We start from the raw sequence: 55,873 nt of genomic DNA, 5'->3' as shown, positions 1-55,873 counted from the left end.
TCGGCTCGCCGCTGTCGCTCGTCCCCGGCACGTGGACGACCGCTGCCTACCAGGAGCTGTTCCTGCGGTCGGACTTCCCGGTCTGGTTCCGCAACTCGGTCGTCATCACGATCCTGGTCACGGTGGGGCGCGTCTTCATCAACTCCCTCGCCGGGTACGCGCTGGCACGGCTGAGCTTCCGCGGCCGCGGCGTCGTGTTCGCGCTGCTGGTCGCGGTGATGGCCGTGCCCGGCGTCGTGCTGCTCATCCCGAAGTTCCTCGTGCTCAACCAGCTCGGCATCTACAACACGTTCCTCGCGCTGATCGTGCCGCTCATGGCCGACGCGGCCGGCATCTTCATCATGAAGAACTTCTTCGAGTCGATCCCGCGGAGCGTCGAGGAGGCGGCGCGCATCGACGGGGCCGGGCCGTTCCGCACCTACTGGTGGATCGTGCTGCCGATGGCCACGCCCGCGCTCGTCACCCTGGTGATCCTGTCCTTCCAGGGCTCGTGGAACGAGCTGTCGCACTTCATCGTGGCCGCGCAGGACCCGGCCCTGAGCCCGCTCACGAAGGGCGTCGCGCAGCTCGCGTCCGGCGGGCTCGGCCAGGGCAGCCAGTTCCCGCTCAAGCTCGGGGCGGCCGCCCTGATGACCATCCCGGTCGCGGTGCTGTTCTTCGTGTTCCAGCGCCGGATCATGAACGTCACCACCGGGGCCGTGAAGGAGTAGCGCCTGGCCCGCCGCCCGCCCGGCCCGTGCACGACCGGGCGGGCGGTGCCCGGGCGCGGAGCGCACGCGACCTACGCTGGTCGCATGCGCTTCCTGCCCGGCCACCAGCCCGCGTCCGACCTCACCTACGGCGACGTCTTCCTCGTCCCGTCGCGCTCGGAGGTCGCGAGCCGGTTCGACGTCGACCTCACGACGACCGACGGCACGGGCACGACCATCCCGGTCGTCGTCGCGAACATGACCGCCGTCTCCGGGCGCCGGATGGCCGAGACGGTCGCGCGGCGCGGCGGGATCGCGATCCTGCCGCAGGACATCCCCTCGGGCGTCGTCGCCGACGTCGTCGCCTCGGTCAAGAGCCGTCACACCGTGGTCGAGACCGCGGTCGTCGTCGCGCCGACGGACACCGTGCACACCGCGCTGACGCTCATCGGCAAGCGCTCGCACGGCGCGGCGGTCGTCGTCGACGACGGCCGTCCCGTCGGCGTCGTGGCCGAGGCCGACTGCCAGGGCGTCGACCGCTTCACGCAGGTGTCGGAGGTCATGACCCCGGACCCGACGGTCGTCGAGGCCGACGTCCTGAGCGGGGACGGCGGCCTGGAGGCGGCCTTCGACCGGCTCCACCAGTCGCGTCGTCGTTTCACGCCCGTCGTCGACGCCGGCCGGCTCGTGGGCGTGCTGACCCGAACAGGCGCGCTGAGGTCGTCGGTCTACGCCCCTGCGGTCGACGACCAGGGGCGCCTGCGCGTCGGTGCCGCGGTGGGCATCAACGGCGACGTCCGCGCCAAGGCTGCGGCGTTGCTCGACGCGGGCGTGGACGTGCTCGTCGTCGACACCGCGCACGGCCACCAGCGCCGCATGCTCGACGCGCTCGCCGCGGTGCGCAGCCTCTCGCCCGACGTGCCGGTGGTCGCGGGCAACGTCGTGACCGCCGAGGGCACGCGCGACCTCGTCGAGGCAGGCGCCGACGTCGTCAAGGTGGGCGTCGGCCCGGGTGCGATGTGCACGACGCGCATGATGACCGCCGTCGGACGGCCGCAGTTCTCGGCGGTCCTCGACTGCGCGGCCGAGGCGCGGCGCCTCGGGGCGCACGTGTGGGCCGACGGCGGCGTCCGGCACCCCCGCGACGTCGCGCTGGCGATCGCCGCAGGGGCGAGCCAGGTCATGGTCGGGTCCTGGTTCGCCGGCACGCACGAGTCGCCCGGCGATCTGCACGGCGACGGCGACGGACGCCTGTACAAGGAGAGCTTCGGCATGGCGTCCGCCCGCGCCGTCGCGGCCCGCACCCGTGGTGGCTCCCCCTTCGAGCGCGCCCGCAAGGCGCTGTACGAGGAGGGCATCTCCTCGTCGCGGATGTACCTGGACCCGCAGCGTCCCGGCGTCGAGGACCTGCTCGACCAGATCACCTCGGGGCTGCGCAGCGCGTGCACCTACGCGGGTGCGCGCACGCTCGCCGAGCTGGCCGAGCGCGCCGTCGTCGGCGTCCAGTCCGCCGCCGGCTACGAGGAGGGCCGGCCCCTCCCCGCGGGCTGGTGACGGTGGCCGGCGCCACCGCGGCACGTGCCGCCCTCGAGCGGCTCGTGGCGACGGGCGCCCGCGTGCGGCCGGTCCGCCCGGCCACCCGGGACGACGCACGCCCCGCGGCCGTGCTCGTCCTGTTCGGCGTCCTCGACGCGGTCCCGGCGCACCACCACGACTCGGCCGTCGCCGACGACCTCGACGTGCTGCTCGTCGGGCGCGCCGCGACCCTCTCGCACCACGCGGGCCAGGTCGCCTTCCCGGGCGGGCGGCTCGACCCCGACGACGACGGCCCGGTCGGCGCGGCGCTGCGCGAGGCCGCCGAGGAGACGGGTCTGGACCCGACGGGCGTCGACGTGCTCGGCACGCTGGCCGCCGTCCCCGTCCCCGTGAGCAACCACGTCGTGACGCCCGTGCTGGCGTGGTGGCGCTCGCCGTCGACCGTCGCGGTCGTGGACCACGGCGAGTCGGCGACGGTCTTCCGCGCACCGGTCGCCGACCTGCTCGACCCCGCGAACCGCCGCACCGCGACCCTGACCCGCGCCGGGTCCACCTACCGCGGCCCGGCCTTCCTGGTCGCGGACCACGTCGTCTGGGGCTTCACGGCGCACGTGCTCGACGGTCTCTTCGACGCGCTCGGCTGGACCGAGCCGTGGGACCGCACCAGGACGGTCCTCGCACCCGTGTGACCGGGGCCCGTCCGCCCGGCCGCCACCGGGCGGCACGTCAGCCCCAGACGTGGTCCACGGCCTGCCGGTACCCGCGACGCACCATGCCCTCGAGCACCTCGAGGTCCACGTCGTCGAGCCGCTTGAGGTACAGGCACGAGACGCTGGTCGTGTGGGGGCCGAGGCGCGCCAGGTCGTCCTGCAGGTCGTCGAAGCCCATCGGGAAGTAGACCGTCAGGTTCGCCTTGCGCGGCGAGAACCCCACCGCCGCGGCGTCTCCCTCACGACCCGTCGCGTACGTGTAGTGGTACCGGCCGAAGCCCACGATCGACGTCCCCCACAGGCGCGGCGGCTGTCCCGTCGCGCGCTCCATGAGCGGCAGGAGCGCGAGCGCGTCGGCACGCCGCCGCTCGTCGGGGACCGAGGAGAGGAACGCGGCGACGTCGCCGTCGTTCTCGCGCGTCACGGGCTCGTCGCGTGCCATGCACCGACCGTGCCACACCGGGCCCTCGCACGGGAACGCCCCGCGCCGCACGAGCGGCACGGGGCGTCCCCGGTGGGTCGTCAGGAGGCGACGAGCGACCGCAGCACGTACTGCAGGATGCCGCCGTTGCGGTAGTAGTCCGCCTCGCCGGGGGTGTCGATCCGCAGGACGGCGTCGAACTCGACGACGGACCCGTCGGCCCTGGTCGCGCGCACCGCGACGGTCGACGGCGTGGTGCCCTCGTTGAGCGCCGTGACGCCGCTGACGTCGAACGTCTCGGTGCCGACGAGGCCGAGCGAGTCGGCCGACTCCCCGGCCGGGAACTGCAGCGGCAGGACGCCCATCCCGATCAGGTTCGAGCGGTGGATCCGCTCGAAGCTCTCGGCGATGACCGCGCGGACGCCGAGGAGGCGCGTGCCCTTGGCCGCCCAGTCGCGCGACGAGCCCGAGCCGTACTCCTTGCCGCCCAGCACGACGAGCGGCACGCCCGCCTCGGCGTACGCGACCGACGCGTCGTAGATCGTCGTCTGCTCACCCGTCAGGTGGTTCACCGTGACGCCGCCCTCGACACCCGGCACGAGCTGGTTGCGCAGCCGGATGTTCGCGAAGGTGCCGCGGATCATGACCTCGTGGTTGCCGCGACGCGACCCGTACGAGTTGAAGTCGCGACGCTCGACGCCGTGCTCGGCGAGGTAGCGGCCCGCGGGGCTGTCGGCCTTGATCGAACCGGCCGGGCTGATGTGGTCGGTCGTGACCGAGTCGCCGAGCTTCGCGAGGACGCGGGCACCCGCGATGTCCTCGACGGGCTCGGGCGTGGTGCCCATGCCCTCGAAGTACGGGGGCTTGCGGACGTAGGTCGACGACGCGTCCCAGGCGAACGTGTCGCCCTCGGGCGTCGGCAGCGTCTGCCACCGCTCGTCGCCCGCGAACACGTCCGCGTAGTCCTTCGTGAACATCGCCGAGTCGATCGACCGGTCGATGGTCGCCTGGACCTCCTGCGGCGCGGGCCAGATGTCGCGCAGGAAGACCGGCTCACCCGCCTCGGTGGTGCCGAGCGGCTCGGACTCGAAGTCGAAGTCCATCGTCCCGGCGAGCGCGTACGCGATGACCAGGGGCGGTGACGCGAGGTAGTTCATCTTCACGTCGGGGTTGATCCGGCCCTCGAAGTTCCGGTTGCCCGAGAGCACCGAGACCACCGACAGGTCGTGCTCGTTCACGACCGCCGAGACCTCCTCGGGCAGCGGGCCCGAGTTGCCGATGCACGTCGCGCAGCCGTAGCCCACGAGGTGGAACCCGAGCTTCTCGAGGTAGGGCCACAGGCCGGCCTTCTCGTAGTAGTCGCTCACGACCTTCGAGCCGGGCGCCATCGACGTCTTGACCCACGGCTTGACCGTGAGGCCCTTGGCGACGGCGTTCTTCGCGAGCAGGGCCGCCGCGAGCATCACGGACGGGTTGGACGTGTTGGTGCACGACGTGATCGACGCGATGACGACGTGACCGTGGTCGAGCTCGGTCTCGGTGCCGTCCTCGGTCGTGAACGGCACGCGCTTGTGCGGGCGGCGAGCGACGTCGCCGCCGGCGACGTGCGCGGGCGCGTCCGAGGAGTCGGCGTGCTCGCCCGCCGCGATCGGGTCCGACGCGGGGAAGGTCTCCGCGACGGACTCGTCGAGCCCGCTGAACGCCGCGGCCTCGTCGTCGCCCACGTAGTCGAGGATCGACGTCGCGAACGACTCCTTGGCCGCCGTCAGCTCGATCCGGTCCTGGGGACGCTTCGGGCCCGCGATCGACGGGACGACCGTCGACAGGTCGAGCTCGAGGTACTCGGAGAACACGGGCTCGACGTAGTCGGCCGACGTCGGGTCGTGCCAGAGGCCCTGCTCCTTGGCGTACGCCTCGACGAGCGCGACCTGGGCGTCGGGACGCCCCGTGAGCCGCAGGTAGTCGAGCGTGACGTCGTCGACCGGGAAGATCGCGCACGTCGAGCCGAACTCGGGGCTCATGTTGCCGATCGTCGCGCGGTTCGCGAGCGGCACCTCGGCGACGCCCGCGCCGTAGAACTCGACGAACTTGCCGACGACGCCGTGCTCGCGGAGCTGCTGCGTGATCGTCAGCACGACGTCCGTCGCGGTCACACCCGCGGGGATGCTGCCGCTGAGCTTGAAGCCCACGACGCGCGGGATCAGCATCGACACGGGCTGGCCGAGCATCGCCGCCTCCGCCTCGATGCCACCGACGCCCCAGCCGAGCACGCCGAGCCCGTTGACCATCGTGGTGTGCGAGTCGGTGCCGACGCACGTGTCGGGGTACGCCCGGAGCACGCCGTCGACCTCGCGCGTCATGACGCCGCGGGCCAGGTACTCGAGGTTGACCTGGTGGACGATGCCCGTGCCGGGCGGGACGACCTTGAAGTCGTCGAACGCGGTCTGGCCCCAGCGAAGGAACTGGTAGCGCTCGCGGTTGCGCTGGTACTCGAGCTCGACGTTGCGCTCGAACGCGTCCTGCCGGCCGAAGACGTCGATCTGGACCGAGTGGTCGATCACGAGCTCGGCGGGCGCGAGCGGGTTGATCCGCGCGGGGTCCCCGCCGAGCTCGGCGACGGCCTCGCGCATGGTCGCGAGGTCCACGACGCACGGGACGCCCGTGAAGTCCTGCATGACGACGCGCCCGGGCGTGAACTGGATCTCCGTGCTCGGCTCGGCGGCCGGGTCCCACGACGCGATCGCGCGCACGTGGTCGGCGGTGACGTTGGCCCCGTCCTCGGTCCGCAGGAGGTTCTCGGCCAGGACCTTGAGGCTGAAGGGGAGGCGCTCCAGGCCCGGCACGGCCGAGAGGCGGTACACCTCGTAGGAGGCGTCACCGACCTCCAGCGTGCCCTTGGACCGGAACGTGTCGACGCTGCTCACGGTGGCTCCTCACGAGTGGTGGTGCGGTAGGGCGTCGGCGCCCGCGCGGGACGCGTCCTCTGGCGACCAGGCTACCGACGGCGGTGTGCCGGGCCAGATATCTCGACGTCAAGATACATCGTAGACCACGGCCACGGCCGGTGCGGGACGGGCCCACGCCGTGGTCGCGGGCGCGCCCCTCGCGCGCCCGATCGCGCGCGGGCGGTGGGTCGGGGACGTCAGGCGCGGTCGAGCACGCCGACGCACTCCACGTGGTGCGTCATCGGGAACAGGTCGAACGCGCGCACCGACGTGAGCGACCAGCCGCGCTCGCCCAGGTACGCGACGTCGCGTGCGAACGCCGCCGGGTCGCACGCGACGTAGACGACCCGGTCGGGGTCGAGCGCCGCGACGCGGTCGACGACGACGCGGCCCGCCCCGACCCGTGGCGGGTCGAGGACCACGACGTCCGCGCGCGCGACCGCTCCCCCGGCGAGCACGTCGGCGACCGGCCCCAGGTGGAGCTCGACGCCGTCGAGCGCGTGCACGTTGCGCCGCGCGTCCCGTACCGCACGCGCGTCGCCCTCGACGGCCACGACGCGACCCTGCGGGCCGACGGCGTGCGCGAGCGGCACCGTGAACAGCCCCGCACCGGCGTACAGGTCGACGACCGTGGCGCCCTCACGGTCCGCCACGGCGTCGACGACCGCACCGGCGAGCGTCGTCGGCGCCGCCCGGTGGACCTGCCAGAACCCGTCCCCCGCGACGCGCCACGTGTGCTCGCGCCCGGCGACCGTCGCGACCTCGCGCACCGACGTCCGGGCCGTCGGGCGCGTGTCCTCGCCGTGCCGGCCCCACGGCCTGCCGTCGACGAGGACGAGCGGCCGGTCGCCGCCCACCGGCGCCACGGCGGTCACGCGCACGCCCTCGGGCCACCGCCGCGCGAGCAGCCCGAGGTCGGTGAGGGCGTCCGTGGCGAGCGGCATGGACGCCAGGGGGACGACGTCGTGCGAGCGGTGCCGGTGCATCCCGGCCCGCCCCTCGGCGTCGGTGACGAGCTCGATGCGCGTGCGCCACGCGAGCCCACCCGTCTCCTCGTCACCGGGTGCCGCCTCGACGTCGACCTCGAGGTCGAGCCGGGCGAGCCGCTTGAGCTGCTCGCCCACCACCGAGGCCTTCCACCGGCGCTGACCGGCGAGCGAGACGTGCGCGAGCTCCCCGCCGCCGACCCCACCGGGGCCCGCCTCGGGCCATGCCGACGGCACGCGGTCCGGCGACGCCTCGACGACCTCCACCGCGTCGGCGCGCCAGAACCGCGCCTGCTCCCCCGCATCGGTGAGCCGGGCACGGACGACCTCGCCCGGGAGGGCGTGCCGCACGAACACGACGCGCCCCTCGTGCCGCGCGACGCAGTGACCGCCGTGGGCGGGCGGACCCACCTCGAGCGTGACGAGGGGCTGCTCGGTGCGGTCGGGTGCTGAGGTCACCTGGGGCCCTCCGGGGTCCGGTCGTGCGGCGCGGCGGGCGCCGCACGCTCCTGCGGGGGCGGCACGGCGGTCGCACCGTCGACGACCGGCTTGCCCGTCACGACCTCCGACGACCGCAGCTGCCACGGCACCGACGCGATGATGACACCCGGCGTGAACAGCAGACGGTTCTTGATCCGCAGCGCGCTCTGGTTGTGCAGCAGCTGCTCCCACCAGCGGCCGACGACGTACTCGGGCACGTAGACGACCACGAGGTCGCGCGGGCTCTGCCGCCGGACCGACTTGACGTAGCCGACGACGGGGCGCGTCAGGTCGCGGTACGGCGAGTCGAGCACCTTGAGCGGGACCGGGATGTCGAGCTCCTCCCACTGCTCGCGCAGCTGGACGGAGTCCACGGCGTCCACGGACACGGTGAGCGCCTCGAGCGTCGAGGGCCGCGTCGCCCGCGCGTAGGCGAGGGCCCGCATCGTCGGCTTGTGCAGCCGCGACACGAGGACGATCGCGTGCACCCGGCTGGGCAGCGCGCGGGCCGCGCCGACGTCCTCGCCGAGCGCGAGCTCCTTGCTGACCGCCTCGTAGTGGCGGCGGATGCCCTGCATGACGACGAACACGAACGCCATCGCGAGGATCGCGATCCACGCGCCGCGCGTGAACTTCGTCACGAGGACCACGACGAGCACGGTTCCCGTGAGCGCGAGCCCGACGGCGTTGATCGCGCGCGACCGCATCATCCGGGAGCGACGCTGCGGGTCGGGCTCGGTCCGCAGCGCACGGTTCCAGTGCTTGACCATGCCCAGCTGCGACAGGGTGAACGAGACGAACACGCCCACGATGTACAGCTGGATGAGCCGCGTGACCTGGGCGTCGAACGCGTAGATGAGGACGATGGCCCCGACCGCCAGGAAGATGATCCCGTTGGAGAACGCGAGCCGGTCGCCGCGCGTGTGCAGCTGCCGCGGCAGGTACCCGTCGCGCGCGAGGATCGACCCGAGCACCGGGAACCCGTTGAACGCCGTGTTCGCCGCCAGCACGAGGATCAGGCCGGTGACGGCCGACACGACGAAGAACGCGGGCGGGAAGCCGCTGAACACCGCCTGCGCGAGCTGGCCGAGGACCGGGTCCTGGACGTACTCCTCGCCGACCGGGACGCCGTCGCGCAGGAGCTGCTCGGCCGGGAACTCGACGTAGTGGACGCCCGTCGCCTGCGCGAGCAGCAGGATCGACATGATGAAGGTGATCGAGAGGCCACCGAGCAGCGCGAGGGTCGTCGCGGCGTTGCGGCTCTTGGGCTTGCGGAACGCCGGCACGCCGTTGCTGATCGCCTCGACGCCGGTCAGGGCCGCGCACCCGGAGGCGAACGCCCGCAGCACGAGGAACCCGCCGGCGATCCCCACGAGCCCCTGGTCGAAGCCCGACTCCGGCAGCACCTGGAGCGCCGCGCTCTCGGCGGGGGGCAGCGTCCCCGTGAGGTGACGCAGCGCCCCCACGGCCGCGGTCAGACCGACGGCGCCCATGAACAGGTAGGTCGGGATCGCGAAGAGCCGCCCGGACTCGCGCACCCCGCGCAGGTTGAGCACCGTGAGCAGGGTCACGAGCGACACGGCGACCGCGACCTCGTGGCCGCGCAGCGCCGGGATGGCCGACGCCGCGTACTGCGCACCCGAGGAGATCGAGACGGCCACCGTGAGCACGTAGTCGACCAGGAGCGCGCTCGCGACGCCGACGCCGGCCCGGGGACCGAGGTTGACGGTCGCGACCTCGTAGTCACCGCCGCCGGACGGGTACGCGTGCACGTTCTGGCGGTACGACAGCACCACCACGACGAGCACGACCACGACGGCGAGCCCGACCAGCGGCGAGAACGTGGTGGCTGCGAGCCCCGCGATCGCCAGGGTCAGGAGGATCTCGTCCGGCGCGTACGCGACCGACGAGAGGGCGTCCGACGCGAACACCGGGAGGGCGATCCGCTTCGGGAGCAGGGTGTGCTGCAGCTGCTCGGTCTGGACAGGCCGACCGAGCAGCAGACGCTTGGCGGCGTCGGCGACGTCTGACACGGAGGTCCATGCTAGGCCCGCCCGCCGGGACGCACGCACCAGCAGGTCCGCAGGGGTAGCGTGTCCCCTCGTGCACTTCGTCATCATGGGGTGCGGCCGGGTCGGCGCGACCCTCGCCCAGTCCCTGGAGCACCGCGGCCACTCGGTCGCGGTCATCGACCAGAACCCGGACGCCTTCCGTCGGCTCGAGAGCGAGTTCAGCGGCCGCCGCGTGACCGGCCTCGGGTTCGACCGCGAGACGCTCCTGCAGGCGGGGGTCGAGGACGCCTACGCGTTCGCCGCAGTCTCCGACGGCGACAACTCCAACATCCTCGCGGCGCGGGTCGCGCGCGAGACGTTCGGTGTCGACAACGTCGTCGCGCGGATCTACGACCCGCACCGTGCCGAGATCTACCAGCGGCTCGGGATCCCCACGGTCGCGACGGTGCGCTGGACCGCCGACCAGGTGCTGCGGCGCATGCTGCCCATGGGGGCGACGGACGAGTTCCGCGACGCGTCCGGGCGCGTCGTCATGGCCCAGATGGACGTCCACCCCGGGTGGATCGGCCTGCCGGTCGCGGCGCTCGAGGCCGCGACGGGTGCGCGGGTCGCGTACCTGACACGCTTCGGCGACGGCATGCTCCCCGGTGCGGACACCGTGCTGCAGGAGCACGACCTCGTCCACGTGATGGTCGAGGCGACCGACGTCCCGCGTGTCGAGCGGGTGCTCACCCACGTCCCGCCGAAGGAGGACTGATGCGCGTCGTCATCGCGGGGGCCGGCTCGGTCGGCCGGTCGATCGCCCGCGAGCTGCTGGCGTCGGACCACGAGGTGATGCTCGTCGACAAGCAGCCGAGCGCCATGCGCGTGGCGTCGGTGGCCGACGCCGAGTGGCTGCTCGCCGACGCGTGCGAGCTCTCCACGCTGTCGCAGGCCCGCGTGGACGAGTGCGACGTCATCGTCGCCGCGACCGGCGACGACAAGGTCAACCTGGTCGTCTCGCTCCTCGCCAAGACCGAGTACGGCGTCCCCCGGACGGTGGCCCGCGTCAACAACCCGAAGAACGAGTGGATGTTCGACGAGGGGTGGGGCGTCGACGTCGCCGTCTCGACGCCGCGCATCATGACCGCGATGGTCGAGGAGGCCGTCGCCGTCGGCGACCTCGTCAAGATCTTCTCGTTCCACCAGTCCGGTGCGGACATCCTCGAGCTGACGCTGCCCGAGGGGTCCGAGCTCGAGGGCACGCGGGTCGGCGACGTCACGTGGCCGCCCGACACCGTCCTGGCCGCGATCGTGCGCAGCGGCCGCCCCCTCGCGCCCAGCCCCGACGACACGCTCGAGGTGGGCGACGAGCTGCTCATCGTGGCGGGGTCGGACGCCGATCTGGATGCTCTGCACGGGTTGCTCGTGGCCCGACCAGCAGCCAGGTGAGCCAGAGGACGACGGCGAAGAGCGGGAGGCCCATCGCCAGCTTCGCGGTCCCGAGCGACGCGACGTCACCCGCGAGGTAGAACGGCACCTGGACCACGAGGCGGAGGGCGAACATCGCGGCCCACAGCCACGTCGCCCACGCGTAGCGGCGCCGGAGCCCGGTGAGCGCGGGGTCGGTGCGCCACCGCATCGTCTCGCCGCGCAGGAGCGTCACGAGGACGCCCACGACGGGCCACCCGACCAGGGCGGACACGCCCGTGCCGACCAGGTACGCCACGTTGACCAGGAGCCCGCCGGCGAAGAAGTCCTCGGCACGACCGGTCGTCAGCGCCCACACGACGCCGACGACGATCCCGAGCACCCCGGAGAGCGCCTGGGTGACCGGGGTGCGCTGCGCGAGGCGCAGCACGACCGCACCGAGGGCCGCCACGGACGCGGCGACGAGCGACGGCACGAGGTCCCGCGTCGCGACGAACACGACGACGAAGACGAGGCCCGGGAGGACCGACTCGACCAGACCTCGCACGCCACCGACCGCGTCGGCGAGCGAGAACTCCTCGCCGAGGAGGCTCCGCACGCCGCCGGTCGCCGCGGCGTCGGGGCGCACGTCCTCGGCCGGGACCCCGGCAGGCGCCGCGGCCGAGGCCGCGTCGGCCTCGTCCGACCGCGCGTCGCGCGCGTCAGCCGGCATGTCGCCCCTCGAGCTCGTAGCGCGGGTTGTACATCGTCGGGCGGCCGTCGCTCAGGCAGACGAGACCCTCCATGCGCGCCCGACGGCCGGGCTCGATCCCCGCGATCCGACGCTGCCCGAGCCACACGACGCGCAGGCTGCCCGTGCCGTCGAACAGCTCGGCCTCGAGCGCCGGCACGTTCTCACGGGCCCGCAGCGTGACGCTGCGCAGGACGCCGGCGACCGACGCGCGACGACGGTCCTGCACCGCGGCGACGGTCGTGCAGCCGACGCGCACGGCCTTGCGGCGCTCCTGCGACGCCTCGAACTCGGCTCGGTTGGCCGTGGCGGACCGCAGCACCTCACGCAGGCGCTCCCCGCGCGACCCGGCCATCAGCGGATCTCCGTGATCTCGGGCCCGCGGGTGAGCGGGTCGGGCACGGCGGGTGTGGGTGCGGCGACGCGGCGCGCGCCGGGCACGGTGAGCGCGAGCAGCTCGCGCGGGGCACGGGCCTCGTCGCCCCGGACCACGACCACGTCCGCGTAGACGTCCTCGAGCTCCTGCGCGGCGCCCGGCTCGACGACGGCCCGTCCGGTGAGGACGCCACGGAGGAACCACCGCGGGCCGTCGTGGCCGATGAAGCGGGCCGGACGGTGACCCGTGCGTCCCTCGGCCGTCCGCACCGGGACGCGCGCGAGCAGCTCGCGGCCGAACGGGCCGGGGACGTCGTCCGCCGAGCCGCCCTGCTTCGCGACGGAGTCGGCGATCTCGGCGCGGATCTCGTCCCAGATCCCCTCGGTCCGCGGGGCGGCGAACACCTGGAGCTGCAGCGCCGAGCCGTTGAGCGAGACCGCCGCCGCCGTCACGATCTGCGACGTCTTCTCGAGCTCCATGCGCAGCTCCATGCCGTCGCGGCCCGGGAGCCACAACGGGCCCAGGTCCACCCGGCGGCCGCGGTCGGGCACCTCGCTGACGTCCCACGGCCCGCGGTCGCGCACCGGCGCGGTGCCCCCGGGGGCGTCGTCGGCGACGTCCTCGGCTCTCGCCTCGACGTCGACGTCCGACCGCCTGCCTCGCCCGAACAAGCCCACGCGTCCTGCCTCCTGATCGGTTGTCCTCCTGGGACGACAGTAGACGCCGTCCCCGGCAAGGTCCTACTCGCCCGAGGCGGTCCAGCCGCCGCTCGAGCCGTGCCCACCCGTGCCCCGGTGCGACCCCGGAAGACGCTCGGCGCGGACGAAGCGCACGTGCTCGACGCGCTGCACCACCAGCTGGGCGATGCGGTCGCCGCGGCGCAGCACGACGGGCCGATCACGGTCGGTGTTGAGGAGCGTGACCGCGATCTCGCCGCGGTAGCCCGCGTCCACCGTGCCGGGCGCGTTGACCACCGTGAGCCCGTGGCGCGCGGCCAGGCCCGAGCGCGGCAGCACGAACGCGGCGTACCCCGCCGGCAGCGCGATCGACACGCCCGTGGGCACGGTCGCGCGCTCACCGGGTGCGAGCTCGACGTCGACCCGCGTGACGAGGTCGGCCCCGGCGTCACCCGGGTGGGCGTACGTCGGGACGGGCAGGTCGTCCTCGAGCAGCACGAGGAGGACGTCGACGTCGTCGGGCGAGGGCTGCGGGGGCGGCGAGGGGACGGGCTGGGGCACGGGCTGGGGCACAGGCTGGGGCACCCGCAGACCCTACCGGCGGGCCGCTCGCGCCCGGTGGGATGATCGGTGCATGACGTCCGCAGACCCGCACCACCCGGAGGAGCCCCGAGCAGGGACCACCACGGTGGGCCCCGCCCCGTACGACGAGCGGCTCTGGCCGGGCCCGGGCGGGTGGGCGGCGGTGCTCGGCTTCGCGGCCGTCGTGCTCGTCGCGCTGCTGCCCGTCGAGCCGCGGCTCGCGGTGGCGGTGGCCGGGGCGACGGCCGTCGTCGGCGTCGTCCTGGTCGCGGTGACCGCACCGCGGGTCCGCGTCGCGGAGGGCGTCCTGCGCGCGGGACGTGCGCACATCCCGGTCGGGCTGCTGGGTGTCCCCGCGGTCCTCGACCGTGACGGTGTCCGGGAAGCACTCGGCCCGGGCTCGGACGCCCGGGCCTACGCGTGCTTCAGGTCGTGGGTGGCCGGCGCGGTCGAGGTGCCCGTCACGGACCCGGCCGACCCGACGCCGACGTGGCTCGTGTCCTCACGCCGGCCCGAGGACCTGCGCGAGGCGCTGCTCGCCGAGCAGCGTCGTCAGGCGGCGCACTCCGAGCAGATCGGCTGACCGTTTTTCTCGCTCGCCAGCTGGCTGCGGTGGTGGACGAGGAAGCAGCTCGAGCACGTGAACTCGTCCGCCTGGCGAGGCAGGACGCGGACCGAGAGCTCCTCGCCGGACAGGTCGGCGCCGGGCAGCTCGAAGCCCTCCGCGGCCTCCGTCTCGTCCTCGTCGACCACGCCCGAGTTCTTGTCGGAACGTCGCGCCTGCAGCTCCTGGAGCGAGTCCTCGCTGAGGTCCTCGTCGGTCTTGCGCGGGGCGTCGTAGTCGGTTGCCATCGAGGTGTTCACACTCCGTGCGTCGGATGCGTCGACCCTGGGTGTCGACGTCGGTACGTACTCAATGCTCGGCGCACGCTCGTTGTTCCCGCGTCCGACGGCGAGGGGATTGTGCACCATCCCCCCGGCGGACGCGAACCCGTCCGGGAACGTCGACGGGCACGCGGACCGGTCCCCGCCGCGCGGCAGGGTGCGGGTCAGGCGGGCTCGTCGGAGTCGGCGCCCGCAGCCTCGAGGACCTCCACGAGCGCTGGCACCGTGTCCGGGTGACCCGCGACGGTCATCGCGGCCCCCGCACGCGTACCGCGGAGCCCGACCACCGCCGCCCCCGCCTCCTCGGCGACCAGCGAGGCCGCCGCGAGGTCCCACGGGTTGAGGCCGCGCTCGTAGTAGACGTCGAGCTGGCCCGACGCGACCGAGCACAGGTCCATCGCCGCGGAACCGATGCGGCGGATGTCGCGCACGAGCGGCAGCACGTGGCCGAGCACGCGGGCCTGGGCGCGTCGTCGCTCGGCGCGGTACCCGAAGCCGGTCCCGCACAGGCTCTGGGCGAGGGGCCGCGGCTCGCCGATCGTGAGCGCCCGGCCGTCGAGCCGCGCGCCGTGCCCGCGAGCGGCCGTCCAGGTCCGGCCGTCCGGGACCGCGTGGACTGCCCCCGCCACGACGGTCCACGTCGCGGGGTCCGGGTCGCCGACGACGGCGGCGACGCTCACGGCGTACGCCGGGACCCCGTACAGGTAGTTCACCGTCCCGTCGATCGGGTCGACGACCCACGTCACGCCGCTGGTCCCGGCGCGCAGGCCGTCCTCCTCCCCCAGCACGCCGTCGTCGGGACGCTCGCCGAGCAGCACCTGGACGAGGAGCCGCTCGGACGCGAGGTCCATCTCCGTGACGACGTCGACCGGGCTGCTCTTGGTCGCCGAGACGTCGACGCGGTCAGGCCGCCCGCCCCGCACGAGGGCACCCGCCTCGCGCGCGGCACGCTCGGCGAGCACGGCGAGCGCCGCGACCTCGTCCGGGGTCAGGTGTCCGAGGTCCTGCGGTCGCGTCTGCACGGGACCCATCCTGCCCGACGGGCGCGAGGCAGGAGGCGGCACACCGGGGCTCATCCCCGCACCCGACCCGTGCAGGTGGCACCCTGGACGCCGGAGGAGGTGCCATGGGAGAGCTCACTCTCGTCGGCCTGCACGAGGACGGCGAGCACGTCGTCCTCGAGGGATCGGACGGACAGCGGTTCCGGCTCAGGATCGACGAGGCGCTGCGGGCCGCGGTGCGGCGCGACCGCGCCCAGCTCGAGCAGCTCCGCGCCGACCGCGCGGGGGCTCTGCCGCCGCGCGAGATCCAGGCGCGCATCCGCGCGGGCGCGCCGGCCGAGGACGTCGCCGCCGACGCCGGCATGCCGGTCGAGCTCGTGCGGCGCTACGAGGGGCCCGTCCTCGCCGAGCGCGAGTTCGTCGCGGGCCAGGCACGCGCGACCCGCATCGGCCACGACCCGGGCGCCCCTGTGCTCGGCGACCTCGTGACGGACCGCCTCGCGACCCGGGGCGTCGGCGGCGAGAGCATCGCCTGGGACGCCTTCCGTCCGGGTACCGGCAGCTGGACGGTCGAGGTCCGCTTCGAGGTCTCGGGCACCGCGCGGTCGGCCCGGTGGACCTACGACGCGGCGACGCGCTCGGTGCGCGCGCAGGACGACGAGGCGCGGTGGCTCTCGGAGACCGAGCTGCACGACGGACCCATCCCGCGCCGGCACCTGGCCGCGGTGCCGGGCGCCGAGGTGGACGTCGACGCGGCTCTGCGACCGCTGCTCGCATCGGTGGACCTGTCCCCCGCACCGGAGCCCGAGCCCGAGCCCGACCCCGCGGCGGAGACCGCGGCGCTGCTCGACGACCTCACGGGGCGGCGCGGCGTGCGGCAGCCCCTCGACGTCGAGGACGACGACGAGGACGAGGGCTTCGAGGGCTTCGGCCCGCAGCACGCGTTCGACTTCGACAACCCCGACCTGACGATCCCGGCAGCGCACCCGCCGCACTCGCGCCCGGACCTGGCGACCGACGCCCAGGTGCTCGAGATGCCCGCGCAGCCGCGGCGGTCGACGAGCGAGGACGACGCGTCCGCGCAGAGCCCCTCGCCCGAGGCCGGTGACGAGCCGGCCACGCCCGCGGAGCCGGAGAAGCCGGCCGAGGAGCGGGTCGCCGGCGGCGGCCGGAGCCGCGCACGTCGCGGCCGTGCGAGCGTGCCCAGCTGGGACGAGATCGTCTTCGGCGCGCGGCCGGAGTGAGCCGACGGCTCAGGTCGGGTCGTCGGTCATCGTGAACGGGAGCGTGTCCGGCGCCTGCGTCGTCGCGCGCGCGGCGGCGACCGTCATCCGACGCATGTGGTGACGTCGGCACAGCACCTCGTACCCCACGTCCGTCGCGGCCCCCGTGTCTCCGACGACGACCTGCTCGCCCTCGACCACCATGACGCCTCGCACCGTGCGCGCGTTGTGCGTCGCGCGGGCCCCGCACCAGCACAGCGACATGACCTGGAGCACCTCGACGCGGTCCGCGAGCTCGATGAGCCGTGCCGAGCCGGGGAAGAGCCGGGTCCTGAAGTCGGCCGTGATGCCGAACGCGAAGACGTCGACGCCGAGCTCGTCCACGAGCGCGGCGAGCTGCTCGACCTGGTGCTGCGTGTAGAACTGCGCCTCGTCGCAGACGAGGTAGTCGACGCGGTCCCCCCGACTGCGGCGGCGCACGACCTCCTCCCAGAAGTCGGTCGCGTCCGTCACCTCCACCGCGGGGTGCCGCAGGCCGAGCCGTGACGACAGGACGTCCGTCCCCGCCCGGTCGTTCCGCGTGAAGATGACGCCGCCGCGCCCGCGCGCGGCGTGGTTGTGGTCGAGCTGGAGCGCGAGCGTGGACTTGCCGCAGTCCATGGTCCCGCTGAAGAAGACGAGCTCTGCCAACCGATCCTCCTAGGCGACCACGACGAGCGGGACGAGCATCTCCTCGGGCGTGAGCGACCCGTGCACGCCCTTGAGCAGGAGCGACTGCGGCGTCTGCGTCCGCGAGTCCGCGACGCCGCCGCGACCCGTGGACGCCACCACGACGTCGCCGATCAGGGGCAGGACGTGCGGCGCCACCTCGCCGAACCAGCCCGCGGCCACGGCCTCGTCCCGGCTCGCGACGACGGCGCGGTCCGCCAGGTGGTCGCGCCAGCGGGCCAGCACCGCGTCCACGCGTCCCGCGGCCGCGTGGACGTGTGCGGCGCGCGGCTCACCCGCGACCAGCTCGACGTCCTCGCGCAGGACCGGGGTGTGCGCGACGTCCACGAGCGAGTCGTGGTCGAGGTCGACGCCGCCGTGGTCCGCCGTCACGAGGACGAGCGTCCCGCGTGGGACCGAACGCACGAGCCGCGCGAGCTCGGCATCGAGCTCGCTGAGCGCGTCGCCCCACTCGGCGGAGCGCCACCCGTGGTGGTGGCCGACCTTGTCGACCTCGCCCCAGTACAGGTAGACGAGGCCGGGTCGGCCGAGCGCACGGACGGTGGTGTCGACGCGGTCGGCGAGGCTCTCGGCCGCGACGTACTGCGCCCCGCCGAGCGCCGCCTCCGTGAGCCCCGACCCTGCGAAGCGCGCGGGACCGACGGACCGCACGGCCGTGCCCGACGCCGCCGCGAGGCCCAGCAGGGACGGCTCGCGCTGCCACGTACGGGGGTCACCCGCTCCCTCCCACGAGACCAGGTTGGCCAGCCCACCGGTCGAGGGGTTGCGCACGGTGTACCCCGCGAGGCCCGTGCGCCCCGGTCCGCGTCCGGTTCCGAACAGACCCATCGACGCGGCGGTGGTCGACGGGAAGCCCGCCGTGAGCACCTGGGTCTCGCCGAGCCGTCGGCGCAGGAACGGTGCGTGGCCAGCGCGCTCGACGAGGGCGCGGTGGCCCAGGCCGTCGACGAGCACCACGCACACGCGCTCGGCCGTGGGGACACCGAGCCGCTCACGCGCGCCGGTGGGCAGCGCGTCCGACGTCGCCCCGACCGCCTCGACCGCGGCCGGCAGGACCGCGTCGAGGCAGAGGCCGCCGTAGTCGGGCAGCACGAGGCCCGCCGTGGGCAGGGCCGTGGACGACCCCGTCACCGGCGGGAGCGGACGGCACCCGCGGTCGCCGCGGACAGCTCGCGCGCGAAGCCGACAGCCGACCGGACCGCGTCCGCCCCTTCGGCGCGCGTCGACACGCGCACCACGACGTCGTCGGGCGAGCTGGTGCCGGTAAGCCCGTGGTCCGCGTCGCAGTCCGGGTCGCCGCACGCCGCTGGCTCGAGGTCGATCCGCTGGACGGACCCCCAGCCGACCGCGAGCGTGAGCTCGGTCGGCAGCGCGCCGGCCCGGTGCTTCTCGGGGACCGGGACCACGTGCGTGAGCGCGACCGTGCGGAGCTGGTCGAGCGGGACCGACTCGGTCGTGGCCGACGCGCTCGCGGACGGGTTCTCGCTGTCCGCGGGGTGGTCGTCGACGTGGGCGAGGACCAGGCGGGTGGGCGTCAGGACGAGCACCGTGACGTGACGACGCACCTCGACGGAGTCGAACGTCGTCTCGGGGTGGACGAGGTGGGCGACCACGTCCTCGCCGCCGAGGGCGACCTCGAGCACGTCGGCGACGAGCTCGGGGTAGTAGCCGGCCATCTCGAGGTTCTTGCGGAGATCCGTCGTCATGGGCACCCGGCCATCCTCCCACCACCGCGCGACCCGGCGCCTGCGGCCCGTCGGGTCCGTGGACGGGCGGGCGGGGCACCTGCCGGTGCGGTCACCCGGGAAGGGTCCGACGTCCGCTGTCCGCACGGCCCGTCGCGCCGAGCCGCACGCGCGCGCCCAGCACCGCGGCACCCTCCTCGGCCACGACGACCGGGTGCAGCTCGAGCGCGTGCAGCTCGGGGACGTCGTCGGCGAGCACGGAGACGCGTGCCAGCACGTCCTCGAGCGCGGCGACGTCCAGCGCGGGCAGCCCCCGGTAGCCGAAGAGCCGCGGCGCGGCGCGCACGGACCGCACCATGTCGCGCACGTCGACGTCGGTCAGCGGCGGGATGCCGTGGCTCGTGTCGCCGAGCAGGTCGACGGCGTCGCCCGCCATGCCGAACGACACCACGGGCCCGAAGCGGGGGTCCTCGGCCGACCGGACGACGCAGGCGGCCCCCCCGGGCGCCATCCGCTGGACCTCGAACGGCACGTCCGCCGCACCGAGCGGCTCGAGGTGCGCCCGCATGTGCTCCATCGCCTCGACGACGGCGGCCGGCCCGGCCAGGTCCAGGCGCACGCCACCCAGGTCGATGCGGTGGCGCAGGTGACCCGCGGCGCTCTTGAGCGCGACCGGCCAGCCCAGCGCGTCGCCCGCGGCGACCGCCTCCTCGGGCGTGCGGGCCACGACGGTGGGCCACAGCCGCAGCCCGTAGCAGGAGAGCAGGTCGGCCGCCGCGTCCTGCGTCAGGTCGACCAGCTCGTCACCCCGGCCGGCCAGAGCCGCTTCGACGAGGCGCCGTGCACGCGGCCGGTCCGCGTCGGGGACCTCGACGGGGCGACCGTGGTCGGCGTTCCGCCACGCGCCGTACCGCGCGGCCGCCGCGAGGGCCACCACGGCGTCCTCGGGGGTCGCGTAGGCGGGCACCGTGCGGGAGCCCGTCGTGCGGCCCTCCCCGCCGGGGACGGGAGCCGGGGCGGTGAGCTCCTCGGTCACGCCGGTCAGACCGAGGATGCACGCGACGGTCGGTCGTCCCGTGCCCGCCGCCGCGGCGGCGACCGCGCGCGCGACCGCCGGGTCGGGCGAGCCGACGGTCGGCACGTGCGCGACGACGACGGCGTCCACGTCGGGCGCCGCGTACGCCGCGGCGACCTCGTCCTCGACCTGGTCCGGCCCGACCGTGGCGCCCGCTCCCCCGCTCAGCGTCCAGCGGCTCACGACGACCAGCCCCGCCGACGACGCGGCCTCCGCCGCGAGCGCCGCGAGCGGCTCGGAGCCGGCGAGCACCGCGACCCGTCTGCCCGCGGGCAGCGGCTGATGGGCGAGGAGCATGGCGACGTCGAGGAGCTGGTGCTGGCTGTCGACCCGCACGACGCCGGCTTGGCGGAGCACCTGGTCGAGGGCCTGCCGCGGGACGCGCGTGCTGCGTACCGCATGACCCGCCGGGTCGACGTGGCCCGACCGACCGGCCGTCAGGACCACGACCGGCTTGACCGCGGCGAGCCGCCGCGCGACGCGCGAGAACTTCCGGGGGTTGCCGATCGACTCGAGGTACATCGCGACGACGTCCGTCTGCTGGTCCTCGGTCCAGAACTGCATCGCGTCGTTGCCGGAGACGTCCGCGCGGTTGCCCGACGAGACGAACGTCGAGAGCCCGAGGCGTCGTCGGCGCGCGGACGCCAGGAGCCCGACGGCGAGCGGCGCCGACTGGCAGAAGAGCCCGAGCCGCCCCGGGCTCGGGAGCTCGGCTGCGAGCGACGCGTTGACGGTGGGGGTGTCCGGCCCGCCCTGCCGGAAGAACCCGTAGGACGCGGGCCCGAGCACGCGCATCCCGCCCGAGTGCGCCCCGCGCAGGAGGTCCCGCTGGCGCGCGAGGCCCTCGGGGCCGACCTCGGCGAAGCCCTCGGAGAGCACGAGCACCGCGCGCGGGCGCAGACGGGCGCACCGCCGGACGACCGCACCCGACGTCCCGGCGGGCACCGCGAGGACGACGAGGTCCACCGGTCCGGGGACGTCCGCGAGGTCGGCGTGGCGCGCGACACCGGGCACGTCGTCCGCGGGCCCGACGACGTGCAGCTCGGGTTCCGTTCCCGGACGGTCGGCGACCAGGTGTCGCAGGACCGCCGAGGCGAGGAGCCGCTCCCCCGCGGCGTCCTCCTCGGCCGCGACGACGACGAGCACCGACCGCGGGGTGAGCAGCCCGCTCACGCTCCGTGCCTCGGCGGCGTGCTCGCGGTCCGCCATCACGGCGAGCGAGCGGACGGTCGGGTCGAGGTCGAGCCGCACCGTGAGGATGCCGTCGTCCATGCGCTGGCTCACGGCGTACCCCGCCTCGCGGAACACGGCGATCATCGCGGCGTTGTGGGGCAGGACGTCGGCCGTGAAGCGGGTCACGCCGCGTTCGCGTGCCGCGGCCGCGAGGTGCTCGAGGAGGACCGAACCCAGGCCGCGCCCGTGGTGGTCGTCCGCGACGTTGAACGCGACCTCGGCGGTCCCCTCCTCGACGCGGTCGTAGCGCCCGACGGCGATGATCCGCTCGCCCTCGGCCTCGTCGGCGACCGCGACGAGCGCGACCCGGTCCCGGTGGTCCACGTGCGTGAACCGCCGCAGGTCCGACTCGGGGAGCCGCTCGAGCGGCGCGAAGAACCGGAAGTAGGTCGACCGCTCGGACTGCGCGACGTGGAACGCCTGCAGGGCGGACGCGTCGTCGGGCCGGATCGGGCGCACGTGCGCCGTCCCGCCGTCGCGCAGGACGACGTCGGCCTCCCAGTGCAGCGGGTACGCGGGGCCAGCGCCGTCGGCTGCGTCGTCGTCGGTCACCGTTCCAGGCTAGTCACGACGTGGTCGGGGCGGCGCTCCCGGGCGCGCCTGGCGCCGCCGACGCGCCGGAGCGGCGACAATGGGCGCGCTCGACCCCCGACCCCAGGAGCACCAGCACCGATGGCCCGTCGCACCTCCCGACCGACCGACGCCGAACCCGTCGAGGAGCGCATCGTCGACATCGACGTCTCGGCCGAGATGGAGGGGTCGTTCCTCGAGTACGCCTACTCGGTCATCTACTCGCGCGCCCTGCCCGACGCGCGGGACGGTCTGAAGCCGGTGCAGCGCCGCATCCTCTTCCAGATGTCCGACATGGGCCTGCGGCCCGACCGAGCGCACGTGAAGTCGGCCCGCGTGGTCGGCGAGGTCATGGGCAAGCTGCACCCCCACGGCGACTCGGCGATCTACGACGCGCTCGTCCGCATGGCGCAGCCGTTCTCGCTGCGCCTGCCGCTCGTCGACGGGCACGGGAACTTCGGGTCGCTCGACGACGGCCCGGCCGCGGCGCGGTACACCGAGGCGCGCCTCGCCCCGGCCGCCATGGCCATGGTCACGGACCTGGACGAGGACGTCGTCGACTTCGTCCCCAACTACGACAACAAGCTCCAGCAGCCGGGTGTCCTGCCCTCGGCGATCCCGAACCTGCTCGTCAACGGCGCGTCGGGGATCGCCGTCGGCATGGCGACGAACATGGCGCCGCACAACCTCGTCGAGGTCGTCGCGGCGGCGCGGCACCTCGTCGCGCACCCCGACGCGACGGTCGAGGACCTCATGCGGTTCGTGCCCGGTCCCGACCTGCCGACGGGCGGCAAGATCGTCGGCCTCGACGGCGTGCGGGACGCGTACCGCACGGGCCGCGGGAGCTTCCGCACGCGCGCGACGGCCCGGGTCGAGAACGTGACCCCGCGGCGCAAGGGCATCGTCGTGACCGAGCTGCCCTACACGGTCGGGCCCGAGAAGGTCATCGAGAAGATCAAGGAGGGCGTGCAGTCCAAGAAGCTCTCGGGCATCTCGGACGTGGTCGACCTCACGGACCGCGAGAACGGCCTGCGCCTCGTCATCGAGGTCAAGACGGGGTTCAACCCCGACGCGGTGCTCGACCAGCTGTACCGCTACACGCCCATGGAGGACTCGTTCGGCGTGAACAACGTCGCGCTGGTCGACGGCCGCCCGCAGACCCTGGGCCTGCGCGAGCTGCTCGTCGTGTGGGTCGACCACCGGCTCACGGTCGTCCGCCGCCGGTCGCAGTTCCGTCTCGCCAAGCGCCAGGAGCGGCTGCACCTCGTCGAGGGCCTGCTCGTCGCGATCCTCGACATCGACGAGGTCATCCAGGTGATCCGCACCTCCGACACCGCCGAGGCCGCGCGTGACCGGCTCATGGGCGTCTTCGACCTCTCGCAGCCGCAGGCCGAGTACATCCTCGAGCTGCGCCTGCGCCGCCTGACCCGGTTCTCGCGGATCGAGCTGGAGAAGGAGGCCGACCAGCTGCGCGCCGAGATCGCGGAGCTCGAGGCGATCCTCGGCGACGAGGCCCGCCTGCGCACCGTCGTGAGCGACGAGATGGCCGAGGTCGCGCGGACCTTCGGGACCCCGCGCCGCACGATCCTCCTCGAGTCCGCGGGTGGGACGGCGACCGCTGCGACCGCGACCCCGCTCGAGGTGGTCGACGCGCCGTGCCAGGTCCTGCTGTCCGGCACGGGCCTGCTCGCACGGACCGCCGACGACGCCGTCCCGGTGCGCTCCGGGCGCCGCTCGTCGCACGACGCGATCGCGTCGGTGGTCGCGACGACGACGCGCGCCCAGATCGGCGCCGCGACGTCGCGCGGGCGCGTGCTGCGGCTGGGTGTCGTCGACCTGCCGGGGCTCCCGCCGACCGACGGACCGCCGTCGCTGTCGGGCGGCGTGCCCGTGACCGAGGTGCTCGACCTCGCGCCGGGCGAGCGGGTGCTCGCGCTCGTCACGCTCGACGCCGCGGCACCGACGCTGGCGCTCGCGACGGCGGGCGGCGTCGTCAAGCGCGTGGCGCCCGAGTCCGCTCCCAACCGCGACGCGTGGGACGTCATCGGGCTGCGCGCGGGCGACGAGGTGGTCGGTGCGACGGTCGTCACCGACGACCACGAGCTCGTCCTGGTCACCGCGCAGGCCCAGCTGCTGCACTTCCCGGCGTCGGCCGTGCGCCCGCAGGGCCGTCCTGCGGGCGGCATGGCGGGGATCCGCCTCGCCGACGGCGACCGCGTCGCCTTCTTCGGCGCGGTCGCGCCCGGGGACGACAGGGGCGAGGTCGTCGTGACGGTCGCCGGGTCCTCCGACGCACTGCCGGGCACGCAGGCCGGCACCGCGAAGGTCACGCCGTTCGAGCTCTACCCGGCCAAGGGACGTGCGACGGGTGGCGTCCGGGCGCACCGCTTCCTGCGGGGCGAGGACGCGCTCATCGCCGCGTGGGTCGGCCCGTGGCCCGCGCGCGCCGTGGGCTCCGCCGGGCAGGCGGTCGACCTCCCGACCCCGGTGGACCGCCGGGACGGGTCGGGGACGCCGCTGCCCGCCCCCGTCCACGCGATCGGCTGACGCCCGCCGCGCTGCGGCCGCCGCGGCCCGTGCGGAAGCCGCTCAGATCTCGACGCTGTAGAGCACCTCGCCGTGCGTCGCCTCGTACCCGAGGCGTTCGTAGAGCCCGTGGGCACCCGACGGGTTCGCGGTGTCGACCAGGAGCGTCGCGTACTGCATGCCGGCGTCCCGGTAGGCCTCCATGACGCGGGCGAGGAGCGACACGGAGAGCCGTCGACCACGCCAGGCCGGGCGCACGCCGAGCAGGTCCGTGTAGCCGCACGTGTAGCCCAGCACCGGCCAGTCGTGCTCGTAGCGCCCCGAGAGCGCGTATCCCGCGACCTGCTCGCGACCGCCTGCGGTGTCGACGGCGACGAAGCTCCACTCGGGCGCGAAGTGGTTGCGGTGCTGCTGCCAGGTCTGCGCGGTCTGCGGCTCGGAACCCCAGTGGTCGAGGAACGCCTCGTTGTGGGCGAGGCGGACCGCCTCGTCGAGGCTCGGCGCCCACGGGCCGACGTGGATGCCCTCGGGCTCGCGCACGGTGGGCAGCGGGGCCCGCAGGTCGCGCCGCATGTGGATGTACCAGCGGATCGGGCTGAAGCCCGCGGCCGCGTAGAGGCGTCGCTGGTCGCGCATGTGCTCGTCGACGTAGACCGCGAGGCGTGCGGGCAGGTCCTTGCCCGACTCCGCGAGCATCTGGCGCCCGCGGCCCTCCATCCACGCGAGGACGGCCCGCCCGACGCCTCGGGACCGCCACACGGGGTGGACGCCGCCCCGCAGGAAGGCCCGGACGGTGCGTCGGTCCCCGGGACGGACCTCGACGAGCGCGTAGGCGCGCATGGTGCCGGAGTCGTCGAACCCGGCGATCGAGTCGGTCGACAGGTCCTTCCAGTCGCCCTCGAGCAGGTCGACCACCTCGGGCTCGGAGGTCCGCTGAGGCGACTGGTCCACCGTCTCGATCGCCTGGAGCAGCGTGTGCAGCGCCGGTGCGTCGGCGGGCGTCAGGGGCCGCCAGGCGAGCTCGAGGTGCGCGGGGGGCAGCTCGAGGACCTCGGGCGCGTCGGCTCGGACCGCCAGCGGGGCGACGGCCTCGGGCTCCTCCGCGGCCCCGCCGGCCGCGGTCGTCCCTCCGGGCACCGTCGTCATGCGTCGATCCGTGCCCGGTCGAGCTGTGCCGCGCCGGCGACGATGAACTCGCGCCGGGGGCCGACGTCGGAGCCCATGAGCAGCTCGAAGACGCGCTCGGCCGCCGCGGCGTCCTGTGCCGTCACCCGGCGCAGCGTCCGGTGCCGAGGGTCCATGGTCGTCTCGGCGAGCTGGTCGGCGTCCATCTCGCCCAGGCCCTTGTAGCGCTGGATGTCGTCCTTGTAGCGCCGACCCGAGCGCTGGAGGCGCGCGAGCGTGGACGCCAGCTCGGCCTCCGAGTACGTGTAGACGTACTCGTTGCGGCGTGACCCGGCGCCGATGACCTCGACGCGGTGCAGGGGCGGCACCGCGGCGTACACGCGCCCTGCGTCGACGAGGGGCCGCATGTAGCGGAAGAACAGCGTGAGCAGGAGGGTCCGGATGTGCGCGCCGTCGACGTCCGCGTCGGTCATCAGCACGATCTTCCCGTAGCGCGCCGCCTCGAGGTCGAAGCTGCGTCCCGACCCCGCGCCGATCACCTGGATGATCGCGGCGCACTCCGCGTTGCGGAGCATGTCGGAGATCGACGCCTTCTGGACGTTGAGGATCTTCCCGCGGATGGGCAGGAGCGCCTGGAAGTCGGAGTTCCGGGCGAGCTTCGCGGTGCCGAGCGCGCTGTCCCCCTCGACGATGAACAGCTCGCTGCGGTCGACGTCGTCGGAGCGGCAGTCCGCGAGCTTGGCAGGCAGCGCCGAGCTCTCGAGCGCGTTCTTGCGCCGCGAGATCTCCTTCTGCTTGCGCGCCGACAGCCGGGCACGCATCTCGGCGACGACCTTGTCCAGGAGCAGGCTCGCCTGCGCCTTGTGGTCGCGCTTCGTCGACGTCAGCAGCGCCGTCAGCTCCTTCTCGACCACACGAGCGACGATCCCCCGCACCGGTCCGGTGCCGAGCACCTCCTTCGTCTGACCCTCGAACTGCGGCTCGGCGAGCCGGACGGTGAGCACCGCCGTGAGCCCGGCCATCACGTCGTCCTTCTCGATCCGCTCGGCGGAGTCCTTGGTCGACACCTTGAGCCGCCGGGCGTTCGCCTCGACGACCTTCCGGAGGGTCTTGAGCAGGCTCTGCTCGAGCCCCGCGAGGTGCGTGCCGCCCTTGGGCGTCGCGATGATGTTGACGAACGACCTGACCTCGGTCTCGTAGCCCGTCCCCCACCGCAGCGCGACGTCGACCTCGGCCGTGCGCTCGACGGGCTGCGAGGTGAGGTGGCCCCGGTCGTCGAGCACGGGCACCGTCTCGGTGAACGTCCCGGACCCGGTGAGGTGCCACGTGTCCGTGATGGCGCTGTCGGGCGCGAGGAACTCGACGAAGTCGATCGTCCCGCCGTGGTGGACGAAGGTCTCCTCGTGCGGCCCGTCGGCGCCGGGTGTGCCCGCGAGGCCTCGCTCGTCGCGCACGGTCACGGTCAGCCCGGGTACGAGGAACGTCGTCTGCCGGACGCGCTCCACGAGCTCGTCGTAGGAGAAGACCGCGCTCTTCGGGAAGACCTGGCGGTCGGCCCAGTAGCGCACGCGCGTGCCGGTCCGGCCGCGCGGCACCTTCCCCACCACGCTGAGCTCGGACGCCTCGACGAAGGGCGTGAACGGCGACTCGGGGTCCGCGACCGCTCCGTCGGCGTAGCGGCCGGGCTCGCCGCGGTGGAACGTCATCCGGTGCGTGCGACCGCCGCGGTCGACCTCGACGTCGAGCCGCGCCGAGAGCGCGTTGACGACGCTCGCGCCCACGCCGTGCAGTCCACCGGACGCGGCGTACGAGCCGCCGCCGAACTTCCCGCCGGCGTGCAGCTTGGTGAACACCACCTCGACCCCGGTCAGCCCGGTCTTCGGCTCGACGTCGACCGGGATGCCGCGACCGTTGTCCCGGACCTCGACCGACGTGTCGGCGTGCAGGACGACGTCGATGCGGTCGCAGTGACCCCCGAGCGCCTCGTCGACGGAGTTGTCGATGATCTCCCACAGGCAGTGCATCAGACCGCGGGAGTCGGTCGTGCCGATGTACATGCCCGGGCGCTTGCGGACCGCCTCGAGCCCCTCCAGGACGGAGAGGTGGCGCGCGGTGTAGCTCGACTCGGACAGCGTGGTGGTCACGGGCTCCGAGCCTAGACGCTCACCGCGCCCACCCCGGGGAGGACGTGCCGACGGACGCCGCCGGTACGCCGGGAGCGAATTCCGGGGCCCTCGGCACGACGCACCCCTGACCGGGTGGTTTCATGGACGACGTGACGACCACGACGAGAAGCCCGCTGACTGCGGCCGACCGCTGCGACCGCTGCGGTGCGCAGGCCTATGTCCGTGTGGTGCTGGGCAGCGGTGACCTGCTGTTCTGCGCCCACCACGCTCGTCGGCACGCCTCGGCCTTCGCCGGGGTCGCCGTCGACATCCAGGACGAGACGGACCGCATCCTCGAGGAGCACGGCGCCCCGGCTCGCTGACACCACCACGACGTCTCGCAGGGCCCGGCCGGCTCCACCCGGTCGGGCCCTGCGGCGTCCCGCCACACCGGAGTGCCCATGGACCTCGTCGACGGCATCGTCGGCCTCGCCGTGCTGGTCGGTCTCGTCGGCATCGTCGTCCCTGTCCTGCCGGGGTCGCTGCTCATCGGGGTCGCCGTCCTGCTGTGGGCGCTGGACGCCGGCACGGTCGGCGGCTGGGTCGTGGCGGCGGTGGTGGTCGCCCTGCTCGTCGCGGGCAACGCCGCCACCTACGTGATCACCGGGACGCGCGTCGCCGCCTCGGGGGCCCCGCGCAGGACGCTGGTGCTGGCGGGCCTGGCCGGCGTCGTCGGGTTCTTCGTGATCCCGGTCCTCGGGCTCTTCCTCTTCTTCGCCGGCGGCCTCTTCGCCGCCGAGTACTGGCGCCTCCGTGACGTCCCCGCGGCCCGGAGCTCCGCCTGGGTGGCGCTGCGCGCCACGGCGCTCGGACTCCTCGTCGAGCTGACCCTCGCGTTCGCCGCGGCCGCGACGTGGTTCGTCTCGGCCGCCAACGGGGTGGGCGGCTGAGCGTCCGTCGACAGGCGAGGCGGGTGGCCCAACGTCGACGGAGGAGGAGGCGGCGGCTGAACGGTCGTCGACGACTGTGCGGCTGTTCGGCCGACGAGACGGGGACGGACGCCCTCTCGCCCCGACGCATCAGCGCGTCATCGACCGTCGCGTCAGCGCGTCGTGGACCGTCACGTCCTCGACCGTCGCGTCAGCGCGTCGCCGAACCTCCCAGCCCGACACGCCCGTTCGACCGCCCGCTCGCGCGGTCGCCGGCGGGCTCGCGCAGCCTCTCGGCCCGACGCCGACGCGCGTGACGCACGTCGGCGACGACGACGGCCGCAGCCGCCAGGACGGCGACCACGACCACCGCGCCCAGCAGACCGTCGAGGTGCCCGTCGCGCCGTCCGAGGAGCGCGACCGAGACCGCTGCCACGACGGCCAGCACGAGGAGCAGGATCCCCGTGACGGTGCGCGACACGTCAGTCGAGGTAGTCGCGCAGGACCTGCGACCGGCTCGGGTGACGGAGCTTCGACATCGTCTTGGACTCGATCTGCCGGATCCGCTCGCGCGTGACGCCGTAGACCTTGCCGATCTCGTCGAGCGTCTTCGGCTGACCATCGGTGAGGCCGAAGCGCATCGACACGACGCCCGCCTCACGCTCGGACAGCGTGTCGAGGACCTGGTGCAGCTGCTCCTGCAGGAGCGTGAAGCTCACCGCGTCCGCGGGGACGATCGCCTCGGAGTCCTCGATGAGGTCTCCGAACTCGCTGTCGCCGTCCTCGCCGAGCGGGGTGTGCAGCGAGATCGGCTCACGCCCGTACTTCTGGACCTCGACGACCTTCTCGGGCGTCATGTCGAGCTCCTTGGCGAGCTCCTCGGGCGTCGGCTCACGGCCGAGGTCCTGGAGCATCTGCCGCTGGACGCGCGCGAGCTTGTTGATGACCTCGACCATGTGGACCGGGATGCGGATCGTCCGCGCCTGGTCGGCCATCGCCCGGGTGATCGCCTGGCGGATCCACCACGTGGCGTAGGTCGAGAACTTGTAGCCCTTGGTGTAGTCGAACTTCTCGACCGCACGGATGAGGCCGAGGTTGCCCTCCTGGATCAGGTCGAGGAAGAGCATCCCGCGCCCCGTGTACCGCTTCGCGAGCGAGACGACGAGGCGCAGGTTGGCCTCGAGGAGGTGGTTCTTGGCCCGACGACCGTCCTGGGCGATCCACTCGAGCTCGCGGCGGAGCTTGGGCTCGACGTTGTTCGTCGAGGCGAGCTTCTCCTCGGCGAACAGGCCCGCCTCGATGCGCTTGGCGAGCTCGACCTCCTGCTCGGCGTTGAGGAGGGCGACCTTGCCGATCTGCTTGAGGTAGTCCTTGACAGGGTCGGCCGTCGCACCTGCGGTGACGACCTGCTGCGCCGGCGCGTCGTCGTCGTCGGCGTCCGAGTAGGTGAAGCCGGTGTCCTCGGCCTCCTCCTCCGCCGCGGGCGCGGCGGCGGGCGCGGCGGCCGGCGCGGCCGCCTCCGCGTCCTCGGTGTCCTCAGGGCCCGTCTCGGTCGCGGCCTCGTCGTCGTCGGTCTCGACCTCGACGTCGACCTCGACGTCCTCGTCGACCTCGACCACGACGTCGTCGATGTCCGCCGCGTCGTCGTCGACGTCCGCGTCGGCGTCGCCCGCCGGGACGGCCTTGCCCTTCGAGGTGGCCTTCGCGGCGCCCTTCGCCGGCTTGGCGGCCGCGGCCGACCTGCGAGCGGGCGTGGGCCGGCCGGCCGGCGCCTCGTCGGCCTCGGACCCGGCGACGGCGGTCCCGGCCTTGGCGGCGCGTGTGGAGGTCCGTGAGCGCGTGGTCGCGGCGTCGGCCTCCGGCGCCTTGACGGTGGTCGCGCTCGAGCGGCGCGTCGTGGCCGCGGCGACCGCGGGACGTGCGGTCGGCTCCTGCACCTCGATGCCGGCGTCCTTCAGGCCGCGCAGCACCGCCCGGAGGCGGGCCGGCGGGACGTCAGCGGCCTCGCACGCGGAGCGGAGCGACTCGGCGTCGACGGAGCCGTGGGTACGGCCACGACGGACGAGGTCCTGCAGGGCAGGGCTGTCGAACTCGCGCGGGAGGGCATGACGGGGGGTCTGAGATGACAACAGAGAACCTTTCGGCGCACCAGGCTCGGAGGGAAGGTCCGGGAAGACGAACCACCATTGTAACGTCCGAGGGTTCCCCCGGTCGGCCCCGCGGGTCCGCGCGGCGCCCGGACGGGTGAGCGTTCAGCTCGCCGTGGGCTTGACCGCCAGGACGGGGCACGGCGCGTCGAGCAGGATCCGCTGGGCGTTGGACCCGAGGATCAGCTTGCCGACCGGGCTGCGACGACGCAGCCCGATGACGATCAGCTCGGCGGACTCCCCCACCGCCGCACCGATGATGTCGTCCGCGACGTCCCGGCCGCGCACGGTCTGGCGCACCTCGGACGGGACGTCCGCGTCGGCGAGGCGCGCGCGGACGTCCTCCGCCTGCCGCTCGAGGTCGACCGGGTCCGAGCCGAACCGCTGGCCCCGCTCGCTCAGGACGACGACGAGGCGGACGCCACGCCTGCGGGCCTCGACCACGGCCACGTCGAGCGCAGCGGACCCCTCGGGGGTCGCCACATAGCCGACCACGACACTCATCGGTCCTCCTTCGGCACCGGGACGTCACCGCCTCCGTCCCGCCGACGCTACCGGATGAGAGCCGGGACGACGTGCTCGACGTCACACGCGCCCCCGGGCGAGCCACCCTGGGGGCATCCCCGCGACGACCGCCTCCTCGACCAGACGGGCGAGCCGGTACGCGGGCTCGGCCTCGAGCGCCCGCTCGAGCAGCACGGCGGCCCGCGCCCCGTCCCCGGACCACCACGCGAGGACGGCGAGCAGCGTGAGCGACGGCGCGTGCCGTCCGCCCGTGGTGTGCGCCGCGACGCGCGCGAGGACCCCGCCGACGGCACGGCAGGTCTCGACGTCCGGCGGCACGCCGCCGGACGGGTCGACCAGGGCACGCAACGCGTCGCCGACGTCCGCACCCACGTCCCCTGCGACGACGCGGTCGGGCAGGTCCTCGTCGCACGGGACGACGAGGAGGAGCACCGCGTCGCGCACCAGCACGTCGTCGAGCGACGCGCGGAGGCGGCCGAGCACCGTGGGTCGGACCTCGGCGCGCCCCGCGCACGCCGCCTCCAGGGTCGCCCGCCACTCGACGAGCCCCGCGTGCCGCCAGCGGTGCAGCTCCGACGGCGAGGTCGCGGCGCGCGCCCGGTCGGCCCACCGCGCCGCTGCCCGGCGCGCCGACCGCCGGGCGGGCGCCGACGCGTCGCCGACCGCACCGAGGCCCGCCCGCGACGGAGCGATCGCGGCTCCGCGCAGCACCATCTCCGCGCCCACCGCGGTCGACTCGAGCTCCGCGTGGGGCCTGCCCCCGGGCGGGCAGCACGTGTCGTCGGAGCAGTCCAGCCCGTACCACCCCACCGGGGTGACGACCCACGTCGAGGGCCCGTCGAGCAGGCCATCCGTCGCTCGGGTCACGTTCCCGACGAGCGACGCCGCCGTCGGCGCGTCCGCCCCACGCAGGTCGGCCGCGGTGTAGACGACGAGAACCACCGACCGCGCGCCGTCCGCGACGAGGTGCGCGACGAGCGCACGTGCCACCTCCGGTCCGCGCACCGGGCACGCGAGGTCGGCCAGGTCGACGCGGGCGACCATGCCGACCCGTGAGCGGTGCGTCCTGACGCTGATGACGACGGCGCTCTCCTGCGGCTGGAATCCGAGCTGGAACGGGACGAGGGCGAGGAGCTCACGGGGCTCGCTCGTGCGGATGGTCGTTGTCATGGCGCGACCCGACCATCCGGGGCCGTGGCCGTGCCCGCCGGCCAGCGGTGCCTGTGCACGCTCGCGAGGGCCGACGCCTGTGGAGAGCGATCGGCGCGACGTGCGCCGTCGACTCACCCGCGGGCGCAGGGGCGGACGGGCCGGCACCAGGACTACCGTGAAGCCATGCCGGGTCGACGCCGCGGGGTCAGCGCGCACCGCCGGCGCGCACCCGGGTCGCCTTTGGCTGCCGCGGTCACCGCCGCCGCGCTCGGGGTGTCGCTCATGGGGTGCACGGGCGCGCCGGCGGACGGCGCGGCCGCCGACCTCGCCCCCGGCGTGGCGGCGACCGCTGCGCCATCCGACGAGGAGGCGCCGGCCGACGGCCTCGGGGCGGCCCAGGAGACGGACGACACGGCAGACGACACGGGCGACGACACGGGCGACGACCCCGCGGCCGGCAACGAGGGCGCGACGGCCGCCGAGGACGCGGGAGGGTCGGAGGTCGGCGAGCTCGTGCCCGACTTCCCCGTCGACCTGCTCCCCCTGCCCGACGACGCGGTGATCCTCGTGACGTCGGCCGTCCCGGTCGGCGAGGCGACCGATGTCCAGGAGGTCTCCCTGAACCTGCGGACCGGGCTGTCGGTCGACGACGTCGTACAGCTCTACCGCGACGCGCTCGTCTCGGCCGGGTTCACCGAGGCAGAGCCCGCGGGGCTGCCGACGGAGCTGGCGGCCGAGGCGACCTTCACGAGGTCCGGGGGCGACGAGCTCGTGTCCGTCGGGGTCCTCGAGGTGGACGGCGGACGCACCGTGACGATCGGCGGTCGCGTCCGGGCGGGTCGCTGACGCCCCGTCGACGTCGCCTAGGGTGGTCGCCGTGACGACCCCCGCGACCACCCTCGTCGACGTCGACGGGGTCCGTGCCGGGGTGGACCAGGCACTGCGGGACCACCTCGACGCCCTCCGCGCCGAGCTCGCCCACCACGGCCCCGGCGTCGAGGAGCTGGTCGACGCGATGGCCGCGACGACCGAGGGCGGCAAGCGCCTGCGCGCGGCGTTCTGCTTCTGGTCGTGGCACGCGCACGGCGGGGCCGCGGGTCGGCACGCCGCGGCCGCGTCCCGGGCGACCGTCCTGCGCGTCGGCGCGGCTCTCGAGCTGTTCCAGGCGGCAGCCCTCGTGCACGACGACGTGATGGACCAGTCGGACACGCGGCGCGGGCGCCCCGCGGCGCACCGGCACTTCGCCACCGAGCACGCGCGTCGCGGGTGGGGCGGCCCGTCGGAGCAGTTCGGGGTCGCCGCGGCCGTGCTCCTCGGCGATCTCGCGCTGGTCGAGAGCGAGCGCGAGCTGGCCGCTGCCCTGGCCACGACGGACGCCCGCGTCGGGGCACCCGCCCGGGCCACGTTCGACGAGATGCGCACGGAGGTCACCGTCGGGCAGTTCCTCGACGTCCTCGCCCAGGTCGAGCCGATCGGTCCCGACGACCAGGAGCACCGTGCGCGCGCGGTGATCCGGGCGAAGAGCGCGCGTTACAGCGTCGAGCACCCGATGGTGATCGGCGCCGCCCTGGCCGGCGCCTCCCCCGCGGAGCTCGCGCGGTGCCGGCGGACGGGGCTCGCGCTCGGAGAGGCGTTCCAGCTGCGCGACGACCTGCTCGGCGTGTTCGGCGACCCGGCCACCACGGGCAAGCCTGCCGGCGACGACCTCCGCGAGGGCAAGCGCACGGTGCTCGTGGCTCGGACCCTCAAGCGGGCCGACGAGGAGGACCGCGCGACGCTGCTCAGGCACCTCGGCGACCGCGGCCTCGCCGCGGCGGACGTGGACCGCGTGCGCGCTGCGATGGTCCGCAGCGGGGCGGTCGCCGACGTGGAGGCGCTCATCGACGAGCTGGCCGGTCCCGCGCTCGCGGAGCTTGCGGCGGCCGAGCTGGAGCCGGCCGGGCAGGACATGCTCGTGCGTCTGGGACGCTCGGCCGTCACGCGCCAGGCCTGACCCCCGGAGAGACCGGGAGCCGACGGACCTCGCGCCCGGGCTCAGCCCCAAGGGCCTCCCCGCGGAGGGGCCGCACGACCGACGGCCCTCAGAGGGCCTCGGCCTGAGCCCGTCGCCGAATCTCCGTCTTGTGGCCCGCGGCCAGCGCCTCGACCGGCGTCCGCGGCCGCGTGGCCCCGGTCCCGAGCGCCTCGAGGGTGGCATCCGGCCGGAAGAGCCAGCGCACCGCCTCCTCGGTCGTGAAGCCCGCGTCCGCCAGCAGAGTGAGGGTCCCGGCGAGCGCGGGGACGACCTGCCACCGACCTTCGTCCCCCGTGGGGACGAGGAAGTCCGCGGGGACGCTGAGCACGTTCCGCTCACCATGCCGCAGGGCGAGGAGGCGGCCCTCCTGGACCATCCGACGGACGGACCCGACGTCGGTGCCGATGCGCTCGGCGACGTCGGGAAGGGGCAGCCACTCCTGCACGAGGGTGTCGAGGTCGGTCACCCGGTCAGCGTACGCAGTCCGGCTCGGAGGTGTCCGAAGGGCATCCCGACCTTCCAGCACGCGCCGACCTCGGCTACCGTCTCTTCTGTCACTTCAGTCACACGTGCACCAGCAGTCTCACCAGCCCCAGGGACGGACCACCTCTCATGACCCAGAGCCACTCGCGCGCCGCGTCGCCGTCGCCCTCCTCCACCCGCCTGCGCGCCGCGGGCGGGACGGGCATGGGCATCGCGCTCGCCGTCGCCACCGTGGCTGCCGGCGCCACTCCCGCCGCGGCCGAGGAGTACACGGTCCGACCGGGCGACACGGTGAGCCACATCGCCGCGCGGAGCGCGACCTCCGTCGACGCGATCGTCCGCGCGAACCGGCTCGACTCGCGCGCGACCATCCGGATCGGTCAGCGCCTCACCATCCCCACCGTCGCCGCGGTCCCCACCCAGCCGGGCGCGCCCACGGCAGGCAGCCACCGCGTCGCCGCGGGTGACACCGTGTCCGGGCTCGCCGCGCGCTACGGGACCACGACGAGCGCGATCGTGCAGGCCAACGGCCTCGACGCGCGCGCACTCATCCGGATCGGCCAGCAGCTGACGATCCCGGGCGCCGCCGCGCCGGCGCCCAGCGCCGTCACGACGGTCACGGCGACCTCCGCGACCCACCGGGTCGTCGCAGGCGACACGGTGGGCGCGCTCGCCGCGCGGCACGGCACGTCGGTCGCCGCGATCGTCCGGGCCAACGGGCTCGACGAGCGCGCGACGATCCGCGTCGGCCAGACGCTCACGGTGCCCGGCGCGTCGCCGACGAGCGCCCCAGCCGCCGCGCCCGCCGCAGCCCCCAGCGCCGTCTCGTCGACCAGCCACCGGGTCACGGCCGGTGAGACCGTGTCGGAAATCGCGGCGCGCTACGGGACGACGACGGACGCCGTCGTGCGCTCGAACGGCCTGGACGCGCGCGCGACGATCCGCATCGGCCAGACGCTCAGCGTCCCGACCGGCACGGCGGCCGCCCCGACCACGCTCGTGGGCAACACGTTCGCCGGCCGCACCTACCCCGAGGCCACGGTGAGCTCGGCGAACCTCAACAAGGCGACGCTCCTCGCGACCGGCGTGCCGAGCAAGGCGGAGATGCGGGCCCTCGTCGCCGACACCGCCCGCGCCATGGGCGTCGACCCCGCCCTCGCGCTGGCGATCGCCTACCAGGAGTCCGGCTTCAACCACGCCTCGGTCTCCCCCGCCAACGCCATCGGCACGATGCAGGTCATCCCCTCCTCGGGCGAGTGGGCCTCACAGCTCGTCGGCCGGCAGCTCAACCTGCTCGACCCGCACGACAACGTGACCGCCGGCGTGGCGATCCTCCGCCAGCTCGTCGCCTCCGCGCCCGACACGCAGACCGCGATCGCGGGCTACTACCAGGGCCTCGCGGGCGTCCGCCGCAACGGCATGTACCCCGACACCCGTCGCTACGTCGCGAGCGTCCAGACGCTCATGACACGGTTCGCCTGACGGGCCCGGGCGGAGCCCGACCGTAGACTGCCGCCGTGGCAGCCACGCTCACCGACCCGCTCATCGGCCACGTCGTCGACGGCCGGTACGAGGTGCTGTCCCGGATCGCGCGCGGCGGCATGGCGACGGTCTACCTCGCGACCGACCGCCGCCTGGACCGCGAGGTCGCGCTCAAGGTCATGCACCCGCACCTGGCCGACGGCGCCAGCGGGTCGGACTTCGTCGCGCGGTTCCGCCGCGAGGCCCGGGCCGCGGCCCGGCTGACGCACCCCGGGCTCGTCGGCGTCTACGACCAGGGCGTCGACGGCGAGACCAGCTACCTCACGATGGAGTACGTCGACGGCCCGACCTTGCGGCGCCGGCTGACGACCGAGGGCTCGCTCACCGTCGGCGAGGCCCTGCGCGTGACGGAGTCGGTGCTCGACGCGCTGGCCGTCGCGCACCGCGCGCACCTGGTCCACCGTGACATCAAGCCCGAGAACGTGCTCGTGCCCGACGACGGGCGCGTCAAGGTCGCCGACTTCGGCCTCGCCCGGGCGGTGACCGAGGCCAGTGCGACGGCTACGGGTACCGTGCTCGGCACCGTCGCCTACCTCGCGCCCGAGCTCGTCACGCAGGGTGCGAGCGACGCGCGCACCGACGTCTACGCGGTCGGCATCCTGCTGTACGAGATGCTGACCGGGCGCCAGCCGTTCACCGGCGCCACCCCGATCCAGGTCGCCTACCAGCACGTGAACGACGACGTCCCCGGCCCGTCCGACGTCGTGCCGTGGCTCCCTGTCGAGCTCGACGAGCTGGTCCAGGCTCTCGCGGCACGCGACCCGGACGAGCGTCCGGCCGAGGCCGGCGCGGCGCTCACGATGCTCCGCCGCACCCGCGCGGCGCTCGACGACGGCACGCTGGCACGGCGCGCCGACGTCACGCCGTCCGAGGACGCGGCCGAGACGCCCGACGCCGCCGGTGACTCGGACGCGACCGCCGCGCTCACCGGGGTCGCACGCGAGCGCTCGGAGCGCGGTCGGACCGTCGCGCTGCCCGTGGGTGCCGTCGACCTCGTCGACGACGGTCGGGACGACCGCACCGAGGGGGCCGAGCCGGCCGACGACGTGCGCAGGTGGCGGCGCCGGGTCACGGCGGTCCTCGCGGTCGTCGCGATCGGTGCCCTGACCGGGATCGGGCTCGTCTGGTACTGGACGAGCGGTCCCGGGGCGTGGACGACCGTCCCCTCCGGGCTCGCCGGCACCACGCAGGCCGAGGCGGAGGCGGCGCTCGACGAGCTCGGCATCGGATCGACGGCCGTTGAGGCGTTCGACCCGGTCGTCGCCGAGGGGCTCGTCGTCGACTCCGACCCCGCTGCGGGTGAGCGGGTCCACCGGGACGGGACGGTGGAGCTGGTCGTCAGCAAGGGCCCCGACCTCCGCGTGGTGCCGGCCGACCTGGTCGGCACGCCCGTCGCGGATGCGACCGCCGCCCTCGAGGAGGCGGGGTTCGTCGTCCCCGAACCGGAGTCCGCGTACGACGACACGGTGCCCGCGGGTGCCGTCCTGAGCGCGTCCGCCGAACCCGGCGCGTCGCTGCCCGTCGGCACGGAGGTGGCCCTGACCGTGTCCGACGGGCCGGCCCCCGTCACGGTGATCTCCGTGGTCGGCGTCCCCCTCGCCGACGCGCGCGCGCAGCTCGAGGCGGACGGGCTGGTGGTGGCGGAGCAGCAGGACTTCAGCGAGCAGTACCCGAAGGGCACCGTCATGGCGCAGGCACCCGCCCCCGGGACGGAGGGCTTCCGTGGCGACACGGTGACCGTCACCGTGTCGCAGGGCCCACCACTCGTCGAGGTCCCCGACGTCGTCGGCAAGCAGTTCGGCGAGGCTCGCCAGCAGCTCGAGCAGCTCGGTCTGGTGGTGGTCCGCGAAGACGTCCTCGGCGGGTTCTTCGGGACCGTGCGCACGCAGGACGTGACGCCCGGCTCCGCGATCCCCAAGGGTTCGACGGTCACGCTCGCCGTCGTCTGACCTGGCCGTCCGACCCGCTCGGGGGAGTCCGCTCGCGGTCAGTCGTCCTCGCCGCGGGCCGTCGTCCTCGCCGCGGCCCACCACCCGGTGCGCGGGGAGACGTCAGACGGGTTCCGGCACGACTCGGGCGGCACCCTCCCGAGAGGGTGCCGCCCCGTCAGGCGGGCTGCCGTTCAGCTGCCGCGGATCATCTCCGCCACGAGGAACGCGAGCTCGAGCGACTGCTGGTGGTTCAGGCGCGGGTCGACGAGCGTCTCGTAACGGCGGGCGAGCCCCTCGTCATCGATCGCCTCGCTCCCGCCCAGCACCTCGGTGACGTCGTCACCGGTCAGCTCGACGTGGAGCCCACCGGGCACCGAACCGACCGCGCGGTGCGACTCGAAGAACCCGCGCACCTCGTCCAGGACGTCGTCGAACCGGCGCGTCTTGAACCCGCTCGACGCGGTGATCGTGTTGCCGTGCATGGGGTCGCAGACCCAGGTCACGGGCCGCCCCGACGCGGTGACCTTCTCGAGCAGCGGAGGGAGGGCGTCCCGGATTCGCCCCGCTCCCATGCGCGTGATGAAGGTGAGCCGGCCGGGGACGTCGGACGGGTTGAGCCGGTCCATGAGCGCGAGGGCGTCGTCGGCGCTCGTCGTCGGACCGAGCTTGACGCCGATCGGGTTCCGCACGCGCGACAGGAAGTCGACGTGGGCGCCGTCGAGCTGACGCGTCCGCTCGCCGATCCACAGGAAGTGCGCCGAGCAGTCGTACGGCGTCCCCGTGCGTGAGTCGATCCGCGTGAGGCTGCGCTCGTAGTCGAGCAGCAGCGCCTCGTGGCTGGCGAAGAACTCGACCGTGCGCAGCGCGTCGAAGTCGGCCCCGCACGCGGCCATGAACCGCATCGCGCGGTCGATCTCCGCCGCGACCTCCTCGTACCGGGCGTACGCCGGGTTGGCGGTGAACCCGCGGTTCCACTCGTGCACGCGCCGGAGGTCGGCGAAACCCCCGGTGGTGAACGCGCGGATCAGGTTGAGCGTCGCGGCCGCTCGGTTGTAGGCCTCGACCAGGCGGCCGGGATCCGGCTCGCGCGCCTCGGGCGTGAAGTCGTGCGCGTTGACCGCGTCGCCGCGGTACGCGGGGAGCGTGACGCCGTCGCGCGTCTCGTCGTCGCTCGACCGCGGCTTGGCGTACTGCCCCGCCATCCGCCCCATCTTCACGACCGGGAGACTGCCGCCGTAGGTGAGGACGACGGCCATCTGGAGGATCGTCTTGATCTTGTTCCGGATGTTGTCAGCCGTCGCCTCGGCGAAGGTCTCCGCGCAGTCGCCGCCCTGGAGGAGGAACGCCTCGCCCCTCCCGGCCGCCGCGAGGTGTGCGGTCAGGACGTCCGCCTCACCGGCGAAGACCAGCGGGGGCAGCGCCGCGAGGTCCGTCGTGGCCCGCTCGAGAGCCACGGGGTCGGGCCAGGTGGGCTGCTGCCGGCTCGGCAGGTCCCGCCAGGCGTCGAGCCCCGCGAGGACCTTCGGGTCGGCCTCGACGCTCACGACGACGCCGCCGGGACGAGCGGCTGCCCGATCGACTCCAGGAGCGCGCCGAACCACGGCTGCGACACGTCGAACGCCTTGCCGCCCGCGATGCGCGGGAACGCGATCGCCTTGAGGCGGTCGCCGTCCTCCTCGTCGTGGCCGATCACGCCCGACTCGCCGCGCAGCGCGCACTCGACCGCGAGGTCGGTCATCGACTTGATGAGGCGGAGGTCCTCGGCGTTCGCCGCCGCGGCGCGCGAGTAGTACCCGGACTTCTGGACCATGACCTTCTCGGCGCCGAGCTTCTCCGCGAACTGCTTCGCGAACCACTGACCGGGGTTGATCGTGTCCAGCTTGACGTGACCGAACGGGTCGCGCTCCACGGTCTCCCCCGCGGCCTCGAGCTGCGCGACGATCTCGTGCATCCCCGCACCCTCGGACAGGAAGATGTTGACGTTGCCCTGGGAGTCCATGATCGAGCGCAGACGCGCGGCCTCGGCGTCGATGTCGAGCGCCAGCTCGGGCAGGAAGACGGCGTGCACGTCCCAGCGCTCGCGCGACAGCCCGAGGCTCGGCACCCACTCCTGACGGTCGAGCCACCGGCGGTACTCGGCCGCGGCGGCGGCGGTCAGCCAGCCGCAGTGCCGACCCATGACCTCGTGGACGATGAGCATGCGCGGGCCCGAACGGTGCTCGCCGATGACGTTGGCGGCGAAGCCGGCCGCCTCCTCGGCGGCGGTCCACGCACCGAGCGACTGCTTGATCGGCACGACGTCGTTGTCGATCGTCTTCGGCAGGCCCACGACGGTCAGCTCGTAGTCGTTCTCGTGCAGGAACGCCGCGAGGTCTGCCGCCGTCGTGTTCGTGTCGTCGCCGCCGATGGTGTGCAGGACGTCGACCCCGTCGGCCTTGAGCTGCTCCGCCGCGACGTGCAGCGGGTCCTGACCCTCCTGGACCAGCCCGCGCTTGACGCAGTCCTTCGCGTTCGTCAGCTTGACGCGCGAGTTGCCGATCGGGCTCCCGCCGAAGCGGTGCAGCACGCCGGCCTTCGCACGCGCCTCGGCGTCGACCACGATCTTGTCGCCGCGGAGCAGGCCGTGGTAGCCGTGCTGATAGGCGATGATCTCCACGTCGGGCGCGATCTCCGTGTAGCGCTCGATCAGGCCACCCACGGCGGACGAGAGGCAGGGGGCGAAGCCTCCGGCGGTCAGCAGGGCGACGCGACGAACCGACATGGGAACACCTTCCGTTGGAGGTCTGACGAACGCCCCGCAGCATGGGGCACGGGTGCCGACCCGGCACCGGGTCGTAGGTCCCTGGGGCCGCTCGCGCGACCCGCGGTCATCCTACTGACGGCTGGTCGTCGCCCTCGGGCGGGACCGGAACCTGGACGTCGGGCGCGGGCCGTCCGCCGGGGGCCGCCGTCGAGGGCGCCGGGGCCTCGTCGGGCGAGTGGCCCGCGGCGATGCGTGCCTTCGCGGTCGCGGCGTAGATGTCGACGTACTCCTGGCCGGACAGGCTCATGAGCGCGTACATGATCTCGTCCGTGACCGACCGGAGGATGAACCGGTCGTTCTCCATGCCCTTGTACCGGCTGAAGTCGAGCGGCTCGCCGATCACGACGCCGATGCGCACCGGCTTGGGGATGACGGTCCCGATCGGCTGCGCGACGTCCGTGCCGATCATCGCGACCGGGACCACGGGCACGCCCGACTCCAGCGCGAGACGCGCCACCCCGGTCTTCCCGCGGTACAGGCGGCCGTCGGGGCTGCGCGTGCCCTCGGGGTAGATGCCGAACAGGTTGCCCGAGCGCAGCACCTCCAGGCCGGTGCGCAGGGCCGCCTCGCTCGCCTTGCCGCCGCCGCGGTCCACGGGGATCGTGCCGACGCCGCGGAAGAACCCTGCCTTGAGGCGCCCCTTGACCCCGGTGCCCGTGAAGTACTCCGCCTTGCCGATGAACCGGATCTTGCGCGACAGGACGAGCGGGAGCACGAACGAGTCGATGACCGCGAGGTGGTTGCTCGCGAGGATGGCACCGCCGGTCGCCGGGACGTTCTCGGCGCCGCGGACCCACGGCCGGAACATGCCGCGCAGGAGCGGTCCGGCCACGACCCGCTTCATCAACCAGTAGAACAACGCCCCACCCTCCCGCTGCGCAGACCGCGCGATCTCGCGCAGCGCGTTCCCGACTCTAGAGTGCTCTGCATGGCCGCACGCCCGGACGACGCCGACGAGCCCGACGCCGTCGCGCCCCGGGACGACGAGCAGGGTACGGGCCCGGACCCCGACGACGTCGACCGCCGCTGGGAGGAGATCGTCGCCGACCTGCGCGGTGGCGGCGACCCCCGCACGTGGACGCCGGACCCGGCGGTCGAGGAGCAGGAGGAGCACTTCGAGCCGCCCGACCCCGGTCCGGTGCTCGGCGGCGACCCGCTGCTCACCATGGCGTGGGCCGTCGTGGTCGCGGTGCCCGCGCTGTTCCTGCTGGCCCTCGTCGCGTGGCACGACCTGCCGCGGGTCGTCCTGCAGGTGGCGGCGGCAGGGTTCGTCGCGGCGGTCGCGCTCCTGCTGTGGCGGATGCCGGACCGCCGGGACGACGACGGCCCCGGCGCCGTCGTCTGACGCCGGGACCGCCGCGGACCTCAGATGCGGGCCAGGTCGGCCGCGCCCACGATGCCGGCGTCGTTGCCCATCGACGCGAGCTCGAGCCGCGCCTCCGGCCGGTAGCCGCGGCCCGAGAGGTTCGCGAGGAACGCCTCGCGCGCTGGCTCGAGCAGGAGCGGGCCCGCGTCGGCGACGCCCCCGCCGAGGACGACGAGCGCCGGGTCCAGGAGCGCCGCGACGCTCGCGGAGCCGGCCCCGACCCAGCGACCGAGGTCGGCCAGGAGCGCACCGGCGAGCGCGTCGCCCTCGCGTGCCGCCTGCGTGACCGAGGGACCGTCGACGCGGGCCGCCTTCCCGCCCGCGAGCTCGAGGAGGCGCGCCGCCCGGTCTGGCTGCGTCGACGCGACGGCACGGGCCTCGCGGACGAGCGCCGAGCCGGACGCGTACTGCTCCCAGCACCCCCGCAGGCCGCAGCCGCACAGGTGCCCCTCGGGGACGACCCGCATGTGCCCGACCTCGGCCGCGACCCCCCAGGCACCGCGCACGAGGCGCCCGTCGACGACGAGCGCGCCACCGAGACCCGTGCCGACCGTGAGGAGGAGCATGTCCTCGACGTCACGGCCGGCGCCGAACCGGAACTCCGCCCAGCCGGCGGCGTTCGCGTCGTTCTCGACGACGACGGGGAGCGTCGGGTCGCCGATGAGCTCCGCGACGCGGTCCCGCAGCGGGTAGTCGCGCCACGCGACGTTGGGCGCGAAGAGGGCGGTCCTGCGGTCGGAGCTGATGAAACCCGCAGCGGCGACGCCGAGCGCGCCGACGGGGTGCTCGGCGGAGAGCTCGAGGTACAGGTCCGCGACCGCACGGTCGATCTCCGACGCGTCGAGGGCCTCGGTACGCCGCTTGGCCCGCGCGAGGATGGTCCCCTCCTCGTCGACCACGCCCGCGGCGATCTTCGTCCCGCCGATGTCCACACCGATCGCGTACATGTCCGTCCTTCTGCCTCGGGTCGGGCGAGGGCTCGCCGCCCCAGGAGGCTACCGACACGGGGCGTGGGGCGGGCGGGACGACCGGCCCCGCCGCGGCGTGTGGTGGCGTCGAGGGCCGGTCGGGTGACGTGGAGGTGGCCCTGCCCGGGACCTTCGGCCCCTTCCGCCGACGCGTCCGCCCGTGCAGTGCGGAATCGGTACTGTTCTCGACATCATCCACCTGCCACTGGAGTCAGCATGGACGAGCACAGCACCCCACTCCTCGTCGAGGTCCCCCCCTCCGAGAACATCAACGACCTTCTCGCCACGCGCGTCGCCGAGCACGGCGACGCACCGTTCATCGAGCACAAGGCCGGACCCGGCGCCGCCTGGGTCCCGATCAGCGCACGCGAGTTCGACTCGCGCGTCGTCGCCGTCGCGAAGGGGCTCGTCGCGCGGGGCGTCGAGGTGGGCCAGACGGTCGGCATCATGAGCCGCACGCGGTACGAGTGGACGCTGCTCGACTTCGCGATCTGGGCGGCGGGCGGCGTCCCGGTCCCCCTGTACGAGACGTCCTCGGCCGAGCAGGTCGAGTGGATCCTCACGGACGCCGACGTCCGCGTGCTCGTCGTCGAGACCGCCGCGCACGCGGCGGTGGTCGACGAGATCCGGGCGAACGCCCCCGCCCTGCGGGACGTGCTCGTGATCGACGAGGGCGCGATCGAGACACTGGTCGCGGACGGCGCCGAGGTCGACGACGCCGAGATCGCCCGTCGGCGCGCGGCCGCCCGCCTCGCCGACGTCGCGACGATCATCTACACGTCCGGGACGACCGGCCGCCCGAAGGGCGCCGAGCTGACGCACGGCAACTTCGTCGTCCTGTCCCGCAACGCCGTGGCGAAGCTCGGCGAGCGCGTCTGCCCCCCGGGCTCGCGCACGCTCCTGTTCATGCCGCTCGCGCACGTGTTCGCGCGGTTCATCGAGATCCTCGTCGTCGCCGCCGGTGCGACGCTCGGCCACTCCCCCGACACGAAGACGCTCGTCGCGGACCTGGGCGAGTTCCGACCGACGTTCATCCTCTCCGTGCCGCGCGTCTTCGAGAAGGTCTACAACTCCTCCGAGCAGAAGGCCGCGGCCGGGGGCAAGGGAGCGATCTTCCAGCGCGCCGCGAAGACCGCGATCGTCTACAGCCGTGCGCTCGACGCACCTCGGGGCCCGAGCCCCTGGCTGCGCCTCCAGCACAAGGTCGCCGACGTGCTCGTCCTGTCGAAGATCCGCAAGGCGCTCGGCGGGCAGGCGTCGTGGGCGATCTCGGGCGGCGCGCCGCTCGGCGAGCGCCTCGGCCACTTCTACCGCGGCGTCGGCCTCCACGTCCTCGAGGGCTACGGGCTCACGGAGACGACGGCTCCGACGTCGGTGAACCTGCCGGACGCGACGAAGATCGGGACGGTCGGGCCGCCCCTGCCGGGCTGCTCGATCCGCGTCGACGACGACGGCGAGGTCCTGGTGCGCGGTCCCCACGTGTTCGCGCGGTACCACGACAACCCGGCGGCGACGGCCGACGCCTTCGTCGACGGCTGGTTCCGCACGGGTGACCTGGGGTCGCTCGACGCGGACGGCTTCCTGCGGATCACCGGGCGGAAGAAGGAGATCATCGTCACGGCCGGCGGCAAGAACGTCGCACCGGCCGTCCTGGAGGACCGGCTCCGTGGGCACCCGCTCGTCAGCCAGGTCGTCGTCGTCGGCGACGCCAAGCCCTTCATCGGCGCGCTGATCACGCTCGACGCCGAGGCGCTCCCGGGCTGGCTCGCGACGCACGACCTGCCCGAGATGGACGTCGCGACCGCCGCGAAGCACCCCACGGTGCTCGCAGCCCTCGACCGTGCCGTCGAGCGGACCAACAAGGCGGTCTCCCGCGCGGAGTCGATCCGCAGGTACACCGTCCTCACGACCGACTTCACCGTCGAGAACGACTACCTCACGCCGTCGCTCAAGGTGAAGCGGAACCGGGTCGTCGCCGACTTCACGGACGCGATCGAGAAGATCTACAGCGGCGCGGCTCAGGAGGCGCACAGCTGACCCCTGCTGACGCTCGCGCCGACCGCGCGAGCGTGACGTGCACCGACTCCGACGGGGTGTGGTGACGGGTCCGACCCGTGACCACACCCCGTCACGTCACCCGGCCCGGACCGCACGCAGCGGCGGCACGAGCCCGGACGACGCCAGCACCTCGATGGCCCTGCGCTCCGCCTCGTCGAGGTGGACCCGCTGAGCGACGTGCGCCCCCGCGCACGGTGCGGTCGACGCCGCCCGCCCCGGAGCGCCTGGCCGTGCCCCGGAGGCGTCGGCGCCGGCGCGGACGGGAATGGTCAGGAAGGTCACCACGCAGTCGGCGCACGCGTCGCCCCGCACGCTGCAGGTCCCGCAGTCGATGATCATGCGCGGGACGCTACGACCCACCACCGACACGTGGCCCGCGACCCCGGCGCCGTGGGTCCGTTCCCGGGCCGCAGCGCCGTGGGTGCGCGCACGGGGCGTCCCGGCCCCTCGTCCCGCGCCCGGCGGGTCGCTGCGCCGCGTGTCGGTGCCGACGCCTACGGTCTGCGGCATGTCGAGCCCCCAGGTCGCCGCGTCGCCCCGCCAGGGGCGTGCGCCCGGGGACGCGGCACAGGGCGCATGCCCCCCGCAGCGCGGCGTCCAGCCGACGTTCGAGCAGATCGGGACCTCCCTGCGCGACGTGACGTTCGTCGTGGTCGACCTCGAGACGACCGGCGCGAGCCCGGCGACGTGCGGGATCACCGAGATCGGCGCGGTCAAGGTCCGCGGCGGCGAGGTGCTCGCCGAGCTCCAGACGCTCGTCGACCCGGGCGGCCCCGTCCCCGCGGCGATCGCGGCGCTGACCGGCATCACCACGTCGATGGTGCGCGGTGCGCCGTCGATCCGGGAGGTCCTGCCGTCCTTCCTGGAGATGATCCGGGGTGCCGTCCTGGTCGCCCACAACGCGTCGTTCGACATCGGGTTCCTCAAGGCGGCCGCGGCCGCGCACGGCTACGCGTGGCCGGACAACCAGGTCGTCGACACCGTGGCCCTCGCGCGCCGCGCCGTCCTGCGCGACGAGGTCCCCAACCACAAGCTGTCCACGCTCGCGGCCTACTTCCGTGCGTCCGTCACACCCGAGCACCGTGCGCTCGCCGACGCCCGCGCCACCGTCGACGTCCTGCACGCGCTCCTCGGACGCCTCGCGCCGCTCGGCATCACGCACCTCGAGGACCTCGCGACCGCGACGGACCCGGTGCCCGCCGCGCGGCGTCGCAAGCGCCACCTCGCCGACGGCCTCCCGGACGCACCCGGCGTCTACCAGTTCCGCGACGCCCGGGGCGAGGTGCTGTACGTCGGGACGTCGACGTCCATCCGGACCCGCGTGCGCAGCTACTTCACGGCGGCGGAGAAGCGCCGTCGGATGACCGAGATGGTGGGGCTCGCCGAGGAGGTCGTGCCCGTCGTGTGCGGGACGGTGCTCGAGGCCCGCGTGCGGGAGCTCCGGCTGATCGCCGAGCACAGCCCCCGGTACAACCGTCGCTCCCGCTTCCCCGAGCGGCGCCCGTGGGTCCGGCTGACCGTCGAGCCGTTCCCGCGGCTGTCCGTCGTGCGCGAGGTGAGGGCCGACGCGCCCGGCCCCCATGCCGAGGCCCACATCGGCCCGTACGCGAGCCGGGCCGACGCGCTGCTCGCGATCGAGGCGCTCCACGCCACCTTCCGGCTCCGCCAGTGCGCAGGCCGCCTGCCCACGACCCCGGCACAGGGCGCGTCCGAGTGCGCACTCGCGGGCATGGGCAGGTGCGGCGCCCCGTGCACGGGCGGCCAGACCGCCTCGGCCTACGGCGAGGTCGTGGACGCCGCGCGGGCGGCGATGCGCACCGACCCTTCCGCGGTGGTGCAGACGCACGCCGAGCGCATCGCCGCGCTCGTCGCCGAGGAGCGCTTCGAGGAGGCGGCCGGGGTCCGGGACCGGCTCGACGCCTTCCTGCGCGGCGCAGCGCGTGCGCAGCGTTCCGACCGCATGGCCCGCACGCCTCAGCTCGTCGCCGCGCGCAGGTCCGCGGACCACGGCTGGGAGGTCGTCGTCGTCCGGCACGGACGCCTCTGCGCGACGGCGACCACGCCGCCGCGGACGGACCCGCGACCGACGATCGCCTCCCTCGTCGCGACGGCCGAGCACGTCGAGCCGCCCGTCGCCCCGGCCACGGCGGCTCACCCGGAGGAGGTCGAGCTCGTGCTCGCCTGGCTCGACGAGCCCGGTACACGACTCGTCGAGGTCGGCGACGGATGGGCCTGCCCCGTCCGCGGCGCCGAGGCGTTCCACGTCCGCGGGACGACGGCGGCAGCGGTCGCGGTCGGCCGTACGGGGTGGCGCCCGACGCCCGACGTCGGGCCGCCGGCGGTCGCATCCCCCATGGCCGAGCTCGTGGGCGGTGACGCACCGGACCTCACGCGGGCGCGCGGGACGGCCGGCGAGCCCGTCTCACCCTGATCCGACCACGACGACGCGGCATGATGGGACGGCCACGTCCGACCGAGGAGACTCCCCACATGATCACCGCCATCGTCCTCATCGACACCGAGCCTGCCCGGATCCCCGAGATCGCGGCGGAGGTCGCGGAGATCCCGGGCGTGAGCGAGGTCTACTCGGTGACGGGTGAGGTGGACCTCGTCGCGATGGTCCGCGTGCGCGAGCACGAGCGGCTCGCCGACGTCATCGCGGACCGGGTCAGCAAGGTCGAGGGCGTCCTGCGGACGCAGACCTACATCGCGTTCCGCGCCTACTCCTCGCTCGACCTCGACCAGGCGTTCGACCTGGGTCTCGGCGACTGACCGCTCGGTCACCCGCGCTCAGCGGGCCGACGCCTCGATCCAGCGGTCCAGCAGCGCCGCGGCCCGTCCGTCGTCGACAGCCGTGGCCGCGGCGACGAGCCCTGCCTGGAGCCTCTCGACGAGCGTGCCCGACCCCGTGCCGGGAAGGGTCCCGTCCGCGACCAGCCCGGCGGCTGCGTTCAGGAGCACCGTGTCGCGCACGGCGCCGGGCTCGCCGGAGACGACCCGCCTGACGACGTCGGCGTTGTGCTCCGGACTACCGCCGCGCAGCTCGTCGAGGGTGACGGGCGTCATACCGAGCTCGGCGACGGGGTCGACGACGTGCGGCTCGACCGCACCGTCGCGCACCCACCAGATCTCGGCCGGACCGGTGGCCGCGAGCTCGTCGAGCCCGCCGTGGCCGCGGAACACCAGGGCCGAGGTGCCGCGTGCGGCGAGGACGCCCGCCATGAGTGCCGCGAGCCGCGCGTCCGGCACGCCGAGCGCCGCCGCGGACGGCTGCGCGGGGTTGGTCAGGGGTCCGAGCAGGTTGAAGGCGGTCGGCACGCCGAGCTCGCGGCGGGTCGGCGCGGCGTGGCGCATGGCGGGGTGGAACACCTGCGCGAAGCAGAAGGTGATGCCGACCTCCGTCGCGAGCTCGGCGACGCGCTCGGGGGTGTGGTCGAGCCGCAGGCCGAGCGCCTCGAGGACGTCCGCCGTGCCGCTCGAGGACGACGCGGCGCGCCCGCCGTGCTTGACGACCCGGACTCCCGCACCCGCGACGACGACCGACGCCATCGTCGAGATGTTGACGGTGTGGTGCATGTCGCCACCGGTCCCGACGATGTCGACCGCGCGCCCCGGCACCGTGATGCGCCGGGCGTGGGCGAGCATCTCCTCGACGAGCCCGGTGAGCTCCTCGACCGTCTCGCCCTTCGCGCGCAGCGCGACCAGGAACGCGGCGAGCCGTACGGGGTTGGCCTCGCCCAGCATGACCTGGCGCATGACCCACCCGGCGTCGTCGACCGTCAGGTCCTGCCTCGCGAGGAGCCCGGCCAGGAGCGCCGACCAGCGGCGGCCGGGGTCCTCCGTGGTCATGCCGCGCGCGCGGCGCGCAGCAGGCCGGCCACGGCGTCCTGGACGACGATCGGGTCGAGCGGCTTCGCGACCACGGCGTCCGGGTCGGCCGACGACGCGAGCCACGCGTCCTGGGCGCGCCCGAGCACGAGGAGGACGGGCGGGCAGCGGAAGATCTCGTCCTTCAGCTGACGGCACAGGCCGATCCCACCGGTCTTGGCCGCCTCGCCGTCGAGCACGAGCAGGTCGAAGCGGCCCTCTTCGACGGTCCGGACGACGACGGGACCGGTCGCGACCTCGACCCACTCGACGGGCGGGAGGTCGGGGGCGACGCGGCGGCCGACCGCGAGGCGCACGGCCTCACGCGTGGTCGCGTCCGTGCTGTAGAGCAGGACCCGCAGCGCAGCCGGGCCGGCCTCCTCGGTGTCGTCCCACTCGTCGTGCACGTCCGTCGTCGCCATGCTCGCCTCACTGTCTCGCACCTCGAGGGCGTTCGCCCTCCGCCGGGCATCTTGGCACGACGCCCGCCCGCACGGCCCCCCGCACCGCCGGACGGGACCCCGTCGGCCGCGTCACGACACCCGGGCAGGCCTTTGGTCCCACGATCGTCGCGCCTACGCCATAATGACAGGGTGTCAACCACGACGGCTGTGACCGCTGCCCGACCGCACCTGAGCGTCAACCGACCGAACCCGGTGTCGGTCGGCACGATCGTGTGGCTCGCGAGCGAGCTGATGTTCTTCGCCGGCCTGTTCGCGATGTACTTCACGATCCGGTCGACGGTCCCCGAGCTCTGGCCCGAGGAGACCGCGAAGCTCAACATCACCTTCGCGACCGCCAACACGATCGTCCTGGTGCTGAGCTCCATCACGTGCCAGATGGGCGTGTGGGCGGCCGAGCGCTTCCAGCCACGCCGCACCGGGGGCCTGCTCCAGGTCAACCGGTGGGGCATGCACGAGTGGATGACCCTCACCTACGTCATGGGCTCGGTCTTCGTCGCCGGCCAGGCGTACGAGTACGCCGAGCTCGTCGAGCACGGCCTGACGCTGTCGTCGAGCGCGTACGGGTCGGTCTTCTACCTGACCACCGGCTTCCACGCCCTGCACGTCATCGGCGGGCTCATCGCCTTCCTGTTCGTGCTCGGCCGGTCGTTCAGCGCCAAGCGCTTCGGGCACCACGAGGCGACGACGGCGATCGTGACGTCGTACTACTGGCACTTCGTCGACGTCGTGTGGATCGCGCTGTTCTTCGCGATCTACGTCATCCGGTGATCGCATGACCTCACGACCCGTGCCGGCCGGCCACGCCGCCCACCTGCACCGCCGCAACGAGATGAGGACCACCCTGTGAAGGCCATCGCCGCCCGGCGGCACCACCGGCTCGCGCCGCTGCTGCTCCTCGCCCTGGCGCTCGCCCTGACCGGTGCGCTGTACGCCGTCCTGGCGCCGAGCGCCTCCGGCACGACGACGGCCTCTGACGAGGACGTCGAGGCCGGCAAGGCGCTGTTCCAGGCGAACTGCGCGACGTGCCACGGCACCGACGCCGAGGGTCGCGAGGGGGCTCCGTCGCTCATCGGCGTCGGCGCCGCGTCGGTGGACTTCCAGGTGAGCACCGGCCGCATGCCCATGCAGGTCAACGGCCCGCAGGCGGCCGCGAAGCCCCCGCAGTTCGACCGCGAGCAGACCGACCAGCTCGCCGCCTACGTCGCGTCGCTCGGTTCCGGCCCTGCCATCCCGACGGCGGACCAGGTCGACCCCGCGCAGGGCGACGCGGCCAACGGCATGGCGCTGTTCCGCACCAACTGCGCGATGTGCCACGGCGCGATCGGCGCGGGCGGTGCCCTGTCCGAGGGCAAGTACGCGCCCAACCTCGCGGACAGCACGCCCACCGAGATCTACGAGGCGATGCTCACCGGCCCGCAGTCGATGCCCGTGTTCAACGACGCGAACATCTCCCCCGAGGAGAAGCGCGACATCATCGCGTTCCTCGACGAGCAGCGCGCCGGGTCCCCCGGCGGCACGAGCCTCGGCTCGATCGGCCCCGTCGGCGAGGCCGTGTGGGTCTGGGTCGTCGGGATGGGCCTCCTCATCGCATCCGCCGTCTGGATCGGAGCCAAGTCCTCATGAGCACCGACAACTCCGCCCAGGACCTCACGGTCCGAGACGGGGCCTCGCTGCCCGACCGGTTCGAGAACCCGGGCCTGCCGCCCCACCAGCAGCGGATGGCGGACGTCGACCCCGCGGCCAGCAAGCGCGCCGAGCGGCAGGTCGTCGCCCTCTTCGCGATCTCCGTGATCGGGACGATCGGCTTCCTCGTCGCGTACTTCGCCCTCCGCCCGGGCGAGTCGGTCGAGTCGATGCGCCTGTCCAACGTCGCACTCGGGCTCAGCCTCTTCCTCGCGATGTTCGGGATCGGCGCCGCGGCCGTGCACTGGGCCAAGACGATCATGTCGGACCACGAGCAGCAGGAGGCCCGGCACCCCCAGCGCAGCGACGCCGAGGTCCGTGCGGGCGCGGTCGAGACCCTCCGGATCGGCGCGCAGGAGTCGGGTGTCGGACGCCGCGGCGTGCTCAAGGGCGCCGTCGTCTCGGCCGTCGCGCTCGTCCCCCTGACGTTCGCCGTCCCGCTCATCGGTCAGGTCGGTGGCGACTGGAACGTCAGCAAGTTCCGTCACACCCTCTGGGAGCGCGGCCGTCGCCTCGTGCGCGACCCCTCCGGCGAGCCCATCAAGGCATCCGAGGTCACGATCGGCTCGGTCTACCACGTCATCCCCGACGGGCTGCGGGAGGCGGACCACTGGATCGAGGAGAAGGCCAAGGCCGTCGTCCTCATGGTCCGGCTCGACCCGCGTGACCTGAAGGAGTCGGAGGAGCGCGCGGGCTGGTCGTACGACGGGATCGTCGCGTACTCGAAGATCTGCACCCACGTCGGGTGCCCCGTGGCGCTCTACGAGCAGCAGACGCACCACCTGCTGTGCCCGTGCCACCAGTCGACGTTCGACATGGCCGACGGTGCGCGCGTCGTCTTCGGACCCGCGAGCCGTCCACTGCCCCAGCTGCCGATCACGGTCGACGACGAGGGCTACCTGGTCGCGCAGAGCGACTTCACGGAACCGATCGGCCCGAGCTACTGGGAGCGGCTGAAGTGAGCACAGTGAACCGCGCAGCCGGCGGAACGGCGGACTACCTCGACCAGCGCACGGGGATCGGTCTCGCCGTCAAGAACTTCGCCCGCAAGATCTTCCCCGACCACTGGTCGTTCCTGCTGGGCGAGATCGCCCTCTACTCCTTCGTGATCCTCATCATCACGGGGTTCTTCCTCACGATGTTCTTCGTCCCGAGCATGGGCCTCATCACGTACGAGGGTCCGCTCGCGTCGATGGACGGCGTCGAGATGTCGGAGGCCTTCGCCTCGACCCTCGTGCTCTCGTTCGAGGTGACCGGTGGCCTGCTCATGCGGCAGATCCACCACTGGGCGGCCCTGCTGTTCATGGCGTCGATCGTGACGCACATGATGCGCGTGTTCTTCACCGGCGCGTTCCGCAAGCCGCGTGAGATCAACTGGCTCGTCGGCTTCGTCCTCATGATCCTCGGCCTCGCGGCCGGCTTCACGGGCTACTCGCTGCCCGACGACGTCCTGTCCGGCAACGGGCTGCGGATCACCGACGGGGTCGTGAAGTCGATCCCCGTCGTGGGCAGCTACATGTCGTACTTCGTCTTCGGGGGCGAGTTCCCGGGCGAGCACATCATCCCGAGGCTCTTCACGCTCCACATCCTGGTGATCCCGGGCCTGATCCTCGCGCTCGTCGGCCTGCACCTGTTCCTCGTCGTGCTGCACAAGCACACGCACTTCCCCGGGCCGGGCCGGACCGAGCGCAACGTCGTCGGCTTCCCGCTCTTCCCCGTGTACGTCGCGAAGGCCGGCGGCTTCTTCTTCGTCGTGTTCAGCGTGCTGGCGCTCATGGGCGGCACGATGACGATCAACCCCGTCTGGAACTACGGCCCATACGACCCGTCCCCCGTGTCGGCCGGTGCGCAGCCGGACTGGTACATGCTGTTCCTCGAGGGTGCCCTGCGGCTCATGCCGGGAGCGGGTACCGAGTGGGTCGTCGCCGGCTACACGCTGTCCCTCAACGTGCTCGTCCCGGCCGTCATCGTCCCGGGCCTGCTCTTCACCGTGCTCGCGCTGTACCCCTTCGTCGAGGCATGGGCGAGCGGCGACAAGCGTGAGCACCACGTGCTGGACCGTCCCCGCAACGCGCCGACCCGGACGGCATCCGGTGTCGCGATCCTCACGGCGTTCGGCGTCCTGCTCGCAGCGGGCACGAACGACCTGATCGCGACTCACTTCGGGGTCTCGATCAACGACATCACGCGCGTGCTGCGGGTGCTCCTGTTCGTCGCCCCGGTGGTCGCCTTCATCACGACCAAGCGGCTGTGCCTCGGGCTGCAGCGCAAGGACCGCGAGCTCGTGCTGCACGGTCACGAGACCGGACGCATCGTGCGGTTCGCCGACGGCGAGTACATCGAGGTCCACCGGCCGCTCGACGAGTACGAGCGCTGGCTTCGGGTGCACCACCAGCCCGTCCGGCCGCTCGAGCTGCTGCCGGCCGAGGACGAGCGCGGCGTCCGTCGCAAGGGCTACCGGCGGGACGCCTTCCGTGCCCGCGTGTCGCGGTTCTTCTTCGAGGACCGTGTCGAGCCCGTCACGCCCACCGAGCTGGCCGCCGCGCAGTCCCACGGCGCGCACGACGCGCTGTCGGCGCCCGAGCACGGCGACTCGACGCTCGTCGAGGCGGTCGCGAACATCAAGCCCGAGCACGGTGGGATGCCCACCGGCGAGGTCACCCGGGGACCCGCGACTCCCCGTCACTGAGTCCGTGGACGCCCGGCGTGCGCTTGCGTGCGCCGGGCGTCCGCTGTCCGGCGCGGGTATCGTCCCGCGCACCTGCCGCAGGACCGAAGACGTCGCCGCACAGGCGACCCGACCGGAGGTGCTCCATGGCTGACTACACCCTGCCCGACCTGCCCTACGACTACGCCGCTCTCGAGCCCCACATCTCGGGGCGCATCATGGAGCTGCACCACGACAAGCACCACGCGGCGTACGTCACGGGTGCGAACACGGCCCTCGAGAAGCTGGCCGAGGCGCGCGAGTCCGGGTCGTTCGACGCAGTCAACCTGTACGAGAAGAACCTCGCGTTCAACCTCGGCGGTCACGTCAACCACACCGCCTTCTGGGAGAACCTCTCCCCCGACGGCGGCGACCGTCCGACCGGGGAGCTCGCTGCCGCGATCGACGAGTTCTTCGGCTCGTTCGACGGCTTCCAGAGGCACTTCGCGGCCACCGCCACGGGGATCCAGGGCTCAGGCTGGGCCATCCTCGCGTGGGACTCGGTCGGCCAGAAGCTCGCCGTCTTCCAGCTCTACGACCAGCAGGGCAACATCCCGCTCGGGATCGTCCCGATCGTGCTGCTCGACATGTGGGAGCACGCGTTCTACCTCGACTACGTCAACGTCAAGGCGGACTACGTCAAGGCGTGGTGGAACATCGTGAACTGGGCCGACGCCCAGCAGCGCTTCGAGCGTGCCCGCACGCAGACCGCCGGCCTCATCGTCCCGGCCAGGCTGTGATGCCTGCCCCGGGCGACTGACGTCCGGGGAACTGACCAGCGCACGAGCCCGGTGCACCTCGAGGGGTGCACCGGGCTTCGTCGTCCCTGCTGACGAGGCGTCCGACCACCGCCGGCGCACCGCTGCCTCGCGACGTCCCCACGATGAGCTCCGACGTACGCGACGGTCCCCACGCGACGCCTGCCCGCGGCGCAGAGGAGATCCCGGGGACGACGAGAGGGTGGGACCGCCGATGCGGGCCCACCCTCTCCGGGGATCTTCACGCCTCAGTGGGCGTGCTGACCCCGCGAGTACTCGAACACCCAGCCCACGAGTGCCACGACACCGAAGGCGCCGCCGATCCAGAACAGCCACCAGCCCACGGCCAGGGCCGTGAAGCAGATCGCCGCGGCGACGCCGAGGGCCAAGGGCCACCAGCTCCACGGGGCGAACACACCCTGCTCGCCGGCGCCCTGCTCGACCTCGCCGTACGCGTCGTCCTCCGGACGCGGGTCGATCCGCCGCGCGACGAGCGCGAAGTAGAAGCCGATCATCCCGACGAGACCGAGCAGCAGGAGGATCCCCGCGGTCCCCACGGGCTCCCAGTCGCTCCAGAACCCGTACACGAGCCAGATGAAGAGGAAGAACGGTACGAGGATCAGGAACAGTCGCGTCTCGGTCTTCACTTGGCGTCCCCGTCCGTCTCGTCGTCGCGCGCGGGCTTGTCCTCGGGGGCGACACCGTCGTCGACGATGGTCGCGGAGGACTGCTCCGGCTGTCCCTCACCCGACGCGAGGCGCTCAC

General features: G+C 73.8%; 53 protein-coding genes (2 of these 53 cut by a window edge). 23 read left to right on the top strand and 30 right to left on the bottom strand.

What is annotated here, in order from left to right:
- From IEV86_RS01290 to IEV86_RS01280, 3 genes are all read left to right on the top strand, one after another.
- Window positions 1-710 carry the 3' portion of a carbohydrate ABC transporter permease gene (locus tag IEV86_RS01290; RefSeq protein WP_043602409.1) on the top strand. 205 nt of this gene lie to the left of the window's left edge, so only the last 710 of its 915 coding nucleotides appear in the window; its start codon lies beyond the left edge, outside the window; it ends in the stop codon at window positions 708-710.
- Between the two features lie 84 nt (window positions 711-794).
- Entirely contained in the window at window positions 795-2,243 is a 1,449-nt protein-coding gene (locus tag IEV86_RS01285) for a GuaB1 family IMP dehydrogenase-related protein (protein WP_043602489.1), read from the top strand.
- Entirely contained in the window at window positions 2,237-2,914 is a 678-nt protein-coding gene (locus tag IEV86_RS01280; protein ID WP_152605530.1) for an NUDIX hydrolase, read from the top strand. The genes IEV86_RS01285 and IEV86_RS01280 overlap by 7 nt, the downstream gene beginning before the upstream one ends.
- A 37-nt stretch (window positions 2,915-2,951) precedes the next feature.
- Here IEV86_RS01280 and IEV86_RS01275 read toward each other — a convergent pair whose 3' ends face one another.
- From IEV86_RS01275 to IEV86_RS01260, 4 genes are all read right to left on the bottom strand, one after another.
- Window positions 2,952-3,377 carry a DUF1801 domain-containing protein gene (locus tag IEV86_RS01275; protein ID WP_043602493.1) on the bottom strand — a complete coding sequence of 142 codons (426 nt, stop codon included), beginning with the start codon at window positions 3,375-3,377 and terminating at the stop codon, window positions 2,952-2,954.
- Between the two features lie 80 nt (window positions 3,378-3,457).
- Complete coding sequence (locus IEV86_RS01270; RefSeq protein WP_043602412.1) at window positions 3,458-6,280, bottom strand: aconitate hydratase; 2,823 nt, start codon at window positions 6,278-6,280, stop codon at window positions 3,458-3,460.
- 218 nt (window positions 6,281-6,498) lie between these two features.
- On the bottom strand, window positions 6,499-7,746 hold the full coding sequence (locus IEV86_RS01265; protein WP_043602413.1) for a class I SAM-dependent RNA methyltransferase: 1,248 nt from the start codon (window positions 7,744-7,746) through the stop codon (window positions 6,499-6,501).
- Window positions 7,743-9,800 (bottom strand): APC family permease, encoded by a 2,058-nt coding sequence (locus IEV86_RS01260; RefSeq protein ID WP_081978435.1) that lies wholly within the window; start codon window positions 9,798-9,800, stop codon window positions 7,743-7,745. Before IEV86_RS01260 ends, IEV86_RS01265 begins: the two co-directional genes overlap by 4 nt.
- Window positions 9,801-9,885: 85 nt before the next feature.
- Between IEV86_RS01260 and IEV86_RS01255 the strand changes: the two genes are divergently transcribed.
- Entirely contained in the window at window positions 9,886-10,536 is a 651-nt protein-coding gene (locus IEV86_RS01255; RefSeq protein ID WP_043602496.1) for a potassium channel family protein, read from the top strand.
- Window positions 10,536-11,210 (top strand): potassium channel family protein, encoded by a 675-nt coding sequence (locus tag IEV86_RS01250; protein WP_043602415.1) that lies wholly within the window; start codon window positions 10,536-10,538, stop codon window positions 11,208-11,210. The genes IEV86_RS01255 and IEV86_RS01250 overlap by 1 nt, the downstream gene beginning before the upstream one ends.
- Here IEV86_RS01250 and IEV86_RS01245 read toward each other — a convergent pair.
- The 4 genes from IEV86_RS01245 to dut form a co-directional block, all read right to left on the bottom strand.
- A complete protein-coding gene (locus IEV86_RS01245; protein WP_081978436.1) occupies window positions 11,137-11,901 on the bottom strand; it encodes a DUF3159 domain-containing protein in 765 nt (254 codons plus the stop codon). The two genes, IEV86_RS01250 and IEV86_RS01245, sit on opposite strands and share 74 nt — an antisense overlap.
- Window positions 11,891-12,274 (bottom strand): OB-fold nucleic acid binding domain-containing protein, encoded by a 384-nt coding sequence (locus IEV86_RS01240; protein WP_043602416.1) that lies wholly within the window; start codon window positions 12,272-12,274, stop codon window positions 11,891-11,893. Before IEV86_RS01240 ends, IEV86_RS01245 begins: the two co-directional genes overlap by 11 nt.
- Window positions 12,274-12,972, bottom strand: a complete 699-nt coding sequence (locus tag IEV86_RS01235) for a DUF3710 domain-containing protein (protein WP_043602419.1) — start codon at window positions 12,970-12,972, stop codon at window positions 12,274-12,276. The genes IEV86_RS01240 and IEV86_RS01235 overlap by 1 nt, the downstream gene beginning before the upstream one ends.
- Window positions 12,973-13,035: 63 nt before the next feature.
- On the bottom strand, window positions 13,036-13,533 hold the full coding sequence (gene dut, locus IEV86_RS01230; RefSeq protein WP_052425808.1) for a dUTP diphosphatase: 498 nt from the start codon (window positions 13,531-13,533) through the stop codon (window positions 13,036-13,038).
- A 73-nt stretch (window positions 13,534-13,606) separates the two neighbouring features.
- Between dut and IEV86_RS01225 the strand changes: the two genes are divergently transcribed.
- Window positions 13,607-14,137: a DUF3093 domain-containing protein gene (locus tag IEV86_RS01225; protein ID WP_081978437.1), complete on the top strand. Its 531-nt coding sequence runs from the start codon at window positions 13,607-13,609 to the stop codon at window positions 14,135-14,137.
- On the opposite strand, the gene IEV86_RS01220 is transcribed toward IEV86_RS01225, so the two are convergent.
- Window positions 14,107-14,406, bottom strand: a complete 300-nt coding sequence (locus tag IEV86_RS01220; RefSeq protein WP_043602503.1) for a DUF4193 domain-containing protein — start codon at window positions 14,404-14,406, stop codon at window positions 14,107-14,109. The two genes, IEV86_RS01225 and IEV86_RS01220, sit on opposite strands and share 31 nt — an antisense overlap.
- A gap of 197 nt (window positions 14,407-14,603) precedes the next feature.
- The gene (locus IEV86_RS01215; protein ID WP_052425801.1) at window positions 14,604-15,470 is read right to left on the bottom strand and encodes an inositol monophosphatase family protein; all 867 of its coding nucleotides are present in this window, start codon (window positions 15,468-15,470) and stop codon (window positions 14,604-14,606) included.
- A 95-nt stretch (window positions 15,471-15,565) separates the two neighbouring features.
- On the opposite strand from IEV86_RS01215, the gene sepH reads away from it, so the two are divergent.
- A complete protein-coding gene (gene sepH, locus IEV86_RS01210; protein WP_043602422.1) occupies window positions 15,566-16,684 on the top strand; it encodes a septation protein SepH in 1,119 nt (372 codons plus the stop codon).
- Between the two features lie 9 nt (window positions 16,685-16,693).
- Here the strand turns inward: sepH and IEV86_RS01205 are convergent, their stop codons facing one another.
- The 4 genes from IEV86_RS01205 to IEV86_RS01190 all read right to left on the bottom strand — a co-directional run bounded on the left by IEV86_RS01205 (window position 16,694) and on the right by IEV86_RS01190 (window position 21,937).
- Window positions 16,694-17,353: a thymidine kinase gene (locus IEV86_RS01205; RefSeq protein ID WP_043602425.1), complete on the bottom strand. Its 660-nt coding sequence runs from the start codon at window positions 17,351-17,353 to the stop codon at window positions 16,694-16,696.
- 9 nt (window positions 17,354-17,362) lie between these two features.
- Window positions 17,363-18,523, bottom strand: a complete 1,161-nt coding sequence (locus IEV86_RS01200) for an alkaline phosphatase family protein (protein ID WP_043602429.1) — start codon at window positions 18,521-18,523, stop codon at window positions 17,363-17,365.
- Complete coding sequence (locus tag IEV86_RS01195) at window positions 18,520-19,098, bottom strand: DUF5998 family protein (RefSeq protein ID WP_043602506.1); 579 nt, start codon at window positions 19,096-19,098, stop codon at window positions 18,520-18,522. Before IEV86_RS01195 ends, IEV86_RS01200 begins: the two co-directional genes overlap by 4 nt.
- A 91-nt stretch (window positions 19,099-19,189) precedes the next feature.
- Complete coding sequence (locus tag IEV86_RS01190; RefSeq protein ID WP_043602432.1) at window positions 19,190-21,937, bottom strand: bifunctional acetate--CoA ligase family protein/GNAT family N-acetyltransferase; 2,748 nt, start codon at window positions 21,935-21,937, stop codon at window positions 19,190-19,192.
- A gap of 120 nt (window positions 21,938-22,057) precedes the next feature.
- Here IEV86_RS01190 and IEV86_RS01185 point away from each other — a divergent pair, with 120 nt between their 5' ends.
- Window positions 22,058-24,502, top strand: a complete 2,445-nt coding sequence (locus IEV86_RS01185) for a DNA gyrase/topoisomerase IV subunit A (RefSeq protein WP_043602435.1) — start codon at window positions 22,058-22,060, stop codon at window positions 24,500-24,502.
- A 42-nt stretch (window positions 24,503-24,544) separates the two neighbouring features.
- On the opposite strand, the gene IEV86_RS01180 is transcribed toward IEV86_RS01185, so the two are convergent.
- Window positions 24,545-25,627, bottom strand: coding sequence for a GNAT family N-acetyltransferase (locus IEV86_RS01180; protein ID WP_052425802.1), 1,083 nt, complete (start codon window positions 25,625-25,627; stop codon window positions 24,545-24,547).
- A complete protein-coding gene (locus IEV86_RS01175; RefSeq protein WP_043602438.1) occupies window positions 25,624-27,750 on the bottom strand; it encodes a DNA gyrase/topoisomerase IV subunit B in 2,127 nt (708 codons plus the stop codon). The genes IEV86_RS01180 and IEV86_RS01175 overlap by 4 nt, the downstream gene beginning before the upstream one ends.
- Window positions 27,751-27,872: 122 nt before the next feature.
- On the opposite strand from IEV86_RS01175, the gene IEV86_RS01170 reads away from it, so the two are divergent.
- Together IEV86_RS01170 and IEV86_RS01165 are read left to right on the top strand one after the other, a co-directional pair.
- Window positions 27,873-28,094: a DUF7455 domain-containing protein gene (locus tag IEV86_RS01170; RefSeq protein WP_043602441.1), complete on the top strand. Its 222-nt coding sequence runs from the start codon at window positions 27,873-27,875 to the stop codon at window positions 28,092-28,094.
- Window positions 28,095-28,172: 78 nt separating this feature from the next.
- Window positions 28,173-28,661 carry a DUF456 domain-containing protein gene (locus IEV86_RS01165; RefSeq protein WP_043602444.1) on the top strand — a complete coding sequence of 163 codons (489 nt, stop codon included), beginning with the start codon at window positions 28,173-28,175 and terminating at the stop codon, window positions 28,659-28,661.
- A gap of 190 nt (window positions 28,662-28,851) precedes the next feature.
- On the opposite strand, the gene IEV86_RS01160 is transcribed toward IEV86_RS01165, so the two are convergent.
- The 4 genes from IEV86_RS01160 to IEV86_RS01145 form a co-directional block, all read right to left on the bottom strand.
- On the bottom strand, window positions 28,852-29,121 hold the full coding sequence (locus IEV86_RS01160; RefSeq protein ID WP_043602447.1) for a hypothetical protein: 270 nt from the start codon (window positions 29,119-29,121) through the stop codon (window positions 28,852-28,854).
- 1 nt (window position 29,122) lies between these two features.
- Window positions 29,123-30,769, bottom strand: coding sequence for an RNA polymerase sigma factor (locus tag IEV86_RS01155; RefSeq protein WP_043602449.1), 1,647 nt, complete (start codon window positions 30,767-30,769; stop codon window positions 29,123-29,125).
- 123 nt (window positions 30,770-30,892) lie between these two features.
- Window positions 30,893-31,291 carry a universal stress protein gene (locus tag IEV86_RS01150; protein ID WP_043602452.1) on the bottom strand — a complete coding sequence of 133 codons (399 nt, stop codon included), beginning with the start codon at window positions 31,289-31,291 and terminating at the stop codon, window positions 30,893-30,895.
- A gap of 81 nt (window positions 31,292-31,372) precedes the next feature.
- Window positions 31,373-32,482 (bottom strand): DUF4192 domain-containing protein, encoded by a 1,110-nt coding sequence (locus IEV86_RS01145; protein WP_188484520.1) that lies wholly within the window; start codon window positions 32,480-32,482, stop codon window positions 31,373-31,375.
- Between the two features lie 165 nt (window positions 32,483-32,647).
- Between IEV86_RS01145 and IEV86_RS01140 the strand changes: the two genes are divergently transcribed.
- Entirely contained in the window at window positions 32,648-33,310 is a 663-nt protein-coding gene (locus tag IEV86_RS01140) for a hypothetical protein (RefSeq protein ID WP_152605659.1), read from the top strand.
- Window positions 33,311-33,341: 31 nt separating this feature from the next.
- Complete coding sequence (locus tag IEV86_RS01135) at window positions 33,342-34,457, top strand: polyprenyl synthetase family protein (RefSeq protein ID WP_043606927.1); 1,116 nt, start codon at window positions 33,342-33,344, stop codon at window positions 34,455-34,457.
- 88 nt (window positions 34,458-34,545) lie between these two features.
- Here the strand turns inward: IEV86_RS01135 and IEV86_RS01130 are convergent, their stop codons facing one another.
- Entirely contained in the window at window positions 34,546-34,944 is a 399-nt protein-coding gene (locus IEV86_RS01130) for an Rv2175c family DNA-binding protein (RefSeq protein WP_043606887.1), read from the bottom strand.
- 146 nt (window positions 34,945-35,090) lie between these two features.
- On the opposite strand from IEV86_RS01130, the gene IEV86_RS01125 reads away from it, so the two are divergent.
- Window positions 35,091-36,443 carry a LysM peptidoglycan-binding domain-containing protein gene (locus tag IEV86_RS01125; protein ID WP_043606889.1) on the top strand — a complete coding sequence of 451 codons (1,353 nt, stop codon included), beginning with the start codon at window positions 35,091-35,093 and terminating at the stop codon, window positions 36,441-36,443.
- A 35-nt stretch (window positions 36,444-36,478) separates the two neighbouring features.
- A complete protein-coding gene (gene pknB / locus IEV86_RS01120) occupies window positions 36,479-38,452 on the top strand; it encodes a Stk1 family PASTA domain-containing Ser/Thr kinase (protein WP_043606892.1) in 1,974 nt (657 codons plus the stop codon).
- A 173-nt stretch (window positions 38,453-38,625) separates the two neighbouring features.
- On the opposite strand, the gene IEV86_RS01115 is transcribed toward pknB, so the two are convergent.
- The 3 genes from IEV86_RS01115 to IEV86_RS01105 form a co-directional block, all read right to left on the bottom strand.
- Window positions 38,626-39,978, bottom strand: a complete 1,353-nt coding sequence (locus IEV86_RS01115; protein WP_043606894.1) for a class II 3-deoxy-7-phosphoheptulonate synthase — start codon at window positions 39,976-39,978, stop codon at window positions 38,626-38,628.
- The gene (locus IEV86_RS01110; protein ID WP_043606896.1) at window positions 39,975-41,195 is read right to left on the bottom strand and encodes a pyrophosphate--fructose-6-phosphate 1-phosphotransferase; all 1,221 of its coding nucleotides are present in this window, start codon (window positions 41,193-41,195) and stop codon (window positions 39,975-39,977) included. The genes IEV86_RS01115 and IEV86_RS01110 overlap by 4 nt, the downstream gene beginning before the upstream one ends.
- Window positions 41,196-41,301: 106 nt before the next feature.
- Entirely contained in the window at window positions 41,302-42,096 is a 795-nt protein-coding gene (locus tag IEV86_RS01105; protein WP_052426231.1) for a lysophospholipid acyltransferase family protein, read from the bottom strand.
- 69 nt (window positions 42,097-42,165) lie between these two features.
- Here IEV86_RS01105 and IEV86_RS01100 point away from each other — a divergent pair, with 69 nt between their 5' ends.
- Window positions 42,166-42,582, top strand: a complete 417-nt coding sequence (locus IEV86_RS01100; RefSeq protein WP_152605660.1) for a hypothetical protein — start codon at window positions 42,166-42,168, stop codon at window positions 42,580-42,582.
- Window positions 42,583-42,602: 20 nt separating this feature from the next.
- Here the strand turns inward: IEV86_RS01100 and IEV86_RS01095 are convergent, their stop codons facing one another.
- Window positions 42,603-43,550 (bottom strand): ROK family glucokinase, encoded by a 948-nt coding sequence (locus IEV86_RS01095; protein ID WP_043606901.1) that lies wholly within the window; start codon window positions 43,548-43,550, stop codon window positions 42,603-42,605.
- A gap of 237 nt (window positions 43,551-43,787) precedes the next feature.
- Between IEV86_RS01095 and IEV86_RS01090 the strand changes: the two genes are divergently transcribed.
- Complete coding sequence (locus IEV86_RS01090) at window positions 43,788-45,608, top strand: AMP-dependent synthetase/ligase (RefSeq protein WP_043606904.1); 1,821 nt, start codon at window positions 43,788-43,790, stop codon at window positions 45,606-45,608.
- Window positions 45,609-45,704: 96 nt separating this feature from the next.
- Here IEV86_RS01090 and IEV86_RS01085 read toward each other — a convergent pair whose 3' ends face one another.
- The gene (locus IEV86_RS01085) at window positions 45,705-45,968 is read right to left on the bottom strand and encodes a hypothetical protein (protein ID WP_043606932.1); all 264 of its coding nucleotides are present in this window, start codon (window positions 45,966-45,968) and stop codon (window positions 45,705-45,707) included.
- A gap of 169 nt (window positions 45,969-46,137) precedes the next feature.
- Here IEV86_RS01085 and IEV86_RS01080 point away from each other — a divergent pair, with 169 nt between their 5' ends.
- Window positions 46,138-48,060 (top strand): DEDD exonuclease domain-containing protein, encoded by a 1,923-nt coding sequence (locus IEV86_RS01080; protein ID WP_081978745.1) that lies wholly within the window; start codon window positions 46,138-46,140, stop codon window positions 48,058-48,060.
- A 59-nt stretch (window positions 48,061-48,119) separates the two neighbouring features.
- The gene (locus IEV86_RS01075) at window positions 48,120-48,401 is read left to right on the top strand and encodes an Lrp/AsnC family transcriptional regulator (protein ID WP_043606907.1); all 282 of its coding nucleotides are present in this window, start codon (window positions 48,120-48,122) and stop codon (window positions 48,399-48,401) included.
- Between the two features lie 18 nt (window positions 48,402-48,419).
- On the opposite strand, the gene trpD is transcribed toward IEV86_RS01075, so the two are convergent.
- Entirely contained in the window at window positions 48,420-49,478 is a 1,059-nt protein-coding gene (trpD, locus tag IEV86_RS01070; RefSeq protein ID WP_043606909.1) for an anthranilate phosphoribosyltransferase, read from the bottom strand.
- Complete coding sequence (locus IEV86_RS01065) at window positions 49,475-49,918, bottom strand: response regulator (RefSeq protein WP_052426233.1); 444 nt, start codon at window positions 49,916-49,918, stop codon at window positions 49,475-49,477. The genes trpD and IEV86_RS01065 overlap by 4 nt, the downstream gene beginning before the upstream one ends.
- A gap of 171 nt (window positions 49,919-50,089) precedes the next feature.
- Between IEV86_RS01065 and ctaE the strand changes: the two genes are divergently transcribed.
- The 5 genes from ctaE to IEV86_RS01040 all read left to right on the top strand — a co-directional run bounded on the left by ctaE (window position 50,090) and on the right by IEV86_RS01040 (window position 55,090).
- A complete protein-coding gene (gene ctaE, locus IEV86_RS01060; protein ID WP_043606911.1) occupies window positions 50,090-50,728 on the top strand; it encodes an aa3-type cytochrome oxidase subunit III in 639 nt (212 codons plus the stop codon).
- 75 nt (window positions 50,729-50,803) lie between these two features.
- Window positions 50,804-51,583 (top strand): cytochrome bc1 complex diheme cytochrome c subunit, encoded by a 780-nt coding sequence (qcrC, locus tag IEV86_RS01055; RefSeq protein ID WP_043606912.1) that lies wholly within the window; start codon window positions 50,804-50,806, stop codon window positions 51,581-51,583.
- Complete coding sequence (gene qcrA, locus IEV86_RS01050; RefSeq protein WP_043606914.1) at window positions 51,580-52,605, top strand: cytochrome bc1 complex Rieske iron-sulfur subunit; 1,026 nt, start codon at window positions 51,580-51,582, stop codon at window positions 52,603-52,605. Before qcrC ends, qcrA begins: the two co-directional genes overlap by 4 nt.
- Before the next feature lie 5 nt (window positions 52,606-52,610).
- Window positions 52,611-54,332 carry a cytochrome bc1 complex cytochrome b subunit gene (gene qcrB / locus IEV86_RS01045; protein WP_229734428.1) on the top strand — a complete coding sequence of 574 codons (1,722 nt, stop codon included), beginning with the start codon at window positions 52,611-52,613 and terminating at the stop codon, window positions 54,330-54,332.
- Window positions 54,333-54,457: 125 nt separating this feature from the next.
- Window positions 54,458-55,090, top strand: coding sequence for a superoxide dismutase (locus IEV86_RS01040; RefSeq protein ID WP_043606916.1), 633 nt, complete (start codon window positions 54,458-54,460; stop codon window positions 55,088-55,090).
- 266 nt (window positions 55,091-55,356) lie between these two features.
- Here IEV86_RS01040 and IEV86_RS01035 read toward each other — a convergent pair whose 3' ends face one another.
- Both IEV86_RS01035 and ctaD read right to left on the bottom strand, forming a co-directional pair.
- Complete coding sequence (locus IEV86_RS01035) at window positions 55,357-55,755, bottom strand: cytochrome c oxidase subunit 4 (RefSeq protein ID WP_043606917.1); 399 nt, start codon at window positions 55,753-55,755, stop codon at window positions 55,357-55,359.
- Window positions 55,752-55,873, bottom strand: partial view of an aa3-type cytochrome oxidase subunit I gene (gene ctaD, locus IEV86_RS01030; protein WP_043606919.1) — the final stretch only. It continues 1,717 nt past the right edge of the window; only the last 122 of its 1,839 coding nucleotides appear in the window; the start codon falls outside the window, past its right edge; it ends in the stop codon at window positions 55,752-55,754. Before ctaD ends, IEV86_RS01035 begins: the two co-directional genes overlap by 4 nt.

Origin of the sequence: Cellulomonas carbonis, assembly GCF_014636275.1 — a bacterium.
In the GTDB taxonomy this organism is placed as follows: domain Bacteria; phylum Actinomycetota; class Actinomycetes; order Actinomycetales; family Cellulomonadaceae; genus Actinotalea; species Actinotalea carbonis.
The sequence above is the reverse complement of the archived record's forward strand: the minus strand, read 5'-3'. Positions and strand labels throughout refer to the sequence as shown.

Excerpts from the sequence above, each read along its gene's own strand:
- qcrA (WP_043606914.1), top strand. The coding sequence starts at position 51,580 with ATGAGCACCGACAACTCCGCCCAGGACCTCACGGTCCGAGACGGGGCC.
- IEV86_RS01125 (WP_043606889.1), top strand. The coding sequence starts at position 35,091 with ATGACCCAGAGCCACTCGCGCGCCGCGTCGCCGTCGCCCTCCTCCACC.
- IEV86_RS01145 (WP_188484520.1), bottom strand. The coding sequence starts at position 32,482 with ATGACAACGACCATCCGCACGAGCGAGCCCCGTGAGCTCCTCGCCCTC.
- IEV86_RS01220 (WP_043602503.1), bottom strand. The coding sequence starts at position 14,406 with ATGGCAACCGACTACGACGCCCCGCGCAAGACCGACGAGGACCTCAGC.
- IEV86_RS01100 (WP_152605660.1), top strand. The coding sequence starts at position 42,166 with ATGGCCGCACGCCCGGACGACGCCGACGAGCCCGACGCCGTCGCGCCC.
- IEV86_RS01095 (WP_043606901.1), bottom strand. The coding sequence starts at position 43,550 with ATGTACGCGATCGGTGTGGACATCGGCGGGACGAAGATCGCCGCGGGC.
- IEV86_RS01065 (WP_052426233.1), bottom strand. The coding sequence starts at position 49,918 with ATGGCGACGACGGACGTGCACGACGAGTGGGACGACACCGAGGAGGCC.
- IEV86_RS01215 (WP_052425801.1), bottom strand. The coding sequence starts at position 15,470 with ATGGGTCCCGTGCAGACGCGACCGCAGGACCTCGGACACCTGACCCCG.
- IEV86_RS01040 (WP_043606916.1), top strand. The coding sequence starts at position 54,458 with ATGGCTGACTACACCCTGCCCGACCTGCCCTACGACTACGCCGCTCTC.
- IEV86_RS01255 (WP_043602496.1), top strand. The coding sequence starts at position 9,886 with ATGGGGTGCGGCCGGGTCGGCGCGACCCTCGCCCAGTCCCTGGAGCAC.
- IEV86_RS01225 (WP_081978437.1), top strand. The coding sequence starts at position 13,607 with ATGACGTCCGCAGACCCGCACCACCCGGAGGAGCCCCGAGCAGGGACC.
- IEV86_RS01085 (WP_043606932.1), bottom strand. The coding sequence starts at position 45,968 with ATGATCATCGACTGCGGGACCTGCAGCGTGCGGGGCGACGCGTGCGCC.
- trpD (WP_043606909.1), bottom strand. The coding sequence starts at position 49,478 with ATGACCACGGAGGACCCCGGCCGCCGCTGGTCGGCGCTCCTGGCCGGG.
- IEV86_RS01150 (WP_043602452.1), bottom strand. The coding sequence starts at position 31,291 with ATGAGTGTCGTGGTCGGCTATGTGGCGACCCCCGAGGGGTCCGCTGCG.
- IEV86_RS01245 (WP_081978436.1), bottom strand. The coding sequence starts at position 11,901 with ATGCCGGCTGACGCGCGCGACGCGCGGTCGGACGAGGCCGACGCGGCC.
- IEV86_RS01180 (WP_052425802.1), bottom strand. The coding sequence starts at position 25,627 with ATGACGACGGTGCCCGGAGGGACGACCGCGGCCGGCGGGGCCGCGGAG.
- IEV86_RS01140 (WP_152605659.1), top strand. The coding sequence starts at position 32,648 with ATGCCGGGTCGACGCCGCGGGGTCAGCGCGCACCGCCGGCGCGCACCC.
- IEV86_RS01110 (WP_043606896.1), bottom strand. The coding sequence starts at position 41,195 with ATGTCGGTTCGTCGCGTCGCCCTGCTGACCGCCGGAGGCTTCGCCCCC.
- IEV86_RS01275 (WP_043602493.1), bottom strand. The coding sequence starts at position 3,377 with ATGGCACGCGACGAGCCCGTGACGCGCGAGAACGACGGCGACGTCGCC.
- IEV86_RS01170 (WP_043602441.1), top strand. The coding sequence starts at position 27,873 with ATGGACGACGTGACGACCACGACGAGAAGCCCGCTGACTGCGGCCGAC.
- IEV86_RS01075 (WP_043606907.1), top strand. The coding sequence starts at position 48,120 with ATGATCACCGCCATCGTCCTCATCGACACCGAGCCTGCCCGGATCCCC.
- IEV86_RS01250 (WP_043602415.1), top strand. The coding sequence starts at position 10,536 with ATGCGCGTCGTCATCGCGGGGGCCGGCTCGGTCGGCCGGTCGATCGCC.
- IEV86_RS01195 (WP_043602506.1), bottom strand. The coding sequence starts at position 19,098 with ATGACGACGGATCTCCGCAAGAACCTCGAGATGGCCGGCTACTACCCC.
- IEV86_RS01080 (WP_081978745.1), top strand. The coding sequence starts at position 46,138 with ATGTCGAGCCCCCAGGTCGCCGCGTCGCCCCGCCAGGGGCGTGCGCCC.
- sepH (WP_043602422.1), top strand. The coding sequence starts at position 15,566 with ATGGGAGAGCTCACTCTCGTCGGCCTGCACGAGGACGGCGAGCACGTC.
- IEV86_RS01165 (WP_043602444.1), top strand. The coding sequence starts at position 28,173 with ATGGACCTCGTCGACGGCATCGTCGGCCTCGCCGTGCTGGTCGGTCTC.
- IEV86_RS01285 (WP_043602489.1), top strand. The coding sequence starts at position 795 with ATGCGCTTCCTGCCCGGCCACCAGCCCGCGTCCGACCTCACCTACGGC.
- IEV86_RS01185 (WP_043602435.1), top strand. The coding sequence starts at position 22,058 with ATGGCCCGTCGCACCTCCCGACCGACCGACGCCGAACCCGTCGAGGAG.
- IEV86_RS01240 (WP_043602416.1), bottom strand. The coding sequence starts at position 12,274 with ATGGCCGGGTCGCGCGGGGAGCGCCTGCGTGAGGTGCTGCGGTCCGCC.
- IEV86_RS01090 (WP_043606904.1), top strand. The coding sequence starts at position 43,788 with ATGGACGAGCACAGCACCCCACTCCTCGTCGAGGTCCCCCCCTCCGAG.